Annotated in this window: 54 protein-coding genes, 1 pseudogene and 1 riboswitch; of the genes and pseudogenes, 33 read left to right on the top strand and 22 right to left on the bottom strand. The window is 52.3% G+C overall.

Annotated features, from left to right (window positions below; genetic code table 11):
• Positions 1-101: 101 nt before the first annotated feature.
• Positions 102-458 (bottom strand): helix-turn-helix domain-containing protein, encoded by a 357-nt coding sequence (locus EL26_RS24150; RefSeq protein WP_161780762.1) that lies wholly within the window; start codon positions 456-458, stop codon positions 102-104.
• A gap of 190 nt (positions 459-648) precedes the next feature.
• Between EL26_RS24150 and EL26_RS20050 the strand changes: the two genes are divergently transcribed.
• Complete coding sequence (locus EL26_RS20050; RefSeq protein ID WP_038093327.1) at positions 649-969, top strand: hypothetical protein; 321 nt, start codon at positions 649-651, stop codon at positions 967-969.
• A 24-nt stretch (positions 970-993) separates the two neighbouring features.
• Here EL26_RS20050 and EL26_RS20045 read toward each other — a convergent pair whose 3' ends face one another.
• From EL26_RS20045 to EL26_RS20035, 3 genes are all read right to left on the bottom strand, one after another.
• On the bottom strand, positions 994-2,304 hold the full coding sequence (locus EL26_RS20045; protein ID WP_081857356.1) for a helix-turn-helix domain-containing protein: 1,311 nt from the start codon (positions 2,302-2,304) through the stop codon (positions 994-996).
• Positions 2,243-2,521: a helix-turn-helix transcriptional regulator gene (locus tag EL26_RS20040; protein ID WP_238546158.1), complete on the bottom strand. Its 279-nt coding sequence runs from the start codon at positions 2,519-2,521 to the stop codon at positions 2,243-2,245. The genes EL26_RS20045 and EL26_RS20040 overlap by 62 nt, the downstream gene beginning before the upstream one ends.
• A 216-nt stretch (positions 2,522-2,737) precedes the next feature.
• A complete protein-coding gene (locus tag EL26_RS20035) occupies positions 2,738-3,220 on the bottom strand; it encodes a hypothetical protein (RefSeq protein WP_152559345.1) in 483 nt (160 codons plus the stop codon).
• Positions 3,221-3,378: 158 nt separating this feature from the next.
• Between EL26_RS20035 and EL26_RS20030 the strand changes: the two genes are divergently transcribed.
• From EL26_RS20030 to EL26_RS20015, 4 genes are all read left to right on the top strand, one after another.
• A complete protein-coding gene (locus EL26_RS20030) occupies positions 3,379-3,768 on the top strand; it encodes a hypothetical protein (protein WP_038093315.1) in 390 nt (129 codons plus the stop codon).
• A complete protein-coding gene (locus EL26_RS20025; RefSeq protein WP_038093312.1) occupies positions 3,765-4,055 on the top strand; it encodes a DUF4359 domain-containing protein in 291 nt (96 codons plus the stop codon). Before EL26_RS20030 ends, EL26_RS20025 begins: the two co-directional genes overlap by 4 nt.
• A 141-nt stretch (positions 4,056-4,196) precedes the next feature.
• Positions 4,197-4,418 carry a DUF1659 domain-containing protein gene (locus EL26_RS20020; RefSeq protein WP_038093309.1) on the top strand — a complete coding sequence of 74 codons (222 nt, stop codon included), beginning with the start codon at positions 4,197-4,199 and terminating at the stop codon, positions 4,416-4,418.
• A gap of 31 nt (positions 4,419-4,449) precedes the next feature.
• Positions 4,450-4,665: a DUF2922 domain-containing protein gene (locus EL26_RS20015; protein ID WP_081857355.1), complete on the top strand. Its 216-nt coding sequence runs from the start codon at positions 4,450-4,452 to the stop codon at positions 4,663-4,665.
• Between the two features lie 54 nt (positions 4,666-4,719).
• On the opposite strand, the gene EL26_RS26780 is transcribed toward EL26_RS20015, so the two are convergent.
• From EL26_RS26780 to EL26_RS20000, 3 genes are all read right to left on the bottom strand, one after another.
• Positions 4,720-5,178: a VanZ family protein gene (locus EL26_RS26780; RefSeq protein WP_420802078.1), complete on the bottom strand. Its 459-nt coding sequence runs from the start codon at positions 5,176-5,178 to the stop codon at positions 4,720-4,722.
• A 195-nt stretch (positions 5,179-5,373) separates the two neighbouring features.
• Positions 5,374-5,682 (bottom strand): hypothetical protein, encoded by a 309-nt coding sequence (locus tag EL26_RS20005; protein WP_038093303.1) that lies wholly within the window; start codon positions 5,680-5,682, stop codon positions 5,374-5,376.
• 110 nt (positions 5,683-5,792) lie between these two features.
• Positions 5,793-6,386, bottom strand: a complete 594-nt coding sequence (locus EL26_RS20000; RefSeq protein WP_038093300.1) for a hypothetical protein — start codon at positions 6,384-6,386, stop codon at positions 5,793-5,795.
• A gap of 531 nt (positions 6,387-6,917) precedes the next feature.
• Here EL26_RS20000 and EL26_RS25610 point away from each other — a divergent pair.
• The 12 genes from EL26_RS25610 to EL26_RS19945 all read left to right on the top strand — a co-directional run bounded on the left by EL26_RS25610 (position 6,918) and on the right by EL26_RS19945 (position 21,971).
• Positions 6,918-8,105, top strand: coding sequence for a transcriptional regulator (locus EL26_RS25610; protein WP_038093297.1), 1,188 nt, complete (start codon positions 6,918-6,920; stop codon positions 8,103-8,105).
• Entirely contained in the window at positions 8,105-8,236 is a 132-nt protein-coding gene (locus EL26_RS26525; RefSeq protein WP_274518903.1) for a hypothetical protein, read from the top strand. The genes EL26_RS25610 and EL26_RS26525 overlap by 1 nt, the downstream gene beginning before the upstream one ends.
• A 502-nt stretch (positions 8,237-8,738) precedes the next feature.
• Complete coding sequence (locus EL26_RS19990; RefSeq protein ID WP_038093295.1) at positions 8,739-10,037, top strand: helix-turn-helix domain-containing protein; 1,299 nt, start codon at positions 8,739-8,741, stop codon at positions 10,035-10,037.
• Between the two features lie 2 nt (positions 10,038-10,039).
• Positions 10,040-10,609, top strand: coding sequence for a hypothetical protein (locus EL26_RS19985; protein WP_152559344.1), 570 nt, complete (start codon positions 10,040-10,042; stop codon positions 10,607-10,609).
• Positions 10,610-10,766: 157 nt separating this feature from the next.
• A complete protein-coding gene (locus EL26_RS19980; RefSeq protein WP_038093290.1) occupies positions 10,767-11,381 on the top strand; it encodes a TetR/AcrR family transcriptional regulator in 615 nt (204 codons plus the stop codon).
• Between the two features lie 113 nt (positions 11,382-11,494).
• On the top strand, positions 11,495-12,931 hold the full coding sequence (locus tag EL26_RS19975; protein ID WP_081857358.1) for a DHA2 family efflux MFS transporter permease subunit: 1,437 nt from the start codon (positions 11,495-11,497) through the stop codon (positions 12,929-12,931).
• 186 nt (positions 12,932-13,117) lie between these two features.
• Positions 13,118-14,641, top strand: coding sequence for a response regulator (locus EL26_RS19970; RefSeq protein WP_038093284.1), 1,524 nt, complete (start codon positions 13,118-13,120; stop codon positions 14,639-14,641).
• Positions 14,638-15,684 (top strand): HEAT repeat domain-containing protein, encoded by a 1,047-nt coding sequence (locus EL26_RS19965; protein ID WP_038093280.1) that lies wholly within the window; start codon positions 14,638-14,640, stop codon positions 15,682-15,684. Before EL26_RS19970 ends, EL26_RS19965 begins: the two co-directional genes overlap by 4 nt.
• Positions 15,681-17,102, top strand: a complete 1,422-nt coding sequence (locus EL26_RS19960; RefSeq protein ID WP_238546157.1) for a glycosyltransferase family 2 protein — start codon at positions 15,681-15,683, stop codon at positions 17,100-17,102. Before EL26_RS19965 ends, EL26_RS19960 begins: the two co-directional genes overlap by 4 nt.
• A gap of 23 nt (positions 17,103-17,125) precedes the next feature.
• On the top strand, positions 17,126-17,494 hold the full coding sequence (locus EL26_RS19955; RefSeq protein ID WP_038093277.1) for a response regulator transcription factor: 369 nt from the start codon (positions 17,126-17,128) through the stop codon (positions 17,492-17,494).
• The gene (locus EL26_RS19950) at positions 17,491-20,376 is read left to right on the top strand and encodes an ATP-binding protein (RefSeq protein ID WP_038093274.1); all 2,886 of its coding nucleotides are present in this window, start codon (positions 17,491-17,493) and stop codon (positions 20,374-20,376) included. Before EL26_RS19955 ends, EL26_RS19950 begins: the two co-directional genes overlap by 4 nt.
• Before the next feature lie 323 nt (positions 20,377-20,699).
• Positions 20,700-21,971 (top strand): sensor domain-containing diguanylate cyclase, encoded by a 1,272-nt coding sequence (locus EL26_RS19945; protein ID WP_152559343.1) that lies wholly within the window; start codon positions 20,700-20,702, stop codon positions 21,969-21,971.
• A 90-nt stretch (positions 21,972-22,061) separates the two neighbouring features.
• Here EL26_RS19945 and EL26_RS19940 read toward each other — a convergent pair whose 3' ends face one another.
• The 12 genes from EL26_RS19940 to EL26_RS25850 all read right to left on the bottom strand — a co-directional run bounded on the left by EL26_RS19940 (position 22,062) and on the right by EL26_RS25850 (position 28,586).
• Positions 22,062-22,322, bottom strand: coding sequence for a metal-sensitive transcriptional regulator (locus tag EL26_RS19940; protein ID WP_038093271.1), 261 nt, complete (start codon positions 22,320-22,322; stop codon positions 22,062-22,064).
• Positions 22,323-22,404: 82 nt separating this feature from the next.
• Complete coding sequence (locus EL26_RS19935) at positions 22,405-22,878, bottom strand: DsrE/DsrF/DrsH-like family protein (protein WP_038093270.1); 474 nt, start codon at positions 22,876-22,878, stop codon at positions 22,405-22,407.
• Between the two features lie 29 nt (positions 22,879-22,907).
• The gene (locus EL26_RS19930) at positions 22,908-23,291 is read right to left on the bottom strand and encodes a DUF302 domain-containing protein (protein ID WP_038093267.1); all 384 of its coding nucleotides are present in this window, start codon (positions 23,289-23,291) and stop codon (positions 22,908-22,910) included.
• Between the two features lie 27 nt (positions 23,292-23,318).
• Complete coding sequence (locus tag EL26_RS19925) at positions 23,319-23,546, bottom strand: sulfurtransferase TusA family protein (RefSeq protein WP_038093264.1); 228 nt, start codon at positions 23,544-23,546, stop codon at positions 23,319-23,321.
• Between the two features lie 26 nt (positions 23,547-23,572).
• Positions 23,573-24,703 carry an MBL fold metallo-hydrolase gene (locus tag EL26_RS19920; protein WP_038093261.1) on the bottom strand — a complete coding sequence of 377 codons (1,131 nt, stop codon included), beginning with the start codon at positions 24,701-24,703 and terminating at the stop codon, positions 23,573-23,575.
• 24 nt (positions 24,704-24,727) lie between these two features.
• Positions 24,728-25,300, bottom strand: a complete 573-nt coding sequence (locus EL26_RS19915; protein WP_038093258.1) for a sulfurtransferase TusA family protein — start codon at positions 25,298-25,300, stop codon at positions 24,728-24,730.
• A gap of 38 nt (positions 25,301-25,338) precedes the next feature.
• Positions 25,339-26,115, bottom strand: a complete 777-nt coding sequence (locus EL26_RS19910) for a sulfite exporter TauE/SafE family protein (RefSeq protein ID WP_038093256.1) — start codon at positions 26,113-26,115, stop codon at positions 25,339-25,341.
• An 84-nt stretch (positions 26,116-26,199) separates the two neighbouring features.
• Positions 26,200-26,598 carry a DsrE/DsrF/DrsH-like family protein gene (locus EL26_RS19905; protein WP_038093254.1) on the bottom strand — a complete coding sequence of 133 codons (399 nt, stop codon included), beginning with the start codon at positions 26,596-26,598 and terminating at the stop codon, positions 26,200-26,202.
• Between the two features lie 48 nt (positions 26,599-26,646).
• Complete coding sequence (locus EL26_RS19900) at positions 26,647-26,958, bottom strand: rhodanese-like domain-containing protein (RefSeq protein WP_038093252.1); 312 nt, start codon at positions 26,956-26,958, stop codon at positions 26,647-26,649.
• Between the two features lie 79 nt (positions 26,959-27,037).
• On the bottom strand, positions 27,038-27,415 hold the full coding sequence (locus EL26_RS19895; protein ID WP_038093251.1) for a rhodanese-like domain-containing protein: 378 nt from the start codon (positions 27,413-27,415) through the stop codon (positions 27,038-27,040).
• Between the two features lie 524 nt (positions 27,416-27,939).
• Positions 27,940-28,395, bottom strand: coding sequence for an STAS domain-containing protein (locus EL26_RS19890; protein ID WP_173424634.1), 456 nt, complete (start codon positions 28,393-28,395; stop codon positions 27,940-27,942).
• 5 nt (positions 28,396-28,400) lie between these two features.
• Positions 28,401-28,586 (bottom strand): hypothetical protein, encoded by a 186-nt coding sequence (locus EL26_RS25850; RefSeq protein WP_052036616.1) that lies wholly within the window; start codon positions 28,584-28,586, stop codon positions 28,401-28,403.
• Positions 28,587-28,621: 35 nt separating this feature from the next.
• On the opposite strand from EL26_RS25850, the gene EL26_RS19885 reads away from it, so the two are divergent.
• The 8 genes from EL26_RS19885 to EL26_RS19850 all read left to right on the top strand — a co-directional run bounded on the left by EL26_RS19885 (position 28,622) and on the right by EL26_RS19850 (position 35,848).
• On the top strand, positions 28,622-28,846 hold the full coding sequence (locus tag EL26_RS19885) for a hypothetical protein (protein ID WP_038093249.1): 225 nt from the start codon (positions 28,622-28,624) through the stop codon (positions 28,844-28,846).
• A 320-nt stretch (positions 28,847-29,166) separates the two neighbouring features.
• Entirely contained in the window at positions 29,167-30,354 is a 1,188-nt protein-coding gene (locus EL26_RS19880; RefSeq protein ID WP_038093246.1) for a helix-turn-helix transcriptional regulator, read from the top strand.
• The gene (locus EL26_RS25605; RefSeq protein WP_161780761.1) at positions 30,354-30,500 is read left to right on the top strand and encodes a hypothetical protein; all 147 of its coding nucleotides are present in this window, start codon (positions 30,354-30,356) and stop codon (positions 30,498-30,500) included. Before EL26_RS19880 ends, EL26_RS25605 begins: the two co-directional genes overlap by 1 nt.
• 178 nt (positions 30,501-30,678) lie before the next feature.
• Positions 30,679-31,977, top strand: coding sequence for a helix-turn-helix domain-containing protein (locus EL26_RS19875; protein WP_038093242.1), 1,299 nt, complete (start codon positions 30,679-30,681; stop codon positions 31,975-31,977).
• Complete coding sequence (locus EL26_RS19870; protein ID WP_038093239.1) at positions 31,974-32,543, top strand: hypothetical protein; 570 nt, start codon at positions 31,974-31,976, stop codon at positions 32,541-32,543. The genes EL26_RS19875 and EL26_RS19870 overlap by 4 nt, the downstream gene beginning before the upstream one ends.
• A gap of 341 nt (positions 32,544-32,884) precedes the next feature.
• A complete protein-coding gene (locus EL26_RS19865) occupies positions 32,885-33,730 on the top strand; it encodes a hypothetical protein (RefSeq protein WP_038093236.1) in 846 nt (281 codons plus the stop codon).
• 564 nt (positions 33,731-34,294) lie between these two features.
• Entirely contained in the window at positions 34,295-34,930 is a 636-nt protein-coding gene (locus EL26_RS19855; protein WP_038093229.1) for a recombinase family protein, read from the top strand.
• Between the two features lie 183 nt (positions 34,931-35,113).
• Complete coding sequence (locus EL26_RS19850; RefSeq protein WP_152559341.1) at positions 35,114-35,848, top strand: hypothetical protein; 735 nt, start codon at positions 35,114-35,116, stop codon at positions 35,846-35,848.
• Between the two features lie 33 nt (positions 35,849-35,881).
• Here the strand turns inward: EL26_RS19850 and EL26_RS25090 are convergent.
• A pseudogene (locus EL26_RS25090) lies at positions 35,882-35,980 on the bottom strand (SulP family inorganic anion transporter); the annotation flags it as partial.
• 471 nt (positions 35,981-36,451) lie between these two features.
• On the opposite strand from EL26_RS25090, the gene EL26_RS19845 reads away from it, so the two are divergent.
• Positions 36,452-36,673: a DUF1659 domain-containing protein gene (locus EL26_RS19845; RefSeq protein ID WP_038093223.1), complete on the top strand. Its 222-nt coding sequence runs from the start codon at positions 36,452-36,454 to the stop codon at positions 36,671-36,673.
• Between the two features lie 29 nt (positions 36,674-36,702).
• Positions 36,703-36,918 (top strand): DUF2922 domain-containing protein, encoded by a 216-nt coding sequence (locus EL26_RS19840; RefSeq protein ID WP_081857352.1) that lies wholly within the window; start codon positions 36,703-36,705, stop codon positions 36,916-36,918.
• Between the two features lie 60 nt (positions 36,919-36,978).
• Here the strand turns inward: EL26_RS19840 and EL26_RS19835 are convergent, their stop codons facing one another.
• Complete coding sequence (locus EL26_RS19835; RefSeq protein WP_038093220.1) at positions 36,979-37,653, bottom strand: MBL fold metallo-hydrolase; 675 nt, start codon at positions 37,651-37,653, stop codon at positions 36,979-36,981.
• Positions 37,650-38,276 carry a TetR/AcrR family transcriptional regulator gene (locus tag EL26_RS19830; protein ID WP_038093218.1) on the bottom strand — a complete coding sequence of 209 codons (627 nt, stop codon included), beginning with the start codon at positions 38,274-38,276 and terminating at the stop codon, positions 37,650-37,652. The genes EL26_RS19835 and EL26_RS19830 overlap by 4 nt, the downstream gene beginning before the upstream one ends.
• Before the next feature lie 229 nt (positions 38,277-38,505).
• Positions 38,506-38,657, top strand: a riboswitch (cyclic di-AMP (ydaO/yuaA leader).
• A 242-nt stretch (positions 38,658-38,899) separates the two neighbouring features.
• On the opposite strand from EL26_RS19830, the gene EL26_RS19825 reads away from it, so the two are divergent.
• From EL26_RS19825 to kdpDN, 6 genes are all read left to right on the top strand, one after another.
• Complete coding sequence (locus EL26_RS19825) at positions 38,900-39,271, top strand: Na-translocating system protein MpsC family protein (protein WP_038093215.1); 372 nt, start codon at positions 38,900-38,902, stop codon at positions 39,269-39,271.
• A gap of 195 nt (positions 39,272-39,466) precedes the next feature.
• Positions 39,467-39,616: a potassium-transporting ATPase subunit F gene (locus tag EL26_RS26775; RefSeq protein ID WP_152559340.1), complete on the top strand. Its 150-nt coding sequence runs from the start codon at positions 39,467-39,469 to the stop codon at positions 39,614-39,616.
• A gap of 18 nt (positions 39,617-39,634) precedes the next feature.
• On the top strand, positions 39,635-41,308 hold the full coding sequence (gene kdpA, locus EL26_RS19820; protein WP_038093212.1) for a potassium-transporting ATPase subunit KdpA: 1,674 nt from the start codon (positions 39,635-39,637) through the stop codon (positions 41,306-41,308).
• 18 nt (positions 41,309-41,326) lie between these two features.
• Entirely contained in the window at positions 41,327-43,363 is a 2,037-nt protein-coding gene (gene kdpB / locus EL26_RS19815; RefSeq protein WP_038093210.1) for a potassium-transporting ATPase subunit KdpB, read from the top strand.
• Positions 43,364-43,391: 28 nt separating this feature from the next.
• Positions 43,392-43,952, top strand: a complete 561-nt coding sequence (kdpC, locus tag EL26_RS19810; RefSeq protein ID WP_038093208.1) for a potassium-transporting ATPase subunit KdpC — start codon at positions 43,392-43,394, stop codon at positions 43,950-43,952.
• Positions 43,949-45,112, top strand: a complete 1,164-nt coding sequence (kdpDN, locus tag EL26_RS19805) for a KdpD-like non-kinase potassium sensor (RefSeq protein ID WP_038093205.1) — start codon at positions 43,949-43,951, stop codon at positions 45,110-45,112. Before kdpC ends, kdpDN begins: the two co-directional genes overlap by 4 nt.
• Positions 45,113-45,245: the final 133 nt, after the last annotated feature.

Here is a 45,245-nt window from a genome sequence, read left to right as displayed (position 1 = left end):
TATACGGGAATCGCTGTATATACAGTGACCGCGACACTCTGCACTTTCAAAATGCGACACACAAACGAAGAGACATCCCTTCGTGTGGGATGTCTCTTTTTCTATAAATTGCTGCTCTGAGAACGGAAGTACGAGATAAACGCCTCCAGTACTTGCGAACCATCACTTTCCAAAGTCACGCCGGATGGTTCTAGGATGATCTTTCGCACATGTTCCTGAACATCTTGAGGAAGCGACTCGAAAAACTGAACCGCAATCGGTGTATCAAAAAAATAACTCACCGGTTTCTTGAGTATTTGAGAGAGGTCTCGCAAGACTTCTAAGGAAGGGTTCGACATCCTATCGTTCTCTAATTTGCTTATATAGGTTCTAGATACTCCGATGGCATCAGCCAAATCTTCTGACCGAAGTCCACATTCTAGACGGGCTGCTTTGATTAATTCACCTAGAGTTGTCACCATGAACCTCCTCTGTACAGGAACATACGTTCCGTTAATTGAACAAACGAGAGCATTCGGGAGATAATTGACTCTAATCAATGATAATGAGAAGTGATTCGTTTGATGTTCACTATAGTGAACGTTATAATGAATACATACCCCGCAACGCATCAATTCTACCATATCACCCCATAGAGGAGGACTTCCCATGCTGACTCAAACCGTCGTGCACCGTCCGATCATCATCCGCTGGCCGAATGAGGATACAGGTGGATACTTCAAAATCTCCGGCTGCTTGATCAATGAGAACGTAAGCCTTGCTGTTTTTGACGAACATTTGGAAGTCCACCTCGTAACCCCCACAGAAGACCCCAATGAATTTGACCTCAACTTTGCCTCCAACCCCTTCTTCTTTGTCGGCGACAGTTTCCAAGATATCTATTTCGACCTCACGCATCTCACAGTTGTGGAATTTGCTTCGAAGTACAACCACAGCGATTTTCACAGCTCAATTGAGGCAATGTGCTAATAAAAAATCAACAGCCTTCCAGAGTTAATGGGAGGCTGTTTGTGTTGGGAAATGCGAGAACCGTATCCCGTTTGCTTGCATCTTCTCATGAGTAGCATTGCGAACAGAGAGAAGGAGATCGCAAGCTTCGCCAAACTTATTTTTATCGGCGCGAATCCACGCGAGATGGGAGATTGCGTCTCCCCATTTTAAGACACGGTTCGAGGAGAAGTGGCGGTTCGCCTGCTCGTGCAGTTGTTTCTCTCCGCTCTTTCTTCCCTGTTTTGCATCAAGCAGGGCAAGGATTGATTCAAGTTTTTCACGGAAAGGGCTCTCGTCAGGTATCCATGGTTTAGCTCTCTGAATGGCGGCGACAGTTGCCGGTTCATCGCCAAGATACAGAAGATGGAGTGCCAGTTGCAACGCTTTTGCCCCGGCTTCGGGACTCTTCAGTTTTTCGAACCGTTTGATCGACGTTTCGAGCAGCGTGGGCACAAATTGCTCTTTGGCTTTTAAGAGAGCGATTGCGACCCGGTTGCACGCGGCTTCTACGAGATTACGGTGAACGTCGTTTAGATGCTTGGCATGGTCAGCATAGTGGATGGATTGTTTATAATCTCCCTGCTTGTGGAGCGTCTTCGCAAGTTTGATCAATTGATTGGCTTGGTCTTTAAGCGAAAGACCCGATTCCGCGTATGGAATGGCTTGTTCGATGATCTCCAAGACTCGCTCCTGATTTCCAAGCTTGGCGTAGGCTTGTGTCAGAAGCAATAGAATTTCTGTGCGTCTGTTTGGTTCATCGAGGAGAGACAGGGATTTGTTCCATACGAAAATTGCTTTGTCATAGCGTTTCGCGTGGAAATGCAGGAGTCCGCGGTAGTGAAGCAATCGTGCAAGAGTCGCGGGTTCATCATGATCTCCCATAAAGTTGAGGTACTTCTCTGCTTCATCCAATCTCCCAAGATTGAGACAGCACAGAGTATAATCAATCAGGAAATCGAGAGACTCGGGAAGATGCCCATGTGTATTGATCAAAGATCGGAGCAGGTACGCCGCTCGTTCATATTGCTTGGCACTCAAGTAGACATTGACCAAACAGAGAGATAGAGCATCCATAGACGGTTTCTTGTCCACAAAAAAATAGTCTGCATCTACCTCTAATCGTTTTGCCACCTCCAGGATCAGATCAAGAGAAGGTTTTGCTTTGCCGGATTCCACTTGGGAAATCATGCTCGACGTACACAACCCGGTTGCCAATTCCACTTGCGTCAAACCCCGAGCTTCGCGCAGTTCTTTAAGACGAGAACCGAGGACGACCCATTCTTCTGAGATTGAAGAAGCTTCTGGACGTTTCACGCTCTCCCCCCACTTCCATTCCTTTTTCGGACTCCTCTACAGAAATCAGCTCAAAAATCTCTTCAAATCCGCAATCCAGCGACGCGCAGATCGCCTTCGCAGCTTGCGGCCCGGCATTGCGTGTCCCGTTTTCCAATTGGGAAATAAACGGGGAGCTGAGGTTTGATTCACGAGCCAGTTTTCTTTGTGAGAAGCCTGCTCGTATTCGGCAATGCATGAAATCTGGATGTTTTGGGCGTATGAGCATGACTCGGTCTCCTTGTAGATTATTAATGGTTAGGAATACAATAAAATACTCTGAAGGGTTTTGGAGCATTTTCATATTGACTTCAATGTCGCGAGTTTATTGACATAACCAATTTGTCAGGCTGATTTTGACATGAAAGAGGGAAAGCCGTGACACGAGTTCACGGCTTTCTTCTTTGCTATTCATTCAAGCACAGCACACAAATCGTTTGCAGACATCGCGTACCTCCCGATCCGAAAGCCGCTCCAGCAAGGCTTCCTTCAAGCGGCGTTTGTCGATGGAGGCGATCATGTCTTCAAGCGAGGTATCTCGTTGAGGAGCCAACTCCAAAAGAATGCACTTCAAGTGATCGGGTTGGAACATCTCCAAGAGGATATGCAGCCCGCGATCTTCACCGGAATGATGCGGGCCGTGGTCTCCATCGGATTTTCGCCCTTTCCAGTGAGAGACGGCAAGAACGGCGGCTTCTTCCGTTTTGATACCGTTCTTACGCAGGCGTACGAATTCGTCAATGACGGACAGGTCTTTCTCATGGATCGCACGGGCTTGACCCACTTTCGTAAACGGGAAACCTCCCTTGGCGAGCAAGGCCATCCACTTTTGAGCTGTGTCGACGTAGACATCGAAACGCTGTGCTACTTCGTGTTTGGTGCAAAGATTGTCGCTCATCTCTTCTTCCTCCAATGGTTGGATTCTCTTACACCTATACCGTGCATCGAAAAAGAGGTTTCAGGGACAAGGACTTTCGAGATAACTCCATACCATTGACTAATATAATTGAGAGATTGTATATTGACTAAGAATAATTTGTGAGTGGGGTGAGAGAGTTGTTTAGTAAGTACGTTGGACAAGTTTTGATGATAGTAGCGGTTTTGAAATTGGCATCCCTTTATTTGGGGTTTGACGCGAAAATCCCTGTCAATGTCATGGTGATTTTTGTTCTTGGAGCCTGTTTGCTAACATCCTACCAAATCAATCAAGCTTATGTTAAGTTCAAAGGAAAGAAAGACAGAACAAAATACTACCTGATGATGGCTGCGTTTCTGTTGGTACTCATTTTGTGTGTTCCCAGTTGGTTCAGTAATCCATCGGTAGCGCAACAAGCTGGTGACGTAGCCTCAATTTTGGGTTTTGGTGGAGCGATCTTTGTGATGGGCATGGAGCAAGAGAATAAAGGAAAACCAGTACCATCCAATAGTAGGAAGGGCAAGAGATGAAGAAATCAGGTTGGATTCTACTGATTGTTCTGTTTGGCTTGATGGCGATTACAAATCCGAACAAAAATGACTACATTTCTTGGGTCAAAGAGAAAGCGGTTGAAAAGAGTCAGGACTCATTGGAGAAGGGCCTTATTTCAGTCTTTGGTAATCCGATTTTTGATTCTACAACTACTTCTACTAACTATGTTTTCTTCTCGAGGTACTCAACGGAGTTGGACAGTAAGCACAAAGTGAAGGCAATCGGAGTATTCAAGAACTTTATCCCAATCTCATTTACCGATTGATTTAGAACAGCAGTACGCACGCCACTCGATTCCGGGTGGCTTTTATTTTTTTCTCAAAAAAGTAGTTTGCTTTGTCCCTGTTTTGTCTCCGACGTTGCACGGTATAGGTGTAAGACATAACAACTTCAGGAGGGATTTCACATGATCAACACCAACGAGGGCTTCTCCAGCATGTCGTTGCACCTGCAAACCGGCTTTGACGAGAAAGGCGCACCGCTGTACAAAGACAAGAGCTACTCCCGCGTTCTGCCGTCCGCCGCACAGGATGATGTATACGCCGTCGGTGAAGCGCTCGCAAGTTTGAGCTCGTACCAACTGCATCACATCCAACTGACCAACCGTGAAGACCTGACCCGCATCTAATCCCAAAAAACGCCCCAAGGAGGGACTCTCCATGCAACGCAATCTCGAACTGAACTTCATGACCAACCTCAAGAAAAAAGCCAAACTCATCATCCCGGAACCGAAACCGAACCTCACTGTCACCGAGATCCACAACGTCATGGATCTCGTGATCCAAAAAGGAATCTTCGGCTTCCCGCAAGGTCTCGCCGTCGAAAAGCTCTCGGCGCGGATCGTGGAGTCGAACGTGGTGAAGATCGAGTTGTAGGCAAACCTTCGGATCAACAAATAAGCCCTCGTTTCTAAGAAACGAGGGCTTATCTTATGTCGAGATAGTCTGCATGTTTCTCAACTTATTTCCCAGTGGTTTATCTAGGAATGTACAGATCAAATACCCGATGGCAACACCGACTGTGTTTAGAAGTACGTCATCCACATCACACGTTCGGTAATTGTAATGTAGAACTGTATCAAGAATCAATTGGACCAATTCGAGCAGTATCGAAAAGACAATGCATCTCAGTAAGACTGTTGTGAAATTCAAACGAGGAGCGGCAATAGGCAACAAGAAACCAAACGGACAAAATAGCAAAACGTTACCGCCAATCTGTTTCATTGCGTCAGGAAGCCTGTCGTGAGTGACAACGCTTATTATGTCTCGGAAAGGCACAAAGTTGTTTTGCGGAAGTTCGGGCAGGCTGCGCAAATGCTCCAAGTAGCTCTGTTGGATTGGCAATGGGAAAAACACGACACACAAAACGGATACGATGTAGAAGTACATTGCAGAAAAAGCGAAGATTCGAATTGGTGGTTGTTTCTTTGAAATCTTCTGTGTCAAGCCTAGGACATACAGAATCGTTGCTACTATGATCAAGATCGTGGGTTTTAACATCTTTCATTCTCCAGAACAAAAACTGAATAAAGGCGAATTTGATACGAAAAATAAGGCCGCCGATGAGTGATCGGCGGCCTGTTTTTATTTCCTAACAAAGGTGCCATACGTTTCCGCGATGATGGTCGTTTTCGCATCCGCGGAGGCAACATTAGAAACGACAACGTCCTGATCGGTGATTTTCGCCTGATCATTGCGTTCATAGATGGCGAACTTGGTTTGAATCGTTTGAATCTCTTTCATTCCAGCTGTAAGCTCTTCCTCAGTCATCTTGTGGGGTTCAGTCATCGTTGGAGTATCGGTTGTGGCAAATGCAGATACGGATACGGCACCAAATCCTGCAACCAAGGCAAAACCAGTGATGACTAGGGCGGTTTTGTTCATGAATTTCAAAAAATCACCTCCACTATTGATGTGCGTGATTAATTGTACCAAAACATGCTAACGAGGTAAAGGAAGGGGTGTTCGAAAGCCCACCATTACTTTGAGTAGACTTTGAAATCTTAGTAATAATACACGTAGCCGTTGCCCGAGATGTCGCAACGGGTATCAATGTTTGTGTTGGTGTTAAAAATTCGCAGTTTGTAGGTTCCGGGGTAAACATTATAGAAACTGAACGTTACAGCAGAGGAATCATAATTGCCATTGACGGTGTATCTATTTGTCGTAACACCCGTTCCTTGGGCAACCAATTGGTAATCAGCTGTAGCCACTCTACCTGCGTAGATCACACCGGTAGGGTATTGAACTGCTTTCACAACAACTTGTTGGGATGTGGAAAGGGTGTATGTTGCGATTGTATCAATGTAAGACCCCGGATAAAGACCTGTGTAGGACCAGTTAGGGGAGGTTAAGGAGTAGATCGGGTCTTGCGGTTTTTTCATATGGACTCCGTAGCCCTTGTCTTGCTTCTCTACTGTAACTTTTGCATCCACTGAGGGGTACTGAGCCAGTTCAGCATCAGTTGCAGCGTGCGGTTGAGTAAAGGTAGTGGAAGAAAAGTTGTTTTCAGCAGATTTGGATTCTGCCCCAAATGCCGGAGCAGAGCTAAGCAGCATCGTACTCATAGCGATGGTGAGGATGGTTTTGTAATTCAATGGAATCTCCCCTAATAATATTCTGTAACTCATAATCTTTTATAACATGCAAAATTGATACAGTCCATTACTTTTACTTATTTATTTTTACGAAAGTGTTTCTATTTTGATTGCAAACTTATGAGAGACCTATGGCTGAGGTCGTATAGGTGGTTGAGTCTCATAGTGGGGTTGATTACATGGCATGAAATTATGTCAGAATCAACAGTGACATAAAAAAACCTCGTAAGCGTTTCGGGAGGGAAGCAGACAGGGGCTTTGATACAAAAAGTAAGACCGCCGATGAGCGATCGGCGGCCCGTTTTTATTTCCTCACAAAAGTGCCATACGGTTCTGCGATGATGGATGATCTTCTATTTCTATTACGATTTTCTGGGTTGCCATAAACATTTCATTACGAAGTTTTGAGAAAATTTTATTGCCAGAGATATACAAGACACCTTGGTTTTTATATAATTAAATTCGTGATTTGTTTTGCTTCTGATTTTACTGTTGAACAAACTGATGATAATCACCGGAGGTTCAGTACCTATGACTACCGTTGAACATACAGCTACGATGACCATTGGGAAAATCCCCATTGGCAGACGAATTCTCGAATTGATGCAGGAAAAAGGGAGTGCGTTCACGATCCGAGCGTTTGCGGAGCGATTGGGTGAAAACCGCGAGACGTTTCGAAATACCCTGGCCGGTGAGCGTCCGATCACACTTTCGCTTCTGGAGCGAATTGCTGAAGGGTTGGGAGTGACGGAGGAACGCTTGCGGCAGTTGGATACGTACAAAAAAGAGGAAGAGTTGGTTTCACTCCTTGAAGCAAAAACGCGAACAAAAGTCATGTTGATGAGAGCTCATACGCTTGCAACTGAATTAGTTCAAGTTGCACTTGGAGCGACAGAGCGAGGATTCGCCCTGAACAGTTTGGGGAGAATCCAGTTTCTCTTGCAAGAGTATGTAGAGGCAAACCGAATATGGAAACAAGCATTCCAGTATGCAGCGAAAATCTACAAGAATTTTCAAGATGATCGACTTGTAAAGTTAGTTCCTGCAAACTTTATGATGACCTGCGCGAGGATTAAGGACTACGGTGGTTCGGAAGAAATGCTCCAATTGGTTGAGGAAGTGTCATCTGATGATTTTCAAGTCTTGGGCATTCTCGCCTATAACCGAATGGTTATGTATTGGGACCGTGGAGATTTAGACACTTCAAGAGAATTCGCCTACAAATCCTTGGATCACTTTAGAAATTCGGGAAATCCGAAGCAAATAAGCCATGGGCATATTAACGCCGCAAGGACTGAATACCTTATGGGTAACTACAGTGTTTCTGCGGAGTTATTAGAAAATGCCATAGAGTATGCAAATCAATTTCCACAAATTCTTGTAAGAGTAGTCAAGGACTATGTGAAATCACTAATGAAACTTGGCAACTTTGAAGCGGCTCTCAACATTGTAGACGAGCACCGAGAAGTCCTGAAGCAATTCCCTGAATACTGGCACAAAGTTCAGATCATGTGTACGGTATTATTGGATGACCCCATGCATGCAGATGCGGTTATTCAGGATTTACAAGTAAGTCAAGAAATTCGAATACTCGCTTGTAAATGTCTTTTCGAGTACTACGCAAAGAGTGGTGACGCGTTATCCGCGATGCGTTACTATGAACTTGAGCGTAAATATTCACGAAATGATTTTGAGTTTGCGGACAGGGAGGGCTTTTAATGAAAAAACGAATTTCGGCTGGGCTTCTGTTGTGTGCAGTACTTGGATGCTTGATTGGGGGGGCAACGTTTTCAAAAGCTGCAACTTGGTCTGATCCAGAGCCGCTGGGTATTGTTTTGATCAAAAAGTAACGATCGTCATAAATATCGCGGGTACTAATAGTTCAACTGTATTTCGATAATGATTTTTTTAGTTTCTTGGTAAGGAGAGGGTATTGTGCTAAAACGAATAGCACTTGGGATGCTGTTATGTGCAGTTATCGGATGCATGATGCAGGGAACTACTGTAACAAAATCCTCTGAATGGTCAGATCCTGAACCTTCTGGTGTAACTGTTGCTAGTTGGTACGATCCCGACCCTTCGGGAGTAATCGTTGCAACTTGGCATGATCCCGACCCTTCGGGAGTGACCGTTGCAATTTATCATGACCCTGATCCCTTGGGCATCGTTGCAGTCAAGGGATAATCCTCCACTTCGACTGACATTGCTACGAGCTGAACATGTCAGTGTCAAACTGACATACTTTCCTGTCGCTTATATTTCAACAAACACTTCCATCGAAAAAGCCACCCATTACAAGTTGGGTGGTTTATTCTTTTGTCTATGAGCTTAATAAACATGGAGGTGGTTAACATGAAGGTCACACAAACTCTTGGGCAAAAGATTCGCATCTGTCGTCTACAGAAGGGCTTGACCCAATCCGGTTTAGCCGAGGGGATTATCACTCCGTCCATGGTGAGCCAGATTGAATCCGACAAAGCCAACCCGTCCCACGAGGTTTTGAAAAAAATTGCAGCTCGGCTCGAAGTTCCTCTCGAAGACTTGATGAAGAATGCGACGATGAACCTGAACTATACATCGCGTTTTCAGATCGCCAGAGCTCTGGTCGAGAACGAGCAATTCTCAAGCGCGTTGCGTATGTTGCATGAGATCACCGAGGAATGCAACGCCAAAGTGGAACCGTTCGAGGTTTCGTACCACATCATATTTTGCATGCTGCAACTGGACATGTTGGAGGAAGCGAAGCAAAGACTTGATTTACTCTCTTCCAAAGCGCGAGTTCATCTAGGAAAAAACCTTCACCTAAAACTCCACTACCTCAATGGGGTATACGAAATGCGCCGCCATCGCTACCAAATTGCGGAGTATCACTTCATGCAGGCTTTGGCTGACACCGACACGACTTCGCTTTCCGAACAGAAACTTCTCGCGACCACCCAAATGGAGCTGGGGAACGCACAGCAACGAATGGGTAAACTCAAAGAATCGTTGGAAACACTTCAGAGCTTGGCAGAAACCCTTCTCCATCTGAATTGTCTGGAAGACCTCGGCGATCTGTACCTGCAAATGTCTCAGACTTGCCTTCATTCGGAACAGCTGGAGGAGTCCATTGAGTATGCCGAGCTCGCCATTTTGTATACAGAGCAAGCTCAAAATAAACACCGTCAAGTCATGACGAAACTAAAGGTAGCCGTGATTCAAGCTTCAACCGGACAAGCTAGAGAAGCGGAACAAATCGTCCGCCAGATTGCAGATGAGTTTCTACATATGAAGAAACCGGAAGACGCAGGTGTTGCCTTCGCGGAACTCTCCAAAATCCAAGTGGAACGGTCAAAACTGGATCAAGCCTATGAGTCAAGCCAGAGAGCCAAAGACCTCTTGCCGCAGAATCACGAACACTACGCTCTCGCCCTGAGAGTGCAGGCGAAGATCGCACAAGCACGCCACCAAACAGACTTCGCCTCCAAGCTTTTCAAGAAGTCAGCCGATTGCTACAAACTCGTGGGCAGCTACAACGAGTATGAACAGACGATGCAAGAACTGTCAGCACACTACGCCCGGACGAACGATTCCTTGAAAGCCTATGAGACAATTTCTGAGATGCTCACGTACAATCTGAAAACGCGGGAAAGCCGAGGGATTGTCCTGTGAACTTGCCGACCAACGTCCAAACATTTCTCAATACGCAAGCCGGGCAACACCTGCTCCTCCTGTTAATCGAGCATTCATTGAACAACGCCCTCAAACAAATTTATCCGCTAGAACGTGATGTATTGGCACGTGAATATGCGTATGACCTGACAACGGGCTCCGACTTCGAGCTATTACTCGACCATCTCTCCTTGGTACGAGTCGTGACCTACCAAAACAATCGGGCCGAGGAAGCGCTGGTCAATTATTGGGGTTCTAATCAAGAAGCGATTCACCTTGCCGATGCAAGACAATATACAATAGATGTCTTACGAATTGCGCCGGTTGATCATCCAGAGCAAGGCAGAGCGTATAAGAATCTCGCCTACATATTCTTTGCTCGCAACAAGACAAAATCTGCTTGTGCATCTATCGAGAAAGCCCTGAACATCTTCCAGAAAAACGGATTGACCGATCCCCTTGAAGAGCTTGTCGAAATGCTCACCGACCGAAACGAACCCGAATGTAAACGAACGATGGAAAATTCGGATGCGGCACTTCGCAGCATGAATGCTGGCAGATCGGGGAGGTAGTCATCCTCCTATATCGTGCGACCTATGACATCCCACACGCGGGATGTTTCTTTTTTGCCCAAAGCGAAAACTTGCTCAATGAGCATAATTGCACATTGGGCAAGTTTGTGATACTGTAGTACCAACAACGAGAAACGACGGTGGAGGTGTTCGAGCGGTGAACAAACACGGCTTGCGTGAGATCAAGAGAGAAGCGACCGCGCATGCGTTGGCCGACGCGGCGTTCGAGCTGACGATGGAGCGGGGGTTGGACGGATTCGTGGTCGAGGATGTGGTGCAGCGCGCCGGGTACTCCCGCCGAACGTTCGCCAACTACTACTCCTGCAAGGAAGAAGCGGTGGCGAGTGCGGCGGAATCAACCAAGAACGTCGACGAAGTCAGAGCATTATTCGAACGTTTGCCCGACAGCACCACACCGCTTGAGGTCATGTACCAACTGACCAAGTTGCAGTTTACGGGAGAGTATCTACGGAAGATGCGCCAACTCGTCGTGCTCTCCAAGCAGTATCCCACGCTGGAGCCTTATCTCCTCAGCGTCCTGCGCCGCTCCCTGGCCTCCTCTCAAGAGGTGTTGAACCGCTTGTTCCCCAATCGTTACCCCGAGGGGTACACGCATATGCTCGCCGGAGCTCTCAACGGCGCGTTGGTGCCTTTGATGGACGGAAGCCTCAATGTGCTGCTTCCAGGGGATTCACCGGAGGAATATCCGGAGGCGACGACGTTTGACGACTATCTGGAGACGATTTACGGGTACTTGCGAAACGGGTTTTAGGGCGTTTTTCTTAGGAATCACACACAAAAAGAAACGGGTACGAAAGGGTGGAGAATTTGAGCAATTTGCAGGAAGTCACAAGCTCGATCAAAAAAGGGCCGCTCCTGTTCATCATGATCTTGGGAGCGTTCATCGCGACGCTGAACCAAACGGTCATGAGCGTCGCGATTCCGGAACTTATGGTCGACTTTAACATCACAGCCGCGACGGCCCAGTGGTTGACCACCGGGTACATGCTGGTGAACGGGGTCTTGATCCCGATCACGGCGTTCCTGATGCAAAGGTTTACCACACGCGAACTGTTTCAAACCTCGATGATCATCTTCTTGGCGGGCACCGTCGTGTCTGCCGTCGCCACCGGATTTCCGGTCTTGTTGACCGGGCGCTTGATCCAAGCGGCAGGGGCGGGCATCATCATGCCGCTGCTCACGAACGTGATCTTGACGGTCTTCCCGCCGAACAAACGGGGCGGCGCGATGGGGTTGGTCGGCCTGGCGATCATCTTCGCACCTGCGATCGGCCCGACGCTTGCCGGGTATATACTGGAGAATTACAAGTGGGAAACGATGTTTTACGGCATGATCCCGTTGGCGGTGCTCGTCATCGCCCTGGGAGCGAAGTATCTGCGCAATGTTTCCGATCGAATTTACACCAAGTTTGATTCTCTGAGCGTCATCCTCTCCACCATCGGTTTCGGGGCTTTGCTGTACGGCTTCAGCCGCGCGGGCAGCCTCGGTTGGTCTTCCTCGGAAGTTCTCACGATGATTTCGGTCGGCGTCGCAGCCCTCGCGCTGTTCACGTGGAGACAGTTGGTTTCCAAGGAACCGCTGCTCGATCTGCGCGCTTTCAAATACAGCATGTTCTCGTTGACGACCGTCATCAACATCGCCGTGACGATGGCGATGTATGCGGACATGATGCTGCTTCCGTTGTACTTGCAGAACATCCGCGGGTACACCGCGCTGGAATCCGGTCTCTTCCTGCTTCCGGGCGCGTTGCTGATGGGCTTCATGATGCCGGTGGCGGGCAAGCTGTTCGACCGCTTCGGCGCCAAATGGCTGTCTGTGATCGGGATGATCATCATGATCGCCACCACGTTCGGCTTTGTCGACTTGACCGATTCGACGTCGTACACGTATCTGCTGTTGATGTCGACCGGACGACGCGTCGGGATGGCGCTGCTGATGATGCCGGTGCAAACGGCCGGTTTGAACCAGTTGCCGCAACGATTGAACGCACACGGTACGGCGATCGGCAACACCATCCGGCAGGTCGCGGGTGCGGTCGGCACTTCGCTGCTCGTCACCGTCATGTCGGATCGCACCAAAACGCATCTGACAGACATGATCGCGACGGGCGCGGCCAAAACCACCCCGCAAGCGCAACTGATCAAGGAGGCTTCCATCCAAGGGGTCAACGACGCCTACATGGTCATTATCGGCATCTCGGTCATCGGCTTGCTGCTGTCCTTCTTCCTCAAAAAAGTAGGCCAAGCCTCAGAAGAGAAGACCGGAGTCGCACGGGAACAGGTGGCCGCTGCGGAAGTCTAAAAAATGAAAAGGACAGGCGGAGCGCCCGGCATCGTGTCGGGTGCTTTTTTTTTCATGCGCAAGAGTCAAAATTTGTCGATTTTGCACAAATTTTTATAGGAGTAAAGTCCTTGAGATGGTAAAATAAAAAACAACGGAACACTCGTAATACGTCATAAAAAATTACTGCTACGGGGTAACGAATCGATGGGGGAACAAGCCGCAACGAAGTTGAGCAAGTACCAGCAATTATTCAAGGAGCAGTGCGCCAAGCAATTGGAGCTCTGGCGGCAGGCGGATGTGATCTCGGGCGAAGACCTCTATCAATTTTTGCATCGGATCAAGGGATCGGGGGCTTCCATCGGACTGCCGCTGTGGTCGATGCAAGCGGAGTTGTTGCTCGATGACTTGCATCAGAGCCAAACAGAAGGCCGCGAGCCCAAGACGTGGACCCGCGACACGCTGTTTTTGTTTTTGAATCCGCTCTTGCAAGTGGCAGCAGAGGGTGATTACACCACCGACGCGGGCCATGGGGAGCCGGTGTCGGAGAACGTGTTCGTGCTGCTCGTCACCGATCAAGCAGCCGTCGTGACCGAAGTGAAAGCGGAACTCGAAGGGCTTGGGTGGTCGGTCATCGCGATGGATTCCCCGTCGCGCGCGACCCGTTCCTTTTTTCGATACAAACCGGATCTGCTGATTGTCGATGACAAACTGAATTTGGAGCGCACGCCGGAGGGGCAGTACTTGTTGCAAAAAGTCGAGGAGCACGGCATCGGCCGTGTGCTGATCGGCGAACAGGTGCCCGACGACGCCCTTGAGCGCTGGGATGCGGTGTTCGAACGCCCGCTGACCCGGGTGTCGTGGACGGCCGCCTGCAAGCGTCTGGTGCGCCGCCGCGATCTTGCGCGCCAGATGGTGCGCGAATCTTCGCTCTCGATTCAAATTCTGCACCAGCAATGGCACCAGATGAGAAGCTGGCTCGGCGAGCGCGCCGTGCTCGCGTATCTCGACATCGAGCGGCTGCGCGAGATCAACGAACAGCGCGGATACGCCGCGGGCGACGAAGCGATGGAGAAGCTCGGCGGGATGCTGCGCGAGCGCTTTCCGACCGCGGGCGTCTATCACGGCGTGGAGGACGAGTACTACCTCGTCTTGCCGTCCGATGATCCCAAGCGCGTGGAGGGCGACTTGCAGCACGCCTGCCGCTCGCTTCCGTGGCTGACGATCAACATCCGCGTGATGCAGGCGTTGCCGGGCGAGGAGATCGCGTTGGCGCTGCGCCGCTTGCGGGACGGGAACGTGTTTGCCGCGCATGCGGAAACGGCGGCGGCGTTGGAAGCGGCGAAACCGCAGTACCTCGCGATCATCGACGACGACGAGATCGTGCGCTCGCTCTTGGAAGAGCAGTTCAAGCTGCTGCCGGGAGTGAGGATCATGAGCTACCGCGAGGGAGAGAGCTTTTTTGAAGACGCGTGGCACAAGCAGGACGGTCAGTATCTGCTGATCATCGACGGGATGTTGCCGCGCATGGACGGCTTTGAAGTGGTCTACAAAGTCCGCACGCAGTACGACGCCGACAAGTACAGCATCTTGATGCTGACCGGCCGCAAAAGTGAAAAAGACATCGTGCGCGGTCTCGAACTCGGCGTGGACGACTACATCACCAAGCCGTTTGGCATCCGCGAATTGGAAGCCCGCGTGAAACGGCTGTTCAAGAGGTTGGAGCGATGATCTCCACGGGCCTGCTCTGGGTGTTGTGGGCGAACGTCGGCGTGATCGGACTGTTGCTCGTGCTGTATCTCTACCTCGTCGCGCAGAAGTCGTTTGACGTGCGGTGGAACTCCAATCTCAAAGCGCGGCGCGAACGGTTGCAGCTGCTGTTGCAGAAGCACTTGGTCGAGGGCGTCGAGACACGTTCGCTTCAGCACCTGCGCAGTGCCGACGTCGTCGCGTTGAAGGATCTGCTCTTGGAATACAGCCAAGTGTTGAGCAGCGTGGAAGCCGGAGAGCGGCTTCGACAGCTCGCCGAGCAGGTGTTCACGGAGCCGTTTCGCAAAGACATGCGGGCGCGCAACTACGCCGTGCGCTTGAACGCGCTCTATGCCATCGAGGAATTTCGCATGGAGAGCTTGCGCGACGACGTGGTCGCCCGCTTGGAGAAAAACCGCAAACTCAACCAAGTCGAGCGCTGCCAACTGTACGCGATTCTCGCGAGTTTGCAAGACGACGCTCTGCTGACCTTCCTCACCGACTCCGCGCTTGAGCCGCTGCCGGACTTCGTGTACCGCGAGTTGCTGCTGAAGATGAATGAGAGCTTGTTCGACCGGTTGTTCAACCAGCTTTACACCCTGCCTAGGGCGCTTCGCTACTGCGTGATCGACATCATCGGGAACAAGGGCGACTACCGCTACGTGAAAGCGATCGAGGAACTGACGTACTCCCGCGAACGGGAAGAGCGCATCCGCGCCCTGAAAGCGATTACGAAGTTCGGGTACGTCCAGCGCGGCTCCTCGCTCGTCGACAAGTCGGAAGCGGAATCGTGGCAAGAGCGTCTGATGGCGGCGCGCGCGATGGGCGCCGTCGCCAAGGATGAATTCGTGGACGTCCTGACCAAAATGCTCCGCGACTCCTCTTGGTGGGTGCGCAAAGAGTCGGCGCAATCCCTGCTCCGCTACCCGCGCGGACAAGAAATCCTCCGGCGCATCGCCGAGAGCGACGAAGACCGATACGCCCGCGACATGGCGCGGGAATGGCTGGAGGCGAAACAGCTATGAGCCTCGTGATGCAGGCGTTGCGCGATGTGTTTACAGGTGTGAACTATTTTATTTTTTTCTATGTGCTGTTCGTCTCCGGGTTTTACTTCTTGCTGTTCCTCGTCTCGGCGCTGCAACTGCGCAAGCTCTTCGGCTTGGAGGACAAAAGCCCGTACTCCGAATTGCTGGAGTCCTCGTTTACGCCGCCGGTTTCGATCCTCGTCCCGGCGTACAACGAAGAAGCGGGCATCGTGGCAAGCGTGCGTTCCTTGCTCGCCACCAACTACCCGAACTTTGAGATCATCGTCGTCAACGACGGCTCCAAAGACCGGACGCTGGAAACGATGCTCGAAGCGTTCTCGATGAAGAAAGTCCAAAAAGCCGTCCGCAAAAGCTTGGAGACCCAGCGCGTCCGCGAGGTGTACATCTCCGAGGTCTACCCGGACTTGATCTTGCTCGATAAGGAAAACGGCGGCAAAGCGGACGCGCTCAACGCCGGGATCAACGTTTCGCAATACCCGTACTTCTGCTCGCTGGACGCCGATTCGGTGCTGGAGCGGGATGCGTTTTTGAAAGTGATGAAGCCGATCATCGATTCGGACGGCGACGTGATCTGCTCAGGAGGATCTGTGCGGATCGCCAACGGCTGCCGGATCGAGCGCGGCGAAGTGCTGGAGATCAACTTGCCGGACAACAAGTACGCGGTCATGCAAGTGATCGAATACATGCGCGCGTTCTTGATGGGGCGCATCGGATTCTCCCGGCACAACATGCTGCTGATCGTCTCCGGCGCGTTCGGGGTGTTCAACAAGGACATCGTCGTCCGCGCGGGCGGCTATCGGCACGACACGGTGGGCGAGGACATGGAGTTGATCGTCCGCCTGCACCGCTTCACCCGCGAGAACAAGATGCAGAAGCGCACGATCATCTACGTGCCCGACCCCGTCTGCTGGACGGAGGCGCCGGAGGACGCGTCGATTCTGCGCAAACAGCGCTCGCGCTGGCAACGCGGCTTGATGGATTCCTTGCGCTTGCACAAGCGGATGTTCTTCAACCCGCGTTACGGGCTGGTCGGCTTGATCTCGTTCCCGTACTTTTTCTTTGTGGAAATGATGGGGCCGCTGATCGAAGCGTTCGGCTACCTCGCGATCGTGATCGGCTTGGCGACCGGCCGGATGTTCTTGCCGTTTGCCGCCTCGCTGTTGCTGTTGTCGATTTTAAACGGGTCCCTGCTCTCCGCCGGGGCTGTCCTCTTGGAGGAATGGAGCCTGCGCAAATACCCGCGGGTCTCCGATTTGACGAAACTCTGCCTCTACGCGTTGACCGAGACGTTTTGGTATCGTCCGCTGAACACGTATTGGCGGTTGGAAGGAACATGGCAATTCCTGCGCAAACAGCAGGGATGGGGGGACATGAAGCGCAAGGGCGTTTCGAATTAATTTTTTCACTGGGGGTTGTGAAGATGGCACCTAGATTGCTTTTGGCAGAAGACGAAGACGTGTTGAGAATGTTGGTGGTCGATTCGCTGGAAGACTGCGGGTACGAAATCGACGAAGCGGTGGACGGCATCGAAGCCTTTGAAAAAATTCTCGCAAACGAATATGACTTGGTGCTGCTCGACTACATGATGCCCGGCATGACCGGCCTTGAAGTCGTGGAGAAAACCCGCGCGCTGAACGGGTCCAAGTCGGAGTTCAAGATCATGATGTTGACGGCAAAAAGTCAGAAGTCCGACCAAGACCTCGCCCGCAAAACCGGCGTCGACTACTTCCTCGCCAAGCCGTTTTCGCCGATGGAATTGGTCAATTTGGTTGAGGAAATCCTCGGATGATCCAGACTCCGATCCGGCAAGGGATCGCCCGCCGCCTCACCGCGTACATGATCGTGTTGATCGTGTTGATCACGGCCGGCGGCGGGACGATGTATATCGTCGAACACATCTTGCAATCCCGTCACGATGCTCAAGTCCAACTCGTCGACCAGAAATCGCGCCTCTCCGACCGCATTCAGCAAGACACCATCGGGTCGATTGCCGAACTGCGCGGGTACTTGGCGGTCGGCGTGCCGACGTTCCAAGACAAACTTACCGCCAAGCAGAAGGACTGGGAGAGCGCGATGGCCGACTTCCGGAAGCTGGAGTTGACGGCGGAAGACGCCGCGTACCTCACCACCGTGCAGAACGGCTACGACAAGTTCTTCCACGAAGTCGTTCCGACGACGATGAAGCAGTTCCAAGCGTCGGAGAACCGCGACGAGCTGTGGAAGCTCTCCAAGGACAACAACTACACGCAGCTTCTCGACGAACTGCGTCAACACAATATCGACTACGTGGCGCTGCAACATCAGCACATGCTCGATTTGCAATCGCGCTCCTCCCGCAGCCTCGACACGATGGCGCTGCTCACCGGGCTTTACTTGGTTTTGATCGCGGTCGTCGTCGGCTGGCTGGCGATTCGCCTCGCGAAGGACATCGGCACTCCGCTGCACAGACTGGCGATTTCCTCGCAACACCATGAGGACGGCAACCTGTTGCAATTGCCCTACGGTGACCGCTCGGACGAGATCGGTTTTTTGACCCGGTCGCTTCAGAGCATGATCAAGCGCATCCAAGAGACGGAGCAAGACTTGATCGAGCAGAACGAAGAAGTGTTGGCGCAACAGGAAGAACTGCTCTACTCCCAAGACGAACTGAACACGACGCTGATCAAGATGCAGCAAAAAGAAGCGATCTTGCAAGCGCAAAACTCGCTGAGCGCCGCGCTCGTCAACACGCTCGACCGCGACACCCTGCTTCGAAGCATCATCCACAACGTGCAAGTGATTCAGCACGCGGACAAAGGCGCGATCGTCCTCTTCGAAAAAGGCTTCCCGCACGCGTCCGTCGGGATCTCCGGCGAGCAGATGCAGCGCTTCCTCAAGCCGGGACACGAAGGCATGTTCACCCGTTTGGAGGAAGAGGGACGCGCGTTCGTCGTCACCCGGGAAGCGCTCCCGCCGGAGAAGGGCTACCACGACGAGCGTTTTGAACTCGCCGACCTCTACTTGCCGATTCACGATTCCAAGGGCAAGATGATCGCCGTCGTCGTGCTCACCCGCATGGGCCGCAACTTCTCGGACGCGGACATGGAGCAATCGCAAGCGCTGGCCAACCAGATTGCGCTCTCGATTGAGAAGCTTCACACGTACGAATCGTCGGAGCGCGAACGCCAATTGAACCAAGAGATCATCGACTCGATTCGCGAAGGCATCCAGCTGTTTGACGAACAAGGCAACCTCGTGCAAGTCAACGAGACGTGGACGTCGTGGATCGGCGAGTGCATTCTGGAGCGCGAGAACCGCGAAGTGACGCACCGCCTCTACGATCTGTTTGAGCAATTGGTCGACAACTCCGACGAGCTCTGCCAGTTCGTCAAGGAAGCGCTCGACGGCACTCTTGATGAAGAAACGCGACTGATCTACCAACTGCAACACCGGGACAGCACCCGCGTCATCCAAGTCTACTTCGAGAAGATTCGTGACGCCGAGGGGCAAATTGCCGCCACGATGCTCGTGCACCGCGACATCACCCGCGAATACGAAGTCGACCAGATGAAGTCGGAGTTCGTCTCCACCGTCTCGCACGAGCTGCGCACGCCGCTCTCGTCCGTGCTCGGCTTCACCGAACTGATGCTCACCAAAGAGTTGAAGCCGGAACGTCAGCAGAAGTACCTGACGACGATTCACAAAGAAGCGAAGCGCCTCACCCAGTTGATCAACGACTTCCTCGACATTCAGCGCATGGAGGCGGGCCGCCAATCGTACGAGATGGGCGACCTCGACCTGTTGCCGCTGGTGCAGGAGGTGGTGGAAACGTTCGCGGTCTCGTCGCCGAAGCACGAGTTGAACGTGGAAGTCCGTGCGTTGTCGACGCGGGTGCGCGGCGATGCGGACAAGCTCAAGCAAGTGTTGATGAACTTGATCGGCAACGCGGTCAAATACTCGCCGGAGGGCGGCGTTGTCACCGTGGCGTTGCGTACGGAGCCGAAAGCGCTGGTCGTGGACATCACCGACCAAGGCTTGGGCATTCCGAAGGACGCGCTCAGCAAGCTGTTCTCGAAGTTTTACCGCATCGACAACTCCGACCGCCGCAAGATCGGCGGCACGGGCTTGGGGCTTGCGATCTGCAAGGAGATCGTCAAAGCGCATGAGGGCGAAATCAAAGTGCAATCGGAATTGGGCGTCGGCTCGACGTTCTCGATGTACCTCCCGCGCGAAGCGGCGGAAGAAGCCGCGCCCGCCAAGTTGGAAGCGGCGGCGTCGTCGCAACAGCCGCGCCTGTTTATCGTCGAGGACGACGATTCCTTGGCGCTCCTCTTGCAAGAAGAGCTGCGGGACAACGGGTTTTCCGTTACGCACCTGCGCGACGGCGAAGAAGCGGTGCGCCAGATCGGCGAACACCTGCCGGACGCCGTGGTGCTCGACATCATGCTCAAAGACTCGATCTCCGGCTGGGACGTGATCGACCGGCTGAAAGCAGGGGACGCGACGGCGAACATCCCGATCTTCATCGCCTCCGCGCTCGATGAGAGGGAACTCGGGCTCGCGAAGGGCGCGACCGATTATTTGACCAAGCCCTACCAGCCGAGCAAGCTCTCCAACGTGATCCTGCAAACGCTCTTGCTGCGGGAAAAAAGCGGTGTTATCATGATCCCGGAGCAGGAGGACGGCCGCTAGATGAGGAGAAACCTTCGAAACAGCCTGCGGCTGTTGCACGGGTCAGTGCGCCGTGGTGGAGCTGGCAGGTTTGGTTCCGCTTGACCGCGCAGGGAGACGCGGAACTTTCCGGCGATCGTCCGACAGCCAGTGCAACATGCGTATGACTTTGCCGGGGACTCTGCAGACATTGCGACCGACGTTTGGACTTCGATGTGGGGAATGGACAGTTTGAAGTCGATCCAAGCGGGCTTTACGGGACGCGATGAGTGTACCTGGCGCACCTATGTGCCCTTGATGCAAAAGATCATCGCCAAAGGTGAGTAGAGGGTGGGGTGGAAACGATGAGCAAGATCGAGAAAATCCAACAGCTCGTAGAAAAGGGCCGGAAAAAATACATCATCGAACTGGCACGGCAGATCCACACGTTGGAGGGCACGATGAAAAGCCTCGCCAAAGGATATGAACCGACGCTGGCGCAAGACATCTACCGCAGTGCGCATCGCTTGAAGGGCAGCGCGCCGACGTTCGGGTTGCATCGGGTCGGCGAGATTTCCGAGCGCCTCTGCGATCTCTGGGAGTGGAGCAACCGGCTTGCTTCCGGGCGGGAAGGCTTGGCGACGATCTTGAACGAATCGGGCAACCACCTGATTCGTCTGAAGATCGAGTATGAGATTGCCCGCAACCAAGCCGATCTCGTCACGGAGGAGATGGGGCAAGCGTCGATTCCCTCCGGCGGATTGGGGCGGATCTTGCTGATCGACGATGATGACATTTTGCGGTCGTACTTGGCGGAGGAGTTCGCGATCTGCGGCTACGACGTGGACGAAGCGGCCGACATCGACACGGCGAAGCGCAAACTGTACGACAACCGCTACGAGCTGATGTTGTTGGACTTAATGATGTACCCGCAGTCCGGGTATGAGATGTTCAAGTTCCTCAAGGAAGACCCGGGGATGAAGTGGATTCCGTTGGTCGTGCTTTCGGGGCGGACGGACTTGGAGGACAAGTTACGCTGCCTGCGGGCGGGAGCGGATGACTACGTGACGAAGCCGTTCCAGTTTGAAGAGTTGGAAGCGCGGGTGAACAACGTGATCACGCGCAACCGGCAATTTGAGCAGATCGCGTTTCGCGACGGGTTGACCGGCGTATATAACCGGCGGTTTTTCGATCACCAGTTGCTGATCGAAGTGGATCGCTCGAAGCGCGACGGGGAACCGATTGCGCTGGCGTTCCTCGACATCGACCATTTCAAGTCGGTCAACGACACGCACGGGCACCAGTGCGGCGATTTGGTGTTGCAAGGGTTGGCGTCGCTTGTGCAAGCGAATTTGCGGGCGACCGACCTGCTGGCACGCTTTGGCGGCGAGGAGTTCGTTGTTTTGATGCCGGGCACCGACAGCAAAACGGCACAGCTGGCGATGGAGCGTGTCCTCGACATCGCCCGGCACTCGGTGGTGGCGTACGACGCGGGCGTGGAGTTCCGCATCACCTTCTCCTCCGGCGTGGCGGGCTGGCAGCCCGGCCTGAACGCGCACGACCTCGTCCACCTCGCCGACGCCGCCATGTACCGCGCCAAGGAAGAAGGCCGCAACCGCGTGGTGTGTGAAGACTAACGGAAGTATGCCCAAAAAGACTCAACCCCCGCGCGGGAGTTGAGTCTTTTTGGGCATGTCGTCGAAGCGGTCGCGGCGAAGCGTTTTCCCTTACCGGCTTTTTACCAGCAGTTCCACCGCTTCTTTGATCACTTTGTCGGGCATGTTGCCTTTTTCCATCTCTTCGCGGATGCAGGCTTCCAACTTCGAGCCGACCACGTACCCGATCGCCCGGTCGAGGGCGGTGCGGATGGCGGTCAACTGGATGACGACGTCGCGGCAGTCTTTTTCCTGCTCCATCATGCTCAAGACGCCGCGCACTTGCCCTTCGATTCTCTTCAAACGGTTCTTGACCGCATCGTTGTATTCCACGGAAAGCCCCTCCGTTTCTGCATTCGTTTGTTGATGTTTATGATACCCCTCCTGGTATGGAAAACGCAACAGGGCGCTCATCCTAGATGAACAGATTCAACTTGGCCTGGTCCGCTTCCGCCAAATAGGTGGCCACGCCGGCGTATTCGATGCCGTCGATCAGTTCGGCTTCGGTGATGCCGAGCACGTCCATCGACATCGAGCAGGCGATGATCTTCACCCCTAAGTCTTGCGCCGTTTCCATCAACTCTTGCAGAGTGGCGATGTTTTTCTTGCGCATGATGCGCTTCATCAACTTGGAGCCGAGGCCGCCCATGTTCATTTTGGAGAGGCCGAGTTGTTCCGGGCCGCGCGGCATCATGCGGCCGAACATGTTTTCAAGGAACGTTTTCTTCGCGGGAACTTTCTCCGATTTGCGCAAGATGTTCAACCCCCAGAAGGTGAAGAACATCGTGACGTCACTGCCCATCGCCGCAGACCCGGTTGCGATGATGAACGAGGCGATCGCTTTGTCTAAGTCACCGCTGAAGATGACCATCGTGCTCTTATCTGCCATTGTTTCTCCCCTTCTCTACGATCCACTTTCTATTTTGCTTCGTTGATGGCTTGGATCAACGTCTCTTCTACGCCTTGCGCGATCTCCTCAAGTTCAGGATCTTTCAACACGCCCATCAGCGCCGTCGGCTTCGGCAAGCCGATCTTGGTCATGCCTGCGTCTTGGTAGACGACCACTTTGCAAGGCAGGAAGTAGCCGACGAGCAAGTTTTGCTCCAACACGCGTTTGGCTTCCACCGGGTTGCACACTTCCAGAACCCGGAACGGGGTGGCGAAATCCACCCCTTTTTCCTGCAGCTTGGACGGGAGATCGAGTTGCCAGAGGACGCCGAACTTGTGGTTTTTCAAGCTGGCTTCGACGGCGGCAACCGCTTCGTCAATCCCTTTGTTCGTTTCTACGGTGTAATGAAACATGTGCAATCCCTCCAGTTGGATTGGCGCTTACGACTTTTTGACAAAAAAGCGGAAGACGCCGTTGTCTTCTTGGACGTTCAAGAGTTCGTGTCCGGTTTGTTTCACCCAGCCTTGGAAGTCGTTGACCGAGCCCTTGTCGGTGGTTTCCAGCATCATGATTTGACCGCTTTCCAGCGTGTCCATGCCTTTTTTGGCTTTGACGATCGGCATCGGGCAGGAAAGTCCCTTTGCATCTACGACCAAGTTTGCGTTCATATTGTTTCTCCTCTCCGGGTTTGAAATTACGAGTGTTTGATCGCGCAACGGTTCGGTCCGATTTCGAGCTCCGTCGCTTTTTCGAGATCGACTTGGAGCGTGCCGCGGTTGATCTCGACGATGTCGGTGTAGTTCGGCGGTGTCGCACCGACGCCGCCTGCGACTTGTTCGGTGAATTGCTCGCGGTCGGTGGTGCGCATGATCTCGTTGTTGCGGCGAATGTCGCCCAGTTGTGCCCCCACATAGCCGTTCGCGTTGATTTCTTGGATGTCGGCAAAGTGCGTCGGCAGCACCAACACGTCGTCTCCGAGACCCGCCAGCGTCGAGAACACGGTGTCGTACAGCGATTGCGCCCATTCGCGCGCTTTGCCGCCGAGGTCCGGACGTCCCAGACCGCCTACGAAAATCGTGTCGCCCGACAGCAAGAAGCGTTCGTTGATGAGGAACGACGTACTCCCGGGGGTATGTCCCGGCGTTGAAATCGGCATGACTTTGACATCGACGGTGCCGAACTGGATGTGCTCATGGCGCTCCAGCGGTTCAAACGGCATGCCGGAGTCTTGCATCTCGCCGGACGAGATGTAGTAGGTCGCGTTCGTTTTCGCCGCCAATTCAGGACCGCCGGAGATGTGGTCGGCGTGCAAGTGCGAATCCAAGATGTGCTTGATGGTCACGTTCTCCGATTTGGCGTATTCGAGATATTCGCTCACATGACGGCCCGGGTCGACGATCAGCGCTTCGCCTTGGGAGATCACCATGTAGGAGAGGCAGCCTTTGGCGAGACGGTTGAATTGGACGAGCTTCATGTCTGTTTCTTCCGCGATCGTCACCGGATGGTAGAATTGGCTCCATTCGAGCATCCCTTCCACCAAGTAGCTGACGTCAAAACCGCGTTCGTCGAGCAGTTCGCCGACCATCAGGGCGCTGCCGCCCTTCGCGCAGATCACGACGATTTCCGTATCTTTCGGGAGGTTTTGGTAGAGGTCTTCGTTGTCATCGAGAAAATCAAAGTACGGGATGTTGACCGATTGCAACTTGCCGCCTTCGATTTTCCAGTCGTTGTAGTCGTCCGGGTTGCGCACGTCCAAGATGAACACGGAGTGTCCCGCGTTGATGCGGTCGTGCAGTTCTTGGGCGCGGAGTTCTTTGACAGCCATTAAGAGTCACCTGGCCTTTCTCGTTTATTTGGATTCGACAGGACCGGTCCAGCCCGTCATGCCGGGGATGACGTTTTTGACGTTGGAGAAACCGCGTTCTGACAGCACTTGGCACGCCATGTCGCTGCGGCTGCCGGTGCGGCAGATCACGTGGATGTCTTGCTCGGCGAGCGGTTGCAGATCGGCAATCGCCTCTTCAAGTTCGCCAAACGGCACCAACTTCGCGCCGGGGATGTGGCCGAATGCGTACTCGGCCGGTTCGCGGACGTCGAGGATCACCGGATGGTCCGGCAGTTTCGCCAGCAGGTCTTCGTTGGAGATCACATGAGGATGCGTTTGCTCCGGCTTGGTTTCGCTCGGGTTTGATTTGCGAATATAATGTGTGAACGTCCCGTTTTCAGCAGTCGTGCCGATGAATTGATGTCCTGTGCGCTCCGCCCAAGCTTTCATGTCGGCGACAGAACCCGGGTCGGTGGCGATCACTTCGAGCACTTGGCCCGGCTGAACTTCGTCGATCGCTTTCTTGGTGCGAACGATCGGCATCGGGCAAGACAGCCCTTTGCAGTCGATGGATTTGTTGGCTTGCACGTCACTCATGTTGCGGTTCCTCCTCTTCTTCTTTGCAAAGTACTTGATTAGAAAACGTCGGTCCAGATTTTGATCGTCGTCAGGACGATCAAACTGGCGAGAACAGCTTGCAACACGTGCGGATTCGTTCGTTTCCCCAATTTGACTCCGATCGGGGCTGCCAAAAGGCTGGCGATCACGATCACAATGGATGGCCAGAACGGGATGTGACCCGCCAAGAGCTTCCCTGCGACCGAGCCGATCGAGGAGATGAAGGTGATCGCCAGTGAAGACGCGATCGTCATGCGGGTCGGAATCTTCAGCACCAGCAACATGATCGGCACGAGGATAAAAGCACCGCCTGCGCCGACCAGCCCCGAGGCGGCTCCGACCAGCAAAGCGGAGCCGGCCGCCAAAAATCGGTTGAACGTCACGTCCGAAACCGGACGATCCTCCAGACCCTTTTTCGGAATCAACATCATGACAGCGGCGATGGTGGCAAGCACGGCGTACACGATGTTGATCACATGCCCGGACAAAAACTTGCCGCCGTAGCCGCCGATGAAACTCCCGACGATGATGGCGCTGCCCATGTACATCACCAAAGGAACGTGAATGATCTTGTCTTTTCGCAACGTGATCACGCCGGACAGCGTGGCAACAAAAACTTGGATGGCGATGATGCCGGACACTTCATGTTCCGTATAGACTGCCACACCGGTTAAAGCCGGGATGTAGAGCAGCATCGGATAGTTGATGATCGCGCCGCCGATTCCAAGCATCCCGGAGAGAAACGACCCGACGAACCCGATCAAAAACAAGATGGCAATCAACCCGATGGACATCTCCATCCTCCCCCTTTCTGGCCACGAGGATGTACCGCATGCTCGAAGCGTTGCTCAAGCATGCGATGGCACCTCTGGTATGGCTTAGAACGTGACCGTTACGTCTGCGTCGTACGCGAAGTCAAGGAAGGTGACGGCACCGCCGACTTCCACGCCGTCGATGAACATCTCCTTGGTCATGCCGGTAACATCCATCGTCATTTGGCAGGCGATCATCTTCACGCCGAGCTCCTTCGCCATTTCCAGCATGTCGGAAATGCCCGGCACGTTGGCGCGTTTGAAGCCTTCTGCGTAATGCTCTTTGCCCGGTCCCATCGTCAGCATGGCAGCGGCGTCGCGATGGATGATCGCGAGAGCTTCAAAGGTGAAGAAGATCGCGACTTCCGCGTCGGTCGAAGCGGCTGCCGTTGCGATGTTGAGGACTTTGTAAGCGGAATCCAGTCCGCCGTTGGATGCGATGATGGCGACTCGTTTGTTTGCCATGAGAAAAAACCTCCTTGAAATGGTGGGTTTGATGTTGGGAAAGCAGGGTCAGCGTTGCACCGGGCCTTTCCAGCCGAGCATTCCGCCCATCATGTTTTTGACGTTGCGGAAGCCTTGCGCCGCCAAGTATTCACAGGCCTGCCCGCTGCGGTTGCCGCTGCGGCAGACCAGGATCGTCTCCACGTCGGGAGCAATTTCGTTTTTGCGTTGCGGGATCTCGCTCAAGCGGATGTGCTTGGCTCCGGGGATCATGCCGGTTGCCGTTTCCTCCGGTTCGCGCACGTCGATGATGTTCATGATTTCACCGCGGGCGAGACGCTCTTGGACGTCCAGCGGGATGATGTTGATGATGGTGGACATAAGTTTCACCTCTTAATACCCTATGGGGTATATTTTCGACTTATGAGAAGGAGATCATTGGATCTCCTCGATAGGATTCTTATTTTACGACGTTCCCATTCCATCCGGACATGCCGGTTTTGAGATGGGAGAGGTTGCGGAAGCCGTGTTTGTGCAGGGTTTTCGCGGCCTGCTTGCTGCGCATGCCGCTTTGGCAGGTCAGAATCACCGGTTTGGATGAATCGATCTCTCCCACGCGGGTTCGCAGTTGGCTGAGCGGGATGTTCTGAAACCCCGGAATGTGCCCGGCTCGGTACTCACCGACTTCCCGGACGTCGACAAACACGAAGTCTTTCGGTTTTTTCAAACGCTCTTGCACTTCAGCGGTCGTGAGATTCGTCAAGCCGCGGACCGGCAAGAGGCGCGAAATGACAAACCAAAGAAGCAAGGCATACAGCAGATACATCCACCATTGCATGACGGTTTGACCCTCCTTCTGAGATACGGCAGGGGGTATATCCCTGACATCGACAATCATATACCCTAGGGGGTATATGTGTCAACCTCTTGCTTTCCTTCGAAGATCGGGACGTTCGTCGCCACCGAAACTTCGTGAGAGAGTGAGTAAAAGGAAATCAGGCTAGCCAAAGTAAGAGGTGTGGCAAAACTACGCAAAGCGCGGTACACTATATCAAAGTAAATTCATTGGAATGGTGGTGGATAGGATGTGGAAATCGATTCGTGCGTGGTTCCGGGAAGAGTGCCCTCATTGCCGGGAAAAACTGACCTATCTGCGTCACACGTTGCACACTCACGTGAAACATTGCCCGAACGGTCACTATATCTTGGAGACGCATCCGGTTTTGGGTGTTCAAGTCGAAATTCATCAAGAGAGCGGAAGATCAGGGAATTCCAATCAACAACAACTCATAACTCCCTAACTATTAAACAAAGGAACACCTGCATCGTCGAGATCAGCAGGTGTTCCTTTGTTGTACAACCTTAAATTCCCACGCGGTTGACGAGGGTTTCGCTTTCGAGGTTCAGGCCCGCGATTTTCACGTGCTTGCCGAAACTTTCATAGCGCGCCGCCACTTTCGAGATCCCGACCACGGCGGAGTGGTCCCAGACGTGCACGTGAGTGAAGTCGATCACCACGTGCTCGGGGTCGTCTTGGAATTCGAACAGGTCATAGAAGTAACTCGCCGTGGCAAAAAACAACGGGCCCGTGACCCGGTACGTCTTCACGCCGTTTTGGACATCCGAGACGGCTTTGATGCGGGCGGACTTCCACCCGTACACGAGCGCGGAGATCACGACGCCCGCCAGCACGCCTTTGGAAAGGTCGCTCGTCCACACCACGATGATCACGGTGACGATCATCACGAACGTATCGGCAAACGGCAGCTTGCGCAAGTCGCGCAACGACTTCCAATCAAACGTCCCGATCGAGACCATGAACATCACATCACGCCGACCAGCGCCGCCATCGGAATTCGGGAAACGACATCGCCCAACATATACTCCACGCCGTAGTCCTTGACCAACTGCGCCAACACGAGCGACATCGCGCCGGTCGCCGCCGAGATCATCGCCGGACGTCCGCCGACAAACGAGATGATGATCGCGATGCAAAACGAGGAATACAACCCCACCAAAGGACGTTGGACGTGTCGCCAACTACATGACCAAGAGCTTGAAGAAAGTAGACGAGCGACTTATGGCGGAGAAGGTCTACAACAAGAGCCAAGTCCTGCATAAGTCCATCTCGATCATTGATGACCGACAGATCGACAAGTTGCTGGAGCAGTCTGAGATGGTCTATCAAGCCAGCTTCGAGAGCGATTACTATGGCAAGATCACCTACCAGCGTCGTAAGATCAAGAGTTTCAAGAAGAAGCATAAGTAAACACAGGGGGAGCCTTTGGGGGCTTCCCTTTTTTTCATTCACTCGCTGCCCTCCAATTCAGGATACACGCGAACGCCTCTCCGCGCTTCATGAAGCACGCCCGCATCCCAAACCCTAGCTCCGCTACCCCTGACCGCTTGCGCTTGTGTACGGGGCGTTGGAGAGGCAGTAAACGGAAATGAACAAAATTGCCTACACCTTTCAGAATTGCACTTACAACTGATGTACTTCTAAAACTGAATGCGTTATAATTGAAAGCTAGATGGCATTGACTTATTGTTAACACTTACAGATAGATTGCTCACGGGAGGTAGGGATAATTGAGTACCATTGAACATACTGCTAGTGTAACGTTTGGCAAAATCCCTTTGGGTAGAAGAATTGCAGAATTGATGCAAGAACGCGGGGATGCGTTTTCAATTCGTGCGTTCTCTGAGCGACTTGGGGTTAATCGTGAAACATTCCGTCTTACTTTGTTAGGAGAACGCCCGATCTCTATCAGTCTATTGGAGGATATTGCAAAGGGATTGAAAGTTGATGAAGATCGGTTGCGTCAACGGGACACGTTTAAGAAAGAAGAAGAATTAACATCGTTGCTGAATGCACATGAAAGATCCAAAGACATGATGCTCCGTGCCGAAACACTTGCATGCGAACTTGTAGATGTGGCTTTGGGCTTGACAGAACGTTGCATATGTTGGGCAAATCTTGGTCGCGCGCAATACTACCTGCAAGAATATGATCTTGCACATGAATCCTTCTTAACTGCGATGAGTTACGCAGAGAAAGTCAATGAATCGTTTGGCGACAGCGCATTACTTTACCATGTGACCTCATATATTATGGTGACATTTACCATTCGGAAGGAATATACCAACATTGTCCACACTTTGAATGTAGTCGAGAATGCCTTCGCAAACGATGCGGAGAAAATGGGCTATGTTCACTTCACTCGTATGAAATGGTACGAACATAGAGGAAATCTAGAGGAAGCTAAAAAGCATTCTTACCTTGCTCTTGAATACTTCGAGAAAACACATAAAGAAGTGCAAATCGGAAAAGCATATATAAATGTGGCACATTACGAATACCATTTGGGTAATTATCAGCAGGCAAGAGAGATTCTTAACAAGGCACTAGTGTTGCTCCATCCTTTCGAGTATCCAAGATTGTTTGCTATCAAGGAATATGCGAAAACTCTGTTAAAATTGGGAGAACGAACATCGGTAAATGCGTTGATTTCGGAAGTCAGTGCTAAATCAAAAAATTACACAGATTTGCACGGAAAACTACAAATCCTGTCCTCCATGTCAAAGGATGACCCCTCATACGCGATTGCTGTAAGTGATGATTTAAACTACGGGGTAACTATACGATGGTATGCATGTAAGTATTTGATGGAGTATTACGCATCAAAGAGTGACTCAGAATCCTTGTTGCTTTACTATATGAGAAGTAACACACTGAAGAAGAATTTCGGTGGGTTAATCGACGAGGAGGGATTCTAGTGAAAAGACTGGTGGCTGTTGGTATTACGCTGATCGCAGTTGTTGTCATAAATGCAACAACTGCATCAGTCATTCATCCTGTTAAAGTTGCAGAAACAATTCCACCCGACCTGAGTTCGAAAGTGATCATCGAAAGTTGGAAATAGTGATACTCTAAGCCCCTCGTTAAAGGTATACGAGGGGCTTTTGATTGTCAGATCAGTGATTGACAGTGAATCGTGCAGACTAACCTCTAACAACCAAACTTTGGAAAATTCAACTCAAAATCAAAAGTTTGGTTTATTGTGTTTATATACGATAACACAATACAAGAGGTGGTTAATTGTGTCGAACACCGAAACCCTTGGACAAAGAATTCGAGCTTGCCGTTTGCGTAAAGGATTGACTCAAACTGAATTGGCAAAGGGCATCGTCACGCCATCCATGTTGTCGCAGGTCGAATCTGAACGTGCCAATCCATCACACTACGTTCTGCAAAAGATAGCAGAACGACTTGAAGTTCCACTGGAAGACTTATTGGAGAACACGACTTCGAACTTGAACTTTATATCGCGTTTCCAAATGGCAAAGGCGATGATCGCCAATGAACAGTATTCGGGTGCGCTTCAATTGTTGTACGAGCTTGCCGAAGAAAGTAGCGTTAGGATTGAGCCGTTCGAAGTCGCATACAACCTCGTATTTTGCCTGATTCAACTTGAAATGTTGGAAGAAGCGAAACATAGGCTTGACCAACTGTCTAACCAAGTACGTTGGCTTGCAGGAGTGACCACCCACTTCCGACTTCACTATTTGTACGGGGTCTATGAAATGCACCGTCGATGCTATCCGTTGGCAGAATATCACTTCTTGCAGGTGTTGAACGACCCCAATGTATCGTCCATGACGGATAAGAAGTTTCTAGCTTCTATTCAGATGGATTTGGGTAAGGCACAACAACGACAAGGGAAGCTCCAAGAATCCTTAAAGACATTCCATCAAACCTCAGAGACGCTTCAATATCTTGACAATCTCAAAGAACTTGGCGACTTGTATTTGGAAATGGCAAAAACCTGTCTCCAATCGCAACAACTCGAAGAATCAGTACAGTTTGCTTCTCGTGCAGTCTTGTGTAGTGAAACTGCCCAAAATGCGTTTCAACAGTTGATGACGAAAATGAGCGTTGCTGTGATTCGTGCCTCAACTGGGAACACCGCTGGTGTGGAGCAAGAGTTACGTCAAATCGCAGACGACCTGTTGAACATGAAAAAGCCAGTTGAGGCAGGTATTGCTCTTGCAGAGCTGTCCAAGGTTCAAGTTGAGCATGGGAAGCTAGATCAAGCGTTCGACACGAGCCAGGGCGCAAAAAACCTTTTACCATCGAATCACGAACACTTCGCACTCGCTTTAAGGGTACAAGCGAAGATCGCGCAAGCCCGCAACCAAATTGACTTCGCCTCTAAGCTCTTCAAACAATCTGCGGATTGCTACAAGTTGGTAGGTTGCTTCAACGAATATGAGCAGACCATGAAAGAACTTTCCGCGCATTTCGCCAAATTCAATGATCCGTTGCGTGCCTACCATACCATTTCGGAGATGCTGGAATGTAATTCGAAAACGCGAGAAAGCAGAGGGATTGTGCTGTGAAGCAACCGACAAGCGTACATGCGTTTCTGAAAACACAGGCTGGACAACAACTTCTGCTGTTGCTATTGGAGCAGTCCGTTAGCAATGCAGTTCATCATATCAATCCAGTAGAACGCGAGATCATAACACGGGAATATGGCGACGATCTAGCCGTCGATCAAGACTTGGAACTGTTGTTAGACCATCTTTCGCTCGTTCGCGTCGTATCCAGTTTGAACAGACATGCGGAAGAATCGCTTATCAACTATTGGGGTTCTGACGATGGGGAGGTCTTTTTGGCTGATTCGCGACGTTATACGGCAGACGCTTTACGAATTGCGCCTGACTCACATCCAGAGCAGGGTAGAGCCTATAAGAACCTTGCTTATCTACTCTTGACACGTAACAAGGTAAGCTCTGCTTGCCAGTACATCCAAAAGGCTCTGACGATTTTCCAACAGAACAGACTAGCGGAACAGATCGAGGAGCTACTAGAAATGCTGTCGACCCGCACAGAAGACGAGTGCAAACTGACACAGGAAAATGTCGCAGCAGTGCTTCAAAAATTGGAGGTTGAGCTTTCGTAAGAGCGGGCAACTGGATAAATCGTTGACGGAGTAGGAGCTACCAATGGTAGCTCCCTTTTCTTTTGTAGGTAGTGGAATACCGCGGCCCCAGTGGTTAGGCTCGCAGATCGGGCAGATTGGACGTAGATCAGTGACTCCCCTCGACTATTGTTCTAGTTTCTCGATAGCTGAATAGGCAAAGCTGCTTTTATTCCCTTTGTTTACTTGGGTTCTTGTCAATCATCCCGATAGCATCCGACAACGGAATTGATAGTTGGTGCGGAACACTAGCATAATTTCTCAATATGGATTCTCTGTACAATTTCTTGTAGAATATAATCAAGTAAAAAGGAGGTGAGTAAATGAAAAAAACATTTTCAACTACTGCACTCGCGATGGGGTTATCGCTCCTCATCGGTCAGGTGGCTTTTGCCACACCCCCAATTAACCAAAGCAGTCCAGAGGCGGCGATCAAAGGCTACCTCGCGGCGATGAAGGCAGGGAACGTACAACTAGTTCAAGACTACTCCAAGAATGTGTCTTTTGCAGATGCTGTGTCGGAAGCGAATTGGATCAAGGACGGGTTAGAAATCGACCCATTGCTAAGTTACGAGATTGTCTCCAAAAGTGTAACTTCTGCTGATCGTGTCGAGTACATGGTGAAGGAAGTACACGAAAGTCAAGAGGATGATTATCCGCTAATCCCCTATACGGTCACAAAAGAGAATGGAAAATGGTCGGTGCTATTTGAACTCGTAGAGATCAACCGCGTTAAGGATTCGCCTGACTATGGCAAAGTAAAGGTACAGAAACAAAAGTTCCATGAACAAAAAGTTACGAGCCAAGAAACTCATCCTACTGCGGCGATTTCGGCAGTCTACTGGAATTTCACTGGGTTAATGCCTAGCACTACGATTTATGGGGCGGACAAATTCGGTCAGGTTCGAACTGACGGTTTGTTTACTTTAAATGGTTGGCAACAGGCGTCATCTGGTGTTGCTTCCGTAACTTATAGCGTAATCAAAAAAATAGGAAATGGGTATACCACGTATATCCAAAAAAACTATTCGGGAAACTATCCGAAAAGTGCCACATGGTTTGGGAGTTATGAATACAGCCTTCCGTATAGCTCCAGTTCAGATTACCAAATGATGTTTACCAACAATGGTTACTATTCTACAGATGGTTCTGGAAACGGGTACGAATAAGGACAAAAATCAAGAACGACGATCCTACACAGATCGTCTTTTTTGTTGTCTATTGGTAACGCAGAACTGTGGGAATCACTACTTCCCCGCGGCCCCTTTTTCAATTTCTCGATGACGCTACAGCAGAGTAGGTGCAAAACCCCTGTGGTTACTTGAATTTCTAACAATTCGTTCGATGACGTACCTATAGCGAAATCGAATAACTCCCGCTAGAAGGCTCTGTATGGTGGGTTTGAGGGCGACGGTGCATACATGTGCCCTCCTCCTGTGGGGCATCGTCAGCGAAGCGGGAGAGGGTGTACGCGCTGTCTGTGGAGAAGTGGAGGACAAAAGAAAAAGAGTCAGGCTAAAGCCCAACCCTAGCGGCGGCGTTCTCCGCGAACAGCTCTCCTTTGGGATTGCGTTTATAAAGGTATACTTTTAGGACGTATCTGCAACGTATGTCATTTCGCGTCCGCAAAGGTTTGTATTTGCTTTTAAGGACGTTTGTATATGTTTATTGACCTTTACAAACAGAAGGTGTACAATAATACCACAAGCTACCAAAGAGAGAGGAGAACACATATGAACATCGGGTACATACGAGTTTCTACTACAGGACAGAACATTGACCGTCAATTACTGAAATTGAAGGAACTGGGAATCGAAGACCGATTTATCTTCATAGACAAGCAATCAGGGAAAGATTTTGATCGTGAACAGTACCAAGCAATGAAGCGGATAATTCGGGAGGGCGATCTACTTTATGTCGATGCCCTTGACCGTCTGGGACGGGATTATGACGGGATTATCAAGGAATGGAAGCAAATCACTCGTGAGATGCAAGCTGACATTATTGTGCTTGAAAACGAAACGCTCTTTGACAGTCGAAAGTTCAAGTCAATGGGAGACATGGGCAAGTTGATGGAAGACCAGTTTTTATCGTTGCTTTCGTATGTGGCAGATCAGGAACGCAAGAAAATACGTCAGCGTCAAGCAGAGGGTATTGCAGTAGCGAAGGAAAAAGGCAAACACCTTGGAAGGCCGAAAATGAATCTGGATACCTTGTCAAAGGAGCAACGAAAGGTACTAGACCAGTTCTATCCATGCTGGAAAAACGCCGAAATTACTGCGGTGGAATTTATGTCGAAGTTGAATCTAAAGAAAAACACCTTCTACAAGATCGTAAATGAGTATGAAGAACAAAAAGTCGCTTCCTGATTGCAATTGCCATCCAACACGGGGTGGCTTTTTTTCATATGAAACAATAGTTTTATTCGGAAGGGGTGACGGGGGTGGTTTTGCCCGTTTGACCCCTTTCCATTTTCCGTATGGGGGCGGAAGAAGCGCAAAACGAAAGAACCTAGCTACGAATGGTGTTGCGGTCACAACGACAAAAGCAAGATGTTTTGTGAGTACAGAAACGCCCATACAGAAGAATATTTGATTGAGTACGTCAAAGGCGAGTTGGAGAAATTCCGAACAGACAAAGCAGGATTGAAATGGAATTTCGACGCATACGTGCAAGCCTATGTGCAGTCTGATGCGGACGAAAGCAAACTCACCGACATAGCCAATCAGATTCAAGAACTTGAAGAGATGCGCGAAGTCAATTTTAGGCTCGTTGCTAAGAACATGATTACAGACGAAGAATATGTAACTCGAAACGCCAAGCTGCAAGAGCAGTTGCAAGAGTTGATGAACGAGCAAAACAAGCACCTGCAACAAGAACAGAACTTGAAAACGACGAAGCTCAAATTTGACACGTTCTTAAAGTACCTAGAGGAAGTGGACGTAGAGAACTTGACGAATACTGTTCTGCGACAGTTGGTTTCGTCAATTTCGGTCAGAACTCGAAAACGACCATTTAAGAATGAATTTGATAAAGAGATTTTGATTGAGTGGAGATTCTTGGACAAAACAGAAGGGGAAGTGTTCTGGGATTCCGAGGAGGTACGTCACGAAATCTGGGAACGTGACCATTGGTACAGGGGTATGAGTCCTGAGCAGATCGAGGAGGAAAAAGAACGGGAGCGGTTAATGTGGGAATTGGGGCAGGAAGAAGCCGAAGACAAAGCCGTTCAAGAAGCATACGAAGAGATGAGAAGAGCAAGCCTAGCCGCAACTGAGAAAGCCTAGCGGGAGTCCCTATGTGTTAGACTCCCTTTTTATTACGATACCGAATGCGATCGCTTCCGGAATCAACGCCAGCGCGACGGTCATCCCGGACAGGATGTCGCCCCGCACATTGCCAAACCACTGCTTTTTCATGCTGGAAAAACTCAAACTCTCCACACCTTCTCTCTGGTAGTGCCGGATCTCGCCGGTTGCGGCGAGAACTATATCGATGGATCGAGCCCCAAGCGGGGGATCGACCCTCCTCCTTCGATGGACAGATGCAAATAGAGAAGAACCCGATTCTACCTGCAGATCGGGTGACGGTTTCTAGTGTACAGGATGAAGTTAAATCAGGCACCTTTGTAGAAGGTTATGTGTAATTAATAAATATGGTAAAAATATCAAACAGAGGTGGATTAATCCCATTTAGCTGTGCTATACTTATGCAGACGTCTGATTCCCCAGATGTAGACGATCCCCTTTCTATAAAACCCGGCGCATCCCCCAATGCGTGCGGGTTTTTGTTTTTTTATGAAAAAATGCGAGGTGCTGTCCCTGATTCGGCGTCTTCGCTGCACGGTATACGTGTAAGACAACCCAACAAACCCAGGAGGGGACAGTGAAATGATCAACAGCAACCAAGGATGGACCAGCATGACGCTGCGTCTGCAAACCGGATTCGATGAGAAAGGCGCTCCGCAGTACAAAGACAAGGGCTACTCCCGCGTGCTCCCGTCGGCGGCGCAAGCAGACGTGTACGCCGTCGGTGAAGCGCTCGCGGGTTTGACGTCGTACGACCTGCATCACATCCAACTGACCAACCGCGAAGACCTGACGCGCATCTAAAAAACCAAACTCCCAAGGAGGCAAGCATGATGAAACGCGAACTGGAACTGACCTTCATGACCAACCTCAAGAAAAAAGCCAAGCTGGTCATCCCCGACCCGAAACCGGAACTCACCGTCACGGAGATCCACCACGTCATGAACCTCGTGATCCAAAAGGGAATCTTCGGCTTCCCCCAAGGTCTCGCCGTGGAAAAGCTTTCGGCTCGCATCGTCGAGTCGAACGTGGAGAAAATCGAGTTGTAATAAGGCAACGGCAAGCCAAAAACGGCACCCATGCACGGGTGCCCTTTTTTGTATGCTTCATCAACTGTTTTGTTGTAGATACTCTTGCAGTTGCTCCGCCGGGTTGAAGACCGGTTTGCTGTGGCAGATTTCCAAGCGTTTCGGGCGGAGGTGTTCGAGCACGCGGGCGCTTTGGATCGCGGTCGCCATGTCGCCGGTAAACATAGGCATCGGCGGGCGCAGACGTCCTCGCTTGGACGTGCACATGTCGCCGCCGAGCAACACGCTGTCCTCTTCATGGAAGTACGCCGTATGACCGGGCGAATGCCCCGGCGTAAACACCGGCTGCAAACGGCCGACCGCCCGCAACTCCCGTTCCGATCCCGCGTCCTGCAACGGCTGCGTGATCCCCTGCGGAAGGTGGTGCTCCAGTTTCTTGCGGCGCGGGTAGAGTTGCTCGCCGTTCAGATAGGGAAGTTCGACAGCGTGCGCGTAGACGGGTACGTTGCCAACGCGCTCCAAGATCGCCTGCACCGACCCGACATGATCCTGATGTCCGTGGGTGAGCAAGATCCGCTTCAGCGGCCCGAGATGTTTCATCTGTTCCAGAAACGCGAGAATCCCCTTCGCCATGAACGGCATCCCGGCGTCAACCAGCGTCAAGCCGTCCTCCTCCGCCACCACCCAGACGGTGCACCGCAACAACCTCCACGTTTGCAAACTCCAGATATGCTTCGAGATCTGTTCCACTTTCATTCGTCTCGTCCCCCTCGTTGCGCGATTTGCTGAAACCCGGATACGACCGCTTCCAACGCCAAGTCAAACGTGGGGTGCAACCGCTCCAACAACTCGGGCAGCGGTTCTTCCGAGAGTTGATACGTCCCCACGATGCCGTGCAAGGTGTAAAAAAACACCCTCGCACAACCCATCACATACTCCTCGCCGACATCGGACGGCAGAAATTCGCGCATCGCCGCGCGCAGTTGCCCAAACAGCTCCAAGCGCAGTTTCTGCACGTTGTTCCCGCTCGGCGCCTCTTGGTCCACTCGCGACGCCCGCGTCATGAAAAACACCGTGTACAGATTGCGGTTTGCAAAGCAAAACTCCAAGAACCGCTGCCCCATGCGCTTGACCTTGCGTTCCGGGGCGACCTCCGCGTCTTGAAGCAACGCCTGAAACTCCGCCCGCAGGTCTTGCATCGGCGGCATCGACAGTTCGTGCAGCAGCGCTTCTTTGTCTTTGTAGTAGATGTAGATGGTGGTGTGCGAGCAACCGGCCGCCTTGGCGATTTCGCGCAGGGTCACCTGCTCAAACCCCCGCTGTGCAAACAACTGCGCAGCGGCGTCCAACACCCGTCGTTTGGTTTCTTCGGAACGCAATTCAGCACCAGACCTTTCCTGTAACCATTGGTTACTTCGAATATAACCAATGGTTAGTTCGCTGTCAACCGCAATCTGCCTTTCGCGAAAAACAAAGAAATTACGAGACAGCGTGAGAGAAGTCCTCGTTCCGCTCTTCTAGAACGCGAGAATGTAAAAAACCCCGCAAAAATCCGCCTCAAATTGGGAGTGCCAAACTCCATGCCTTGGGAGTATGATAATCTCAACAACTTCAATACGGCCTAAACTTGGGAATACTCAAGTACGGAGGAACCAATCTTTTGGGGTTAATCTTGCGCAATCGCGCGGGAGGGATGAGGAAGTCACTTCTCTGCCATCCTACCCGTCAGCTAACTTCGTCGGCTAAAGCAGGGAAGGTCAGGAGACCTTCGATTGTAGATGGTCTTTTTGTGTCGTTTTCACATGGGAAGAGCATATACAACCGAATCTTCGAACCGAGATCTCGCACGGATGACAGAAAGCAAAGACCGCCTCACAGGGCGAGCTGGGCTTTAGGTGGACCCATGCAGACTTTGACCCCCGACGGTGCATACCCGCATTGTTTTTTCATTCGGTCAAAGCAGCATGGGTCTTTTTATGTTCTTTTTTCGGGAGGTGAACGTATGAGTCAATCGCAAAAAGCCAAAATGGAAGCCGACATCTCCGAAGCGTATGTCAAATTCCAACGGGAGATCTTGGGCCGCGGACCGCAAGAAACCAAGACGTACATCATGAAGGACTTGGTGATCGTGCGCATGAAGGGCGTGTTGACCCAAGGCGAGAAGACCTTGGTCAAAACCGACAAAGGCAAGCGGCTCGTCAAAGAGATGCGGCAAACGCTTCGGGAACATCACAGCGTCGATACGGAATTGCTGATTTCGCAGGTTACGGAATGCAAAGTGATCTCCAGTCATTTTGACATATCGACCAAGACCGGCGAACTGATGGAAATTTTCGTTCTGGATCATGACTTGGAAAAACAAATACGCGACTGAGAAGTCCATCGTGCGGCGACTGAACACAGGGAGGCAAGGGAGCTTGCGGCCAGGTGTTACGTGGACCGATGTAGACTTTGGCGTTTCAAATCCCGCAGGCATGGAGCGGGATTTGAAGGCTGAAGTGTGCATCGGTCTTTTTTTATGGAAAGGAGTGGCTCGGCATGAACAACGACTTTGTCATCCTCTTGCTGAGTGTTGCGGCGTTCGTCGTTTTTTACCAATGCATCGACTTCTTCGAGAAGGCGTAACGGAGGGGGTGTCTACGTGATTGTGCTCGGTTTGATAACCGTTTTGATGATCGTCTATCTCTCGTATGTGCTGATCAAGCCGGAGAAGTTTTAACGCAGGAGGAGAAGGGATATGAGTAGGGGATGGATTCAAATTGCGTTCACGCTGTTGATCGTGATCCTGTTTGTCAAACCCATGGGACGGTATCTCGTCAAGGTGTTTGACTCTGAAAAAACCGGACTGGACCGCGTTTTCGGCCCGGTCGAACGCTTGATCTACCGCGTTATCGGCGTGAGGGAAGATCAAGGAATGGGTTGGAAGGGCTATCTGCGCGCCGTGTTGCTGAGCAACTTCGTGATGATGTTGCTGATGTACGCGGTGCTGCGTTTGCAAAAGGTTCTGCCGCTCAACCCGGACGGCCTCGACAACATGCCGCCGGTGTTGGCGTTTAACACCGTGACTTCGTTTATCACCAACACCAACTGGCAGGCGTACAGCGGCGAGAACGGGCTGAGTTACCTGTCGCAGATGCTCGCCATCACGTTCCCGATGTTCACGTCCGCTGCGACCGGTTTTGCGGTGGCGGTCGCGTTCATTCGCGGTCTCGTCGGCCGTCGTGATGACCTTGGCAACTTCTATGTGGATCTGGTCCGCTCGATCACTCGTGTGTTTTTGCCGCTCTCGTTTGTGGCTGCACTTTTTCTGGTCTTTCAAGGTGTCCCGCAAACCCTGCACGGAGCTGTCAACGCCACCACGATCGAAGGCGTCACGCAGACGATCACCCGCGGCCCGGTGGCGTCGCTGGAATCGATCAAGCATCTCGGGACCAACGGCGGCGGTTACTTCGGCACGAACGCGGCGCATCCGTTTGAAAATCCGACGGCGCTTACAAACCTCGTGCACATCTTGAGCATGATGCTCTTGCCGACGGCGTTGGTGTACGCGTTCGGGTTGCTGATTCGCAACAAAAAACAAGGCTGGGCGATTTTTGCCGCGATGGGGTTCCTGTTCGTCGTGTTCCTGACGACCGTGTACGTCGCGGAAACGAACGGCACCCCCGCACTCAGCGCGCTCGGCGTTCACGGCAATATGGAAGGCAAGGAAGTTCGGTTCGGACTTTCCGAATCGGCGCTGTTTACGGCCGTCACCACGGCGGCGACCACCGGTTCGGTCAACAACATGCACGACTCGCTCACTCCGATCGGCGGCATGGTGCCGATGATGGAGATGATGCTCAACAACGTGTTCGGCGGCAAGGGCGTCGGACTGCTCAACGGCCTGCTCTACGTGGTTCTGTCGGTGTTCATCTGTGGCTTGATGGTCGGCCGCACGCCGGAATTTCTCGGCAAAAAAATCGAAGGCAAGGAGATCAAGCTCGCCTCGATTGCCGTGTTGACACACCCGGTCATCATCTTGGTTCCGACGGCGCTTGCGCTCTTGCGGCCGGAATCGCTGTCTTCGATATTGAACGGCGGGTTCCACGGTCTGTCGGAAGTGCTGTACGCCTATACGTCGGGTGCCGCCAACAACGGTTCTGCGTTTGGCGGTTTGACGGCAAACACCAACTGGTACAACTTGTCGATCGGTTTGGTGATGTTGGCGGGCCGTTACATTTCAATCATCGCCATGCTGGCGATTGCGGGCTCGCTGTCGACCAAACGCGTGGTGCCGACCACGGTGGGCACGCTGCGTACCGATACGCCGTTGTTTTCGCTGATCCTCGTCGTGATCATCTTGATCGTCGGAGCGCTGACCTTCTTCCCGGCTCTGGCGCTCGGTCCGATCGCGGAACACTTGGGAATGTAAAGGGAGGAGGAACTTGTAATGGCTAGAGAACGCAAACGATTGCTGACAGGAGAGATCGCCAAACAAGCGGTCTGGAATTCCTTTACGAAGCTCGACCCGCGCGCGATGATCAAAAACCCCGTGATGTTCGTCGTCGAAGTCGGGACGCTGATCACGCTGTTGCTTTCGATTTGGCCGAATGCGTTGGGCGTTTCGACGGCAGGTCGCGGCTATAACGTCTCGGTGTTCTTGATTTTGCTCTTCACGGTGCTGTTCGCGAACTTTGCAGAAGCGCTGGCGGAAGGGCGGGGGAAAGCGCAAGCCGACACGCTGCGCAAAACCAAGTCCGACACGGTCGCCCGCTTGCTGCAAAAAGACGGTTCACTCCGAGACGTGCCTTCCACCCAACTGCGCAAAGGCGACATCGTGCGCGTGGAAACGGGTGAGATCATCCCTTCGGACGGCGAGATCATCGAGGGTCTCGCTTCGATCGACGAATCGGCGATCACCGGGGAATCGGCTCCCGTCATCAAGGAAGCAGGGGGAGATTTCTCTTCCGTCACCGGCGGGACGCGCGTCGTGTCCGACTATATTCTCGTCAAAGTCACCACCGATCCGGGAGAATCGTTCTTGGATCGCATGATTGCGCTCGTCGAAGGCGCATCTCGGCAAAAAACGCCGAATGAAATTGCCTTGACCACGTTGCTTGCCGTCTTGACGTTGATTTTCTTGTTTGTGATCTTGACGCTCGTGCCGATGGCGGACTACTTGGGTATCTCGCTCGACATCTCCACGCTGATCGCCCTGCTCGTCTGCTTGATTCCGACCACTATCGGCGGTCTGCTCTCCGCCATCGGCATTGCCGGCATGGACCGTGTCACGCAGTTCAACGTGCTGGCGATGTCCGGCAAAGCGGTTGAAGCGGCGGGCGACATCGACACGATGATCCTCGACAAGACCGGCACGATCACGTTCGGGAACCGCATGGCGGCACAGTTCCTTCCCGTTCAAGGCGTGGATGAACGCACCATCGCGATGGCGGCACTGCAAGCGTCCGTCCGAGACGAAACCCCGGAGGGCCGCTCCATCGTCGAACTGGCGAAGGAACAAGGAGTCACTTGGGAACCGTCCAAGTACGAGGGAGCCGAGGTCGTCGAATTTACCGCTCAGACGCGCATGTCCGGCCTGAATCTTCGAAACGGCATCGAAATCCGCAAAGGCGCTGTCGATTCGATTCGCACGTATGTGGAATCACTCGGTAAACACGTTCCTTCCGATCTTGAAGAACTGGGGAATCAAATCGCCAAACAGGGCGGCACGCCGCTCGCCGTCGCCATGGAGGGTCACGTGTACGGCGTCATCTACTTGAAAGACACGGTGAAACCGGGGCTGAAGGAGAAGTTTGCCGAACTGCGCGCGATGGGGATCAAAACGGTCATGTGTACAGGTGACAATCCGCTGACCGCTGCCACCATCGCCCAAGAAGCCGGCGTGGATGAATTCATCGCCGAAGCGAAGCCGGAAGATAAGATTGAAGCGATCAAGCGCGAACAAGCGCAAGGAAAACTCGTCGCGATGACGGGCGACGGAACGAACGACGCTCCGGCGTTGGCGCAAGCGGACGTGGGGCTTGCGATGAACTCTGGGACGATGGCGGCGAAGGAAGCGGCGAACATGATTGACCTGGACTCCGACCCGACCAAATTGCTTTCCGTCATCGCCATCGGCAAGCAATTGCTGATCACCCGCGGAGCACTGACCACGTTCTCGATCGCCAACGACGTCGCGAAGTACTTTGCGATCCTTCCGGCGATGTTCATTGCGGCGATTCCGCAATTGCAAGTCTTGAACATCATGCACCTTGCGTCGCCGCAATCGGCGATTCTGTCCGCGCTGATCTTCAATGCGGTGATCATCCCGCTGTTGATTCCGATTGCGATGAAGGGGGTCAAATACCGGGCGATGACCGCCGACAAGCTGCTGACCCGCAATCTCCTGCTCTACGGGGTCGGGGGGATGCTGGTTCCGTTTGCGGGGATCAAATTGATCGACATGGTGATCTCCCTGTTGAGGTAAGGAAGAAGAAACGAGAGGTGTATGAGTGATGAAATCCCTGTTTACGGCCCTGCGGGCCTCCGTCGTGCTGATGGTGATTTGCGGTCTCCTGTATCCGTTGGCGACCACAGGTGTGGCGCAAGCGTTGTTCAAAAAACAAGCGGAAGGGTCGTTGCTGGCAGATCAAAACGGCGTGATCGGCTCGGAACGGCTCGCTCAGAATTTCGAAGCGCCGCAGTTCTTCCACCCGCGTTCCTCCGCTGCCAAGTATGACCCGAAGGCGTCGGCCGCCACGCAAGCGGCAGTTGCCTCGCCCGACTATGTCAAAACGATGCAAGAGCGAGTGCAATTGCTCCATCAGGAGAATCCCGAGCTTCACGAGATTCCCGCCGATCTGGTCACAACGTCGGGCTCCGGGTTTGACCCGGATCTCACGCCGGAAGCGGCCAAAGCCCAAGTCCCGCGCATCGCACAAGCGACGGGGCTTAGCGCGAACGACTTGAACTCGTTGATCGACCGAATGACGCAATCCCGGCAGTTGGGGATCTTCGGCGAGCCGCATGTGAACGTGTTGGACTTGAATCGCGAGCTGATGAAGGAAACCCAATGAGGATGTTGCCAAACGGTGAAAAACGCAAAAATCCGGAAGCGTTGCTGAGACAGATCAAGCGGGAGCACCGAGGGTATTTCAAGATCTTCATTGGAGCGGCACCCGGTGTGGGCAAGACGTACACGATGTTGCGCGAGTGCAACGACTTGCTGCAGCAGGGGCTCGACGTGGTCATCGGGCTGATCGAAACGCACGGTCGCCGCGGGACGGAAGCCCAGATCGGCGCACTGCCTGTCTTGCCGATGCGCCAGATTTCGTACAAAGGAAGAGCGTTTGCCGAGATGGACCTCGAAGGCATCCTCCAGCGGCGACCTGCTTATGTGATCATTGACGAACTGGCGCACACCAACGTGCCGGGTTCCAAGAACCAGAAGCGATACGAAGATGTGCTGGAGATTTTGGAGGCGGGCATCCATGTGATGTCCGCCATGAACATTCAGCACTTGGAGAGCTTGAACGACACGGTGGAGCAACTGACCGGTGTTAAAGTCCGCGAGCGCGTTCCCGACTGGATTCTCACCGAAGCCAACGAAGTCCAACTGATCGACACACCGCCGGAAAAACTTCGAGAGCGCTTGAAGCAAGGGTTGATCTACAAGCCGGAAAAAGTGGAGCAGTCGCTGAAAAATTTCTTTCGGACGGGAAATTTGAACGCCTTGCGGGAGTTGGCGCTTCGGGAGTTGGCAGACGATGTGGATGAGCGATTGGAGCATTACAAGTGGGAGCACGGCATTGAGGGCATGGTCGGCGCGAGTGAGAAAATCCTCGTCTGCGTGCACTACGGCCAAAACGCCGAACGCCTGATCCGCAGAGGTTGGCGGATCGCCAGCCGCTTGAAGTGCGAGCTCTACATCTTAAACGTCCCCACCAAGCCGGTGCATGAGTTTGACGAGGCAACCCGAAAGAAACTGCGCGAGATCGAACAGCTCGCCAAGGACCTTGGCGCGGAGTTTCACATCGAGGCGCTCGGGGGACGCAAGCCTGCCGATGCGATCATCCAGTTTGTGGAGCGAACGGGCATTACGCAGATCGTCCTCGGCCAGTCGGCGCGCTCCCGGTGGGAAGAGATCGTCAAAGGTTCGATCATCAACAAAATCTTGAGTGAAACCCGGTTTGTCGACGTCTTGATCGTGGCAGACGGGGTGGACCATCGAGAGTAGGTTGTTTTTTGACAGTCGTGCTCTACCTTTTTGAAAAAAACCCCCTGCTGGCGATAGGATTGAGTGCCAGGCAGGGGATTTTTTTCATGCGTTTTAATGCGAAACGTAGCTGCCGAGGTCGTCGTAGGAGGAC

The organism is Tumebacillus flagellatus (assembly GCF_000714935.1).
Classification (GTDB): Bacteria; Bacillota; Bacilli; order Tumebacillales; family Tumebacillaceae; genus Tumebacillus; species Tumebacillus flagellatus.
This window is presented reverse-complemented; position numbering and strand designations above follow the sequence as displayed.

What these genes read in the sequence shown, in the direction of transcription:
- EL26_RS19930 (WP_038093267.1), bottom strand. Translation starts at nt 23,291, where the DNA reads ATGTTTCATTACACCGTAGAAACGAACAAAGGGATTGACGAAGCGGTT.
- EL26_RS26525 (WP_274518903.1), top strand. Translation starts at nt 8,105, where the DNA reads ATGAAAAAACGAATTTCGGCTGGGCTTCTGTTGTGTGCAGTACTTGGA.
- EL26_RS19965 (WP_038093280.1), top strand. Translation starts at nt 14,638, where the DNA reads ATGATCTCCACGGGCCTGCTCTGGGTGTTGTGGGCGAACGTCGGCGTG.
- EL26_RS19935 (WP_038093270.1), bottom strand. Translation starts at nt 22,878, where the DNA reads ATGGCAGATAAGAGCACGATGGTCATCTTCAGCGGTGACTTAGACAAA.
- EL26_RS19900 (WP_038093252.1), bottom strand. Translation starts at nt 26,958, where the DNA reads ATGTCCACCATCATCAACATCATCCCGCTGGACGTCCAAGAGCGTCTC.
- EL26_RS19865 (WP_038093236.1), top strand. Translation starts at nt 32,885, where the DNA reads ATGAAAAAAACATTTTCAACTACTGCACTCGCGATGGGGTTATCGCTC.
- EL26_RS19950 (WP_038093274.1), top strand. Translation starts at nt 17,491, where the DNA reads ATGATCCAGACTCCGATCCGGCAAGGGATCGCCCGCCGCCTCACCGCG.
- EL26_RS20050 (WP_038093327.1), top strand. Translation starts at nt 649, where the DNA reads ATGCTGACTCAAACCGTCGTGCACCGTCCGATCATCATCCGCTGGCCG.
- EL26_RS20025 (WP_038093312.1), top strand. Translation starts at nt 3,765, where the DNA reads ATGAAGAAATCAGGTTGGATTCTACTGATTGTTCTGTTTGGCTTGATG.
- EL26_RS19845 (WP_038093223.1), top strand. Translation starts at nt 36,452, where the DNA reads ATGATCAACAGCAACCAAGGATGGACCAGCATGACGCTGCGTCTGCAA.
- kdpDN (WP_038093205.1), top strand. Translation starts at nt 43,949, where the DNA reads ATGAGGATGTTGCCAAACGGTGAAAAACGCAAAAATCCGGAAGCGTTG.
- EL26_RS19945 (WP_152559343.1), top strand. Translation starts at nt 20,700, where the DNA reads ATGAGCAAGATCGAGAAAATCCAACAGCTCGTAGAAAAGGGCCGGAAA.
- EL26_RS19890 (WP_173424634.1), bottom strand. Translation starts at nt 28,395, where the DNA reads ATGGTCTCGATCGGGACGTTTGATTGGAAGTCGTTGCGCGACTTGCGC.
- kdpB (WP_038093210.1), top strand. Translation starts at nt 41,327, where the DNA reads ATGGCTAGAGAACGCAAACGATTGCTGACAGGAGAGATCGCCAAACAA.
- kdpC (WP_038093208.1), top strand. Translation starts at nt 43,392, where the DNA reads ATGAAATCCCTGTTTACGGCCCTGCGGGCCTCCGTCGTGCTGATGGTG.
- EL26_RS19970 (WP_038093284.1), top strand. Translation starts at nt 13,118, where the DNA reads ATGGGGGAACAAGCCGCAACGAAGTTGAGCAAGTACCAGCAATTATTC.
- EL26_RS26780 (WP_420802078.1), bottom strand. Translation starts at nt 5,178, where the DNA reads ATGTACTTCTACATCGTATCCGTTTTGTGTGTCGTGTTTTTCCCATTG.
- EL26_RS20015 (WP_081857355.1), top strand. Translation starts at nt 4,450, where the DNA reads ATGCAACGCAATCTCGAACTGAACTTCATGACCAACCTCAAGAAAAAA.
- EL26_RS19885 (WP_038093249.1), top strand. Translation starts at nt 28,622, where the DNA reads ATGACCAAGAGCTTGAAGAAAGTAGACGAGCGACTTATGGCGGAGAAG.
- EL26_RS19915 (WP_038093258.1), bottom strand. Translation starts at nt 25,300, where the DNA reads ATGAGTGACGTGCAAGCCAACAAATCCATCGACTGCAAAGGGCTGTCT.
- EL26_RS19905 (WP_038093254.1), bottom strand. Translation starts at nt 26,598, where the DNA reads ATGGCAAACAAACGAGTCGCCATCATCGCATCCAACGGCGGACTGGAT.
- EL26_RS20035 (WP_152559345.1), bottom strand. Translation starts at nt 3,220, where the DNA reads ATGAGCGACAATCTTTGCACCAAACACGAAGTAGCACAGCGTTTCGAT.
- EL26_RS19835 (WP_038093220.1), bottom strand. Translation starts at nt 37,653, where the DNA reads ATGAAAGTGGAACAGATCTCGAAGCATATCTGGAGTTTGCAAACGTGG.
- EL26_RS25610 (WP_038093297.1), top strand. Translation starts at nt 6,918, where the DNA reads ATGACTACCGTTGAACATACAGCTACGATGACCATTGGGAAAATCCCC.
- EL26_RS19825 (WP_038093215.1), top strand. Translation starts at nt 38,900, where the DNA reads ATGAGTCAATCGCAAAAAGCCAAAATGGAAGCCGACATCTCCGAAGCG.
- EL26_RS20020 (WP_038093309.1), top strand. Translation starts at nt 4,197, where the DNA reads ATGATCAACACCAACGAGGGCTTCTCCAGCATGTCGTTGCACCTGCAA.
- EL26_RS19990 (WP_038093295.1), top strand. Translation starts at nt 8,739, where the DNA reads ATGAAGGTCACACAAACTCTTGGGCAAAAGATTCGCATCTGTCGTCTA.
- EL26_RS20040 (WP_238546158.1), bottom strand. Translation starts at nt 2,521, where the DNA reads ATGCATTGCCGAATACGAGCAGGCTTCTCACAAAGAAAACTGGCTCGT.
- EL26_RS19925 (WP_038093264.1), bottom strand. Translation starts at nt 23,546, where the DNA reads ATGAACGCAAACTTGGTCGTAGATGCAAAGGGACTTTCCTGCCCGATG.
- EL26_RS19855 (WP_038093229.1), top strand. Translation starts at nt 34,295, where the DNA reads ATGAACATCGGGTACATACGAGTTTCTACTACAGGACAGAACATTGAC.
- kdpA (WP_038093212.1), top strand. Translation starts at nt 39,635, where the DNA reads ATGAGTAGGGGATGGATTCAAATTGCGTTCACGCTGTTGATCGTGATC.
- EL26_RS19955 (WP_038093277.1), top strand. Translation starts at nt 17,126, where the DNA reads ATGGCACCTAGATTGCTTTTGGCAGAAGACGAAGACGTGTTGAGAATG.
- EL26_RS19960 (WP_238546157.1), top strand. Translation starts at nt 15,681, where the DNA reads ATGAGCCTCGTGATGCAGGCGTTGCGCGATGTGTTTACAGGTGTGAAC.
- EL26_RS19920 (WP_038093261.1), bottom strand. Translation starts at nt 24,703, where the DNA reads ATGGCTGTCAAAGAACTCCGCGCCCAAGAACTGCACGACCGCATCAAC.
- EL26_RS19895 (WP_038093251.1), bottom strand. Translation starts at nt 27,415, where the DNA reads ATGCAATGGTGGATGTATCTGCTGTATGCCTTGCTTCTTTGGTTTGTC.
- EL26_RS19840 (WP_081857352.1), top strand. Translation starts at nt 36,703, where the DNA reads ATGAAACGCGAACTGGAACTGACCTTCATGACCAACCTCAAGAAAAAA.
- EL26_RS19975 (WP_081857358.1), top strand. Translation starts at nt 11,495, where the DNA reads ATGATCTTGGGAGCGTTCATCGCGACGCTGAACCAAACGGTCATGAGC.
- EL26_RS19850 (WP_152559341.1), top strand. Translation starts at nt 35,114, where the DNA reads ATGTTTTGTGAGTACAGAAACGCCCATACAGAAGAATATTTGATTGAG.
- EL26_RS19910 (WP_038093256.1), bottom strand. Translation starts at nt 26,115, where the DNA reads ATGTCCATCGGGTTGATTGCCATCTTGTTTTTGATCGGGTTCGTCGGG.